43 protein-coding genes (1 of these 43 running past the window's edge) are annotated in these 54,294 nt (G+C 61.1%); 14 read left to right on the plus strand and 29 right to left on the minus strand.

The features are described 5' to 3' along the window. From DWW03_RS01720 to DWW03_RS01745, 6 genes are all read right to left on the minus strand, one after another. Window positions 1-541 carry the 5' end (the start) of a TonB-dependent receptor gene (locus tag DWW03_RS01720; protein ID WP_022061774.1) on the minus strand. The gene continues 2,792 nt to the left of window position 1, outside the view, so the window shows 541 of its 3,333 coding nt (coding positions 1-541); it begins with the start codon at window positions 539-541; its stop codon lies beyond the left edge, outside the window. A gap of 72 nt (window positions 542-613) precedes the next feature. After that, entirely contained in the window at window positions 614-1,636 is a 1,023-nt protein-coding gene (locus DWW03_RS01725) for a FecR family protein (RefSeq protein ID WP_022061773.1), read from the minus strand. A gap of 16 nt (window positions 1,637-1,652) precedes the next feature. Beyond that, the gene (locus tag DWW03_RS01730) at window positions 1,653-2,225 is read right to left on the minus strand and encodes an RNA polymerase sigma-70 factor (RefSeq protein ID WP_044054475.1); all 573 of its coding nucleotides are present in this window, start codon (window positions 2,223-2,225) and stop codon (window positions 1,653-1,655) included. Between the two features lie 5 nt (window positions 2,226-2,230). Then, window positions 2,231-3,898 carry a DUF4886 domain-containing protein gene (locus tag DWW03_RS01735; RefSeq protein WP_118406178.1) on the minus strand — a complete coding sequence of 556 codons (1,668 nt, stop codon included), beginning with the start codon at window positions 3,896-3,898 and terminating at the stop codon, window positions 2,231-2,233. A gap of 216 nt (window positions 3,899-4,114) precedes the next feature. Beyond that, a complete protein-coding gene (locus DWW03_RS01740; protein ID WP_022061770.1) occupies window positions 4,115-5,230 on the minus strand; it encodes a glycosyltransferase family 9 protein in 1,116 nt (371 codons plus the stop codon). Next, a complete protein-coding gene (locus tag DWW03_RS01745) occupies window positions 5,214-5,819 on the minus strand; it encodes a DUF4254 domain-containing protein (RefSeq protein ID WP_015547417.1) in 606 nt (201 codons plus the stop codon). The genes DWW03_RS01740 and DWW03_RS01745 overlap by 17 nt, the downstream gene beginning before the upstream one ends. 76 nt (window positions 5,820-5,895) lie before the next feature. Here DWW03_RS01745 and DWW03_RS01750 point away from each other — a divergent pair, with 76 nt between their 5' ends. From DWW03_RS01750 to DWW03_RS01765, 4 genes are all read left to right on the plus strand, one after another. Continuing rightward, window positions 5,896-6,900, plus strand: coding sequence for a glucosaminidase domain-containing protein (locus DWW03_RS01750; RefSeq protein ID WP_015547416.1), 1,005 nt, complete (start codon window positions 5,896-5,898; stop codon window positions 6,898-6,900). 12 nt (window positions 6,901-6,912) lie between these two features. Further along, window positions 6,913-7,599: a hypothetical protein gene (locus DWW03_RS01755; protein WP_022061769.1), complete on the plus strand. Its 687-nt coding sequence runs from the start codon at window positions 6,913-6,915 to the stop codon at window positions 7,597-7,599. Window positions 7,600-7,786: 187 nt separating this feature from the next. Further along, window positions 7,787-9,922: a S9 family peptidase gene (locus DWW03_RS01760; protein WP_118406179.1), complete on the plus strand. Its 2,136-nt coding sequence runs from the start codon at window positions 7,787-7,789 to the stop codon at window positions 9,920-9,922. Beyond that, window positions 9,919-10,392, plus strand: a complete 474-nt coding sequence (locus DWW03_RS01765; RefSeq protein ID WP_015547414.1) for a methylated-DNA--[protein]-cysteine S-methyltransferase — start codon at window positions 9,919-9,921, stop codon at window positions 10,390-10,392. Before DWW03_RS01760 ends, DWW03_RS01765 begins: the two co-directional genes overlap by 4 nt. Window positions 10,393-10,488: 96 nt before the next feature. Here the strand turns inward: DWW03_RS01765 and DWW03_RS01770 are convergent, their stop codons facing one another. The 13 genes from DWW03_RS01770 to DWW03_RS01830 all read right to left on the minus strand — a co-directional run bounded on the left by DWW03_RS01770 (window position 10,489) and on the right by DWW03_RS01830 (window position 21,957). Then, window positions 10,489-11,916: an NADH-quinone oxidoreductase subunit N gene (locus DWW03_RS01770; RefSeq protein WP_022061767.1), complete on the minus strand. Its 1,428-nt coding sequence runs from the start codon at window positions 11,914-11,916 to the stop codon at window positions 10,489-10,491. A 6-nt stretch (window positions 11,917-11,922) separates the two neighbouring features. After that, a complete protein-coding gene (locus tag DWW03_RS01775; RefSeq protein ID WP_022061766.1) occupies window positions 11,923-13,407 on the minus strand; it encodes a NuoM family protein in 1,485 nt (494 codons plus the stop codon). 12 nt (window positions 13,408-13,419) lie between these two features. Next, complete coding sequence (nuoL, locus tag DWW03_RS01780; protein WP_022061765.1) at window positions 13,420-15,312, minus strand: NADH-quinone oxidoreductase subunit L; 1,893 nt, start codon at window positions 15,310-15,312, stop codon at window positions 13,420-13,422. Between the two features lie 22 nt (window positions 15,313-15,334). Continuing rightward, complete coding sequence (gene nuoK / locus DWW03_RS01785; protein ID WP_022061764.1) at window positions 15,335-15,643, minus strand: NADH-quinone oxidoreductase subunit NuoK; 309 nt, start codon at window positions 15,641-15,643, stop codon at window positions 15,335-15,337. Window positions 15,644-15,654: 11 nt separating this feature from the next. Continuing rightward, window positions 15,655-16,164: an NADH-quinone oxidoreductase subunit J gene (locus tag DWW03_RS01790; protein ID WP_015547410.1), complete on the minus strand. Its 510-nt coding sequence runs from the start codon at window positions 16,162-16,164 to the stop codon at window positions 15,655-15,657. Between the two features lie 3 nt (window positions 16,165-16,167). Then, entirely contained in the window at window positions 16,168-16,608 is a 441-nt protein-coding gene (locus tag DWW03_RS01795) for a NuoI/complex I 23 kDa subunit family protein (protein ID WP_022061763.1), read from the minus strand. Window positions 16,609-16,610: 2 nt separating this feature from the next. Next, window positions 16,611-17,687, minus strand: a complete 1,077-nt coding sequence (nuoH, locus tag DWW03_RS01800) for an NADH-quinone oxidoreductase subunit NuoH (RefSeq protein ID WP_022061762.1) — start codon at window positions 17,685-17,687, stop codon at window positions 16,611-16,613. Window positions 17,688-17,876: 189 nt separating this feature from the next. Then, window positions 17,877-19,424, minus strand: coding sequence for an NADH-quinone oxidoreductase subunit C (locus tag DWW03_RS01805; RefSeq protein ID WP_181989596.1), 1,548 nt, complete (start codon window positions 19,422-19,424; stop codon window positions 17,877-17,879). A gap of 62 nt (window positions 19,425-19,486) precedes the next feature. Next, on the minus strand, window positions 19,487-20,143 hold the full coding sequence (locus tag DWW03_RS01810; protein ID WP_015547407.1) for an NADH-quinone oxidoreductase subunit B: 657 nt from the start codon (window positions 20,141-20,143) through the stop codon (window positions 19,487-19,489). Next, entirely contained in the window at window positions 20,134-20,484 is a 351-nt protein-coding gene (locus DWW03_RS01815; RefSeq protein ID WP_009599057.1) for an NADH-quinone oxidoreductase subunit A, read from the minus strand. The genes DWW03_RS01810 and DWW03_RS01815 overlap by 10 nt, the downstream gene beginning before the upstream one ends. A 104-nt stretch (window positions 20,485-20,588) precedes the next feature. Further along, window positions 20,589-20,951: a hypothetical protein gene (locus DWW03_RS01820; RefSeq protein WP_022061758.1), complete on the minus strand. Its 363-nt coding sequence runs from the start codon at window positions 20,949-20,951 to the stop codon at window positions 20,589-20,591. Between the two features lie 179 nt (window positions 20,952-21,130). Next, window positions 21,131-21,742: a superoxide dismutase gene (locus tag DWW03_RS01825; RefSeq protein WP_118406181.1), complete on the minus strand. Its 612-nt coding sequence runs from the start codon at window positions 21,740-21,742 to the stop codon at window positions 21,131-21,133. 32 nt (window positions 21,743-21,774) lie between these two features. Next, the gene (locus tag DWW03_RS01830) at window positions 21,775-21,957 is read right to left on the minus strand and encodes a rubredoxin (protein WP_015547405.1); all 183 of its coding nucleotides are present in this window, start codon (window positions 21,955-21,957) and stop codon (window positions 21,775-21,777) included. A 124-nt stretch (window positions 21,958-22,081) separates the two neighbouring features. Here DWW03_RS01830 and DWW03_RS01835 point away from each other — a divergent pair, with 124 nt between their 5' ends. Both DWW03_RS01835 and DWW03_RS01840 read left to right on the plus strand, forming a co-directional pair. Next, window positions 22,082-23,461 carry a tryptophanase gene (locus DWW03_RS01835; RefSeq protein WP_022061756.1) on the plus strand — a complete coding sequence of 460 codons (1,380 nt, stop codon included), beginning with the start codon at window positions 22,082-22,084 and terminating at the stop codon, window positions 23,459-23,461. Window positions 23,462-23,463: 2 nt separating this feature from the next. Beyond that, window positions 23,464-24,888, plus strand: coding sequence for a sialate O-acetylesterase (locus tag DWW03_RS01840; protein ID WP_022061755.1), 1,425 nt, complete (start codon window positions 23,464-23,466; stop codon window positions 24,886-24,888). A gap of 81 nt (window positions 24,889-24,969) precedes the next feature. On the opposite strand, the gene DWW03_RS01845 is transcribed toward DWW03_RS01840, so the two are convergent. The 3 genes from DWW03_RS01845 to DWW03_RS01855 all read right to left on the minus strand — a co-directional run bounded on the left by DWW03_RS01845 (window position 24,970) and on the right by DWW03_RS01855 (window position 31,972). Further along, window positions 24,970-26,190, minus strand: a complete 1,221-nt coding sequence (locus tag DWW03_RS01845; RefSeq protein ID WP_015547402.1) for a site-specific integrase — start codon at window positions 26,188-26,190, stop codon at window positions 24,970-24,972. Window positions 26,191-26,454: 264 nt separating this feature from the next. Then, window positions 26,455-27,447, minus strand: coding sequence for an aspartate-semialdehyde dehydrogenase (locus DWW03_RS01850; protein WP_022061754.1), 993 nt, complete (start codon window positions 27,445-27,447; stop codon window positions 26,455-26,457). Window positions 27,448-27,841: 394 nt separating this feature from the next. Beyond that, window positions 27,842-31,972 (minus strand): two-component regulator propeller domain-containing protein, encoded by a 4,131-nt coding sequence (locus tag DWW03_RS01855; protein WP_181989591.1) that lies wholly within the window; start codon window positions 31,970-31,972, stop codon window positions 27,842-27,844. A gap of 644 nt (window positions 31,973-32,616) precedes the next feature. On the opposite strand from DWW03_RS01855, the gene DWW03_RS01860 reads away from it, so the two are divergent. From DWW03_RS01860 to DWW03_RS01875, 4 genes are read left to right on the plus strand one after another with little or no spacing between them, the layout of a single operon-like run. Further along, window positions 32,617-35,928 (plus strand): SusC/RagA family TonB-linked outer membrane protein, encoded by a 3,312-nt coding sequence (locus DWW03_RS01860; protein WP_118406183.1) that lies wholly within the window; start codon window positions 32,617-32,619, stop codon window positions 35,926-35,928. 27 nt (window positions 35,929-35,955) lie between these two features. Continuing rightward, window positions 35,956-37,605: a RagB/SusD family nutrient uptake outer membrane protein gene (locus tag DWW03_RS01865; RefSeq protein WP_118406184.1), complete on the plus strand. Its 1,650-nt coding sequence runs from the start codon at window positions 35,956-35,958 to the stop codon at window positions 37,603-37,605. 15 nt (window positions 37,606-37,620) lie between these two features. Beyond that, window positions 37,621-38,550 carry a putative zinc-binding metallopeptidase gene (locus DWW03_RS01870; protein ID WP_015547397.1) on the plus strand — a complete coding sequence of 310 codons (930 nt, stop codon included), beginning with the start codon at window positions 37,621-37,623 and terminating at the stop codon, window positions 38,548-38,550. 12 nt (window positions 38,551-38,562) lie between these two features. After that, window positions 38,563-40,389, plus strand: a complete 1,827-nt coding sequence (locus tag DWW03_RS01875) for a DUF4302 domain-containing protein (protein ID WP_022062191.1) — start codon at window positions 38,563-38,565, stop codon at window positions 40,387-40,389. An 87-nt stretch (window positions 40,390-40,476) separates the two neighbouring features. On the opposite strand, the gene DWW03_RS01880 is transcribed toward DWW03_RS01875, so the two are convergent. The 3 genes from DWW03_RS01880 to DWW03_RS01890 are packed head-to-tail and all read right to left on the minus strand — an operon-like array spanning window position 40,477 to window position 46,212. Next, the gene (locus DWW03_RS01880; RefSeq protein WP_022062190.1) at window positions 40,477-42,879 is read right to left on the minus strand and encodes a transglycosylase domain-containing protein; all 2,403 of its coding nucleotides are present in this window, start codon (window positions 42,877-42,879) and stop codon (window positions 40,477-40,479) included. Between the two features lie 44 nt (window positions 42,880-42,923). Continuing rightward, window positions 42,924-45,863, minus strand: a complete 2,940-nt coding sequence (locus tag DWW03_RS01885; protein WP_022062189.1) for a hypothetical protein — start codon at window positions 45,861-45,863, stop codon at window positions 42,924-42,926. Window position 45,864: 1 nt separating this feature from the next. After that, entirely contained in the window at window positions 45,865-46,212 is a 348-nt protein-coding gene (locus DWW03_RS01890) for a translation initiation factor (RefSeq protein WP_015547394.1), read from the minus strand. Window positions 46,213-46,296: 84 nt separating this feature from the next. On the opposite strand from DWW03_RS01890, the gene DWW03_RS01895 reads away from it, so the two are divergent. Beyond that, window positions 46,297-47,394: a DUF4435 domain-containing protein gene (locus DWW03_RS01895; RefSeq protein WP_022062188.1), complete on the plus strand. Its 1,098-nt coding sequence runs from the start codon at window positions 46,297-46,299 to the stop codon at window positions 47,392-47,394. 81 nt (window positions 47,395-47,475) lie between these two features. On the opposite strand, the gene DWW03_RS01900 is transcribed toward DWW03_RS01895, so the two are convergent. Both DWW03_RS01900 and DWW03_RS01905 read right to left on the minus strand, forming a co-directional pair. Beyond that, on the minus strand, window positions 47,476-48,732 hold the full coding sequence (locus DWW03_RS01900; RefSeq protein WP_015547392.1) for an aspartate kinase: 1,257 nt from the start codon (window positions 48,730-48,732) through the stop codon (window positions 47,476-47,478). Window positions 48,733-48,937: 205 nt separating this feature from the next. After that, complete coding sequence (locus DWW03_RS01905) at window positions 48,938-51,070, minus strand: prolyl oligopeptidase family serine peptidase (protein WP_022062186.1); 2,133 nt, start codon at window positions 51,068-51,070, stop codon at window positions 48,938-48,940. Window positions 51,071-51,155: 85 nt separating this feature from the next. On the opposite strand from DWW03_RS01905, the gene DWW03_RS01910 reads away from it, so the two are divergent. Continuing rightward, window positions 51,156-51,983, plus strand: a complete 828-nt coding sequence (locus tag DWW03_RS01910) for a 2,3,4,5-tetrahydropyridine-2,6-dicarboxylate N-succinyltransferase (protein ID WP_118406185.1) — start codon at window positions 51,156-51,158, stop codon at window positions 51,981-51,983. Between the two features lie 2 nt (window positions 51,984-51,985). Then, window positions 51,986-52,711, plus strand: coding sequence for a biotin--[acetyl-CoA-carboxylase] ligase (locus DWW03_RS01915; RefSeq protein ID WP_015547389.1), 726 nt, complete (start codon window positions 51,986-51,988; stop codon window positions 52,709-52,711). A gap of 4 nt (window positions 52,712-52,715) precedes the next feature. Here DWW03_RS01915 and DWW03_RS01920 read toward each other — a convergent pair whose 3' ends face one another. After that, on the minus strand, window positions 52,716-53,345 hold the full coding sequence (locus DWW03_RS01920) for a hypothetical protein (protein ID WP_147344282.1): 630 nt from the start codon (window positions 53,343-53,345) through the stop codon (window positions 52,716-52,718). A gap of 176 nt (window positions 53,346-53,521) precedes the next feature. On the opposite strand from DWW03_RS01920, the gene gcvH reads away from it, so the two are divergent. After that, entirely contained in the window at window positions 53,522-53,899 is a 378-nt protein-coding gene (gcvH, locus tag DWW03_RS01925; protein ID WP_022062345.1) for a glycine cleavage system protein GcvH, read from the plus strand. 26 nt (window positions 53,900-53,925) lie between these two features. Here gcvH and DWW03_RS16735 read toward each other — a convergent pair. Next, on the minus strand, window positions 53,926-54,294 hold a 369-nt coding region (locus DWW03_RS16735), incomplete at its 5' end, for a hypothetical protein (RefSeq protein WP_220399773.1).

Here is a 54,294-nt window from a genome sequence, read left to right on the forward strand (position 1 = left end):
CCGCAACCTCCCTGGTCTTCAGGCCGAGGTAGGAGACGATCAGGCGGACATCCGTGCGCGCCCCGATCCGTACGGAGAACGAGCCGTCGAGGTCGGTGGTGGCGCCGATCGTCGTGCCGTCGACGATCACCGTGGCGCCGGTGATCGGATTCCCGGCGCTGTCTTTCACGACGCCCTTCACGACGGCATTGGCCGAAGCGCGGGCCGCGGCGTCCCGCTTCGCGGGGGCGGACATGATGGCGATCATCTTGCCCTCGACGCTGCTCACGACGTTCTGTCCGGCGAACATCTTCCCGACGACCGCGCCGATCTCCTCGTTTTTGACATCGAGGGTGATCTTCTTGTTCACATCGGCATCCTTCGTCTTGATGACGAACGAGTAGCCGTAATCCTTTTGCAGGCGTTCGATCGCCGCCTTGACGGTCGCATTGCGGACCGACAGGCTCACCTTCTGGGCCGAGGCCGCGGAGGCCTGGAACAGGAAGCACAGAAGTGCGGCAAGCGTGATCAAACTTTTGACGGAAGGTAAAAGTTTATTCATTACGTTAAGATTTGAAGTTTTGAGAAATAGGTCATTAAAGATTCCGTTCGTTCTGTGTACTACATGATATGGTTATTTTAGGGGTGGCGATATGTAATATACCTCGGCTTCCCTGCGCACCGAGAAAAGGCGGTCCTTGTTGAGCGCATCGAGGATTTCGTCGAGCGACTCCTCGTTGACGAACGAGGCGTAGTAGGTCTCGTCGCACAGCGATTTGTCCGTGACGACGATCTCGACGGCGAAGTGGCGGCGCAGGTCGGCGACGATGTCGCCCAGGGTCTGCTCCACGAAGAAGAAGTTGTTGTTGTCGATCCAGTTCGCATAGGAATCGGGATCGAAATTGAGGAAGTCGATGTGATTGTTGGTCTTGTTGAAACGGAGGATGTCTCCGGGCGCGAGGGTGAGTTTCCCGTTCATCTTCGACGCCTTGATGCCTACCGACACCTTGCCGCGCACCAGACTCACCTCCGACTTGGCGTCCTCCTGATAGGATTTGAGGTTGAACTGCGTGCCGAGCACCTTCACCTCCAGCCGGTCGGCGGAGACGATGAACGGGCGGTCCTCGTCGCGGCGGACGTCGGCGAACATCTCGCCCGACAGGTAGACCTGCCTCATCGAGCGGTTGAACTGCTTGGGATAGATGAGTTTCGTACCGGCGTTGAGCCACACGTGCGTGCTGTCGGGCAGCACGATCTCGCGGCGCTCGCCCATGCCGGCATAGACCTCCACCCACTCGCGCGGGGTGTTGGCCTGATGCCTGTAATGGAGCGCCAGAACGACGGCGGCAACGGCGGCGGCGTATTCGATTATACGGAGGGACCACCGCCACCGCCGGAGGTTACCGCTGCGGGGGGGGGAATTCGGGGCGGGGCATGCCGCGAGGATCGAGTCCAGCTTACGCCGCACGCGCTCCTTGCCCTCGGGATCGTACTCGGTCTCGGTAGCGTCCAGCAGGTCGCTGAACAGCTGGTCCAGCCCCGGGTCCTTCAGCCGCTCCCGCAGCCACATGCGCACCTGCTGCGCCTCGGCTTCCGTGCAGTTGTCCCGCATGTAGGCAAGCAGCTGTTCACGCGACATATTTTTCTTGGTATCCATAGGTTTCGTCTTGTTTTCAGAAGAACAGCACAAAAAAGAGCGTCACGACGGAGATCGTCTTGCGGATCTGCTTGATCGCCAGGTCGACGTGCTTTTCGACCGTGCGGATCGAGAGGTTCAGCGCCCGGGCGATCTCGGCATTGGTCATGTTGCGGTCGTAGCGCATGGCGAATATCTCGCGCCGCTTGTCGGGCATCGAACGCATCACCGAGTCGATGAACCCGACCCGTTCGCGCACGTCCACGTAGTCGTAAATGTCCGTATCGCCGTCGGCGACGTTGAGCATCGCATCGTTGATGTCGCTGCGCAGCATGTTGTACCGCAGCCGCATGTAGTCGAAAAGTTCGTTGCGCGTGGCGACCAGCAGGTAGTTGCGCACCGACAGTTCGGGATTGACCTGCTCCTTGCGCATCCACATTTTGACGAAGACGTTCTGGATGATGTCCTCCGCCACGGAAGAGTCCTTGACGATATGCCTGGCGAAGGTGTGCAGCAGGTCGTAGTAGCGGTCGAAAAGCACTCCGAAGGCTGCCTTGTCGCCGCCGCGCATCATCACGACAAGCTCCGAATCCCGTAAACGATTCTGCATGCCCGTCAGTATTTGCTCATGTCCGTAACCGCATAGGGCGTCCGGCAGGCCTCCAGCGCCGCCCGGATCGCCACCGGGGCGTTGGCGTCGGTAACCGGCGTCGAATAACCCGTCGTCGAGGTGCTGGAGGTCGAATAGCGGTAGCCGTTTCCCTCGACGCTGACGCCCGTGCAGGGCGTGACGAGCGTCCGGAACACCGTCGCGGCGGCCGCGTAACGGCTGATTCCGTAGTCCATATGGTAGGAGTCGCGCGTGAGGTCCATCCCGTTGTCCCTGTTCAGCGACGAGGTCCGCAGGTTCTGGAGCGACGTTCCCGAGGGGATCACGATGTCGATGCAGGTCTGGGCGGTGATCTTCCGCACCTGGGCCACGATCGCCTCGAACATCGCCTGCTGGTTGGCGAAATACTTCGGATAATGGGAGTGGTAGGCTCCGTAGGCCTGGGCCATGATGTAGCCGATCGTGGGCCGGTCGAGGGGCTGCGCCTGCTGGATGTAGTCGCAAAGTCCGGAAATCGCGCCCCGCTCGGTCTCGTCCCACTCCCACGCATAGTACGAACCGGTGTGCTCCTGCAACGTCACGATGTCCCACGTATCCGACTCGACGATGCTCTTGAGCGAACGGTTCAGCGTCCCTTCGTTCTCCCACTTCGTCGCTCCCGGCTCGCAGTAATAATAGGTGCAGATGTCCGGTGCGGCATAGTTCTCGAAAAATTCGGGCAGCTTATAGCCGCCGTGATAGGCCCGCACCATCCGGACATGGGTGATTCCGGCGCTTTTCAACATGCCCGGCAGATGCTCCGTGGCATCGACCGTAAAACTGTTGCCGATAAAAAGTATCTTGAGGGATTTGCCTCCCGCCGGCAGCGGCGGGTTGAACGAGCCGTTAAGCTCGCTCCCGATCCGGATCACCTCGCCGTCGGCGAAGACGAAGCAGACGTATTTCCCCGTGTCGAGCACGCAGCGCAGCGCAACGGCTCCGTCCGCAGGAGCGGCCGTGCCCGTGTCGGCCCCCTCGAAAGCGATCGTTCCGCCGGCCGTCAGCGTCACCGCGGGCGACGCCCCGCCCCGCAGGGCCTCCGCGTCGGCTTTCACCGGCGTCGCAACGCCGTCGGCCGCCCAGTAACCGCCGCCGTTCACCGTAAAGAAGGGAATCGCCTCTTTCCGAACGCCCCGCGTCGCGGCGCCCTTGAAGCCGAACTTCAGCACCCCTCCGGCGGTCGTCGTCACCGACTCGGCGTAATTGCAGGCTTCAACGCGCGCTTTCAGGTAGGCTTTCATCTCGTCGGTCGAGCCGAACAGGTCGACCGACTCCTCCCCGGAGACCTTTTGGGTGACGGGCACGACGGCCGGTTCCGCACCGCCGTATGCGATCGTCAGCGACGAGGTGCGCTGCTGCGCCAAAGGATTCGCCTGCGCGGTGATTCCGACCTTCGCACTCCCCGTGCCTTCCGCCGGAACGGCTTCCAGCCACTCGTCGTCGCACACGATCGTCCAATGCCCCGTCGTCGAGATGCTCAGCTGCAAGGTCGTTTTCCCGGCCTCGAAATTCAGCGAAGCCGGAACTGCATAGAATCTGACATCGGGATTTCCGTCGTCGTCCTTGCCGGAAGAGCAGCCGGCGGCGGCCGCAAACAAGGTGAAAATCAGCAGGTAAAAAAGAAGTTTCTTCATAAGTTCATCAGGTCGGTTATAATAAGTACGAATGAGGCGAACCCTCTACGTAACCGAAAATGCAATTTCACGGAAATGAAACACGGCCCCCAGAACCGGAGCGGTGAATAAGGCGAAATAAAACTCCGGACGGGAACCGGGGCTGAAAGCAGGCCTCCGGTTCCCGTCCGATCGCTCCGTAAGGTCATCCCCGAACGGATTATGGATTCAATCGGTTTATCCGTTTCCGGAACATTCCGGCAAGCTGCCGGTGATTTCGGCCACCCGCCGGGCCGCCATTTCGGGCGTAACGGCTTTCAGGCAGCGGTAGTCGCCGTAGCGGCAGGGCTTGTTGCCGAAGACCGAGCAGGGACGGCACGCCATGTCGGCCTGCAAAACGTTCCCGGACGAAACCCCGTAGCCCAGAAAACCCAGCCCGGGATGCGTCGCGCCCCATACCGACACCACGGGCGTCGCGACGAGCGACGCCAGGTGCATCACCAGCGAATCCATCGTCACCACGCAGTCCAGGTTGGCGATGAGGTCCATCTCCCCGGCGAAACGGACCTTGCCGTACAAGGCCGTGACGTTGGGATACGTGCGTTCCATCTCCTCGGCGAACGCCTGTTCGGCGCCTCCGCCTCCGTGGATGAAAACCCGCCCGTAACGCTCCGAGAGCATCCGCACGAGTTCGCGGCTCTGCTCCTCGGGATAGGTCTTGCCCCGGTGTGCGGAGAAGGGTGCGAAGCCCACCCACACGCCGTGTTTCTCCCCGAAGGGATTGGGGCGGTCCCGGCGCACGGCGGGCGCAGGGTCGTCCAGCACGAATCCCAGCTTCCGGAAAACGTCGCAGTAGCGCAGCACCGTGTGGCGCAACGGCTCCATGCCGCGGCCGCCGCAGCGGATGAACGCCCGTTTCCCGGCGCGCCCCTTGTCGATATGCGCCGCCGGAACGCCGTGCAGACGCATCGCGAGGCGGAACGCCTTCGAGCGCAGCACGTCGTGCACGTCGGCCACGGCGTCCACGCCCAGCCTCCGGGCCTGGGCGGCCAGCCGCCACATTCCCGCCAGGGAGTGATGGGCGCCTTTTACATCGACGTCGAGAAACCCGACATCCAGCCCTGCGAAAAAGGGCCTGAACATGGCCTGCGTGGCCACCGTGACCCGCAGATCGGGATAAGCGGCCGTCAGCGCACGGAGCGCATGCGGCAGCATCGCCACGTCGCCCATCGCCGAGGTGCGCATCACCAGCAGGTGACACGGAACCGGCGCGCCGCTCCCGGCCGCCGCACCGCCCGCTCGTTCCCCGTTCGGGAGGCCGTTCGCCGTCCCCACGCTATTTTTTCTGCCCATAGAGCACCGGATTCAGTGCCGGGTCGTTGTACATTTTCATCTGTTTGTAGGTCTTCATGTACTTGCGGCCCGCCTCGATGTCCTCGATCAGCTCTTCGATGGCCTGCGAAAGGTCGACCTGCTGCGCGAGCAGCACGTCCAGCTTCTTCCGGCAGGCCGCGCGATGCGCGTCGTCCACGTCCGTACGCTCCGCCTCGCGCGCCATGTGGTAAATCTTCAGGGCGAGGATCGACAGGCGGTCGATGGCCCACGCCGGGGTCTCGGTGTTGAGCCGGGCGCCTTCGGCAGGCGTTACGTCCTTGTATTTGTCCAGCAGGTAGGAGTCCACGTACTCCACCATGTCCGTACGGTCCTGATTCGATTTGTCGATGCGGCGCTTGATGAGAAGCGCCTCCGCGGGGTCGATGGCCGGGTCGCGGATAATGTCCTCCAAGTGCCACTGCACCGTGTCGATCCAGTTCTTGTGGTAGAGCAAATGGTCGATCGTGCCCGGCGCGTAGGGATTGTCGATGGGATGGTCCACATCGTCCCAGCGGTGATACTCCTCGATGGACCGGTTGAAAATACGATTCGCGTTTTCGGTAAACATAGCTTGCGGTTTTATAGTATTATTGGATTTTTCACCGGAAAATCATACCTTTGTCGGTAACGATTAAACAAAGATAATGACTTTTTCCAAAAAAGCAATACTCCTCTCCGGAATCCTCCTCTGCATCTCCGTGCAGCTCGGGGCGCAGGTGCGCCAGACGCGCGAAGAGTACATCAGCCGCTACATGCCCATCGCCATCGCCCACATGGAGCGCTACGGAATCCCCGCGAGCATCACCATGGCGCAGGGAATCCTCGAATCGGACTGCGGCAACAGCCTGCTGTCGATGAAGTCGAACAACCACTTCGGCATCAAGTGCAAGCGCAACTGGACGGGCGACAAGGTCTACCACGACGACGACGCCAAGGGCGAATGCTTCCGCTCCTACCCCTCGGTCGAGGCGTCGTACCGGGACCACGCCGAATTCCTCGACTCGCAGCCCCGCTACGACTCGCTGTTCGCCTACTCCTCCGACGATTACAAGAGCTGGGCGCGGGGTCTCAAGGCCGCGGGCTACGCCACGGCCCCCGACTACGCGCAGCGGCTCATCCGCATCATCGAGGAGAACCAGCTCTTCCTGCTCGACCGGCCCGACGGCGCACGGCTCTACGCCTCGCGCTACGGCCTGAAACGCGACCCCGAAGAGTGGTTCTCGTCGCAGAGCAGCGTGGAGGAACTGGCCCGGACCGAGGGGGCCGTCGACCCGGACAACTACCGCGTGACGATCAACGCCCACCAGGGTTACAACGTCTACGTCACCAACGGCGTGCACTACGTGCTGGCCAAGGAGAACGACACGTTCGAGAACATCGGGCGGAAGTTCCGCCTCTCGCCGCGCAACCTGCGCAAATTCAACGATCTGAAGGACAAGAAGGCCCAGCCGGTGCCGGGCGAGGCGGTCTACATCGAACGCAAGCGGAAACGCTGGGAGGGCAACTCCCGGCACCACATCTGCCGCCAGGGCGAAACGGCCTACTCCGTGGGCCAGTCCTACGCCATCCGCACGCGGTCGATCGAGAAACTCAACAAGCTCCGCAAGGACGAGGAGCTGGCCGCAGGACGCGAAATACGCATAAAATAAAACCTACATACCATGGAAACAACCCCGCTGAGAGCACAGATTCTCGACACCATCATCCGCAAGTCGACACTCAAACAACGGGTTTTCGACAACACCTTCGGAGCGTTCAACTCCCTGAAGGAGACGCTGCTGGAGATGGCCTCGGAGATGGACGACGAACTGGACGGCAAACTCGACCGCCGCGTGAGGCTCGAATACCGCGACCGCGGCAAGTTCGAGGCCCAGTTGCAGGTAGCCAACGACATCCTAATCTTCCAGATGCACACCGACGTCTTCGAGTTCGGCTCCGACCACCTCATCTGGCAAAACCCCTACGTGCAGGCCGACCGCGACAACTCCTACTGCGGACTTATCAACATCTACAACTTCCTGTCCGACTCGTTCAAATTCAACCGCAACGCCGACGAAGGCTACCTGATCGGCCGCATCTTCATCAACCGCGAACGCCGCTACTTCGCCGAAGGCAAGCAGCAGAACTCGATGCGGGCGATGGATTTCGGCAAGTCGGAGATCGGCCAGGAGGCGCTGGTCGCGATTCTCGAATCGGCGATCGGCTTCGCGCTGAACTTCGACCTGCTGATGCCGCCCTACGAGGAGAACAAACGCGTGACGGTGGACCAGTTCAACACCAAGATGGACAACTCGAAGTTCGTGACGGGCAAACGCCTCGGCTACGACTTCGACGTAGAGGACATTTAACGGGCCGAACACGGGAGGGGCTTCCGATTTTCACCGGGTCCCGCGTGCCGCAACCGCCGTTGCGGCACATGATCGCCGCTTTAGCGGCACGCCGTAAATCCGGCCCTTCCCCGAACCCCTCCTCCGGAGGGAACTTGCCGTACCGCGCCCCACGCATCGAACACAACTTTCAACACGTCATTTTCTCTTGAAAACCATTCTTTTCCCGCTAATAACCGCAGCGGCGCTCCTGACGGGCAGCGTCCGCGCCCAGAACGAATACGCCGAAATCGCCCGGCTGCGGGGGCTGAACGAATCGGTGCGCGGCATCCGCTCGATGGCCGACGGCGAACACTACACCACGCTCGAATCGAACGACATCGTCCGTTACAGCTACGCCTCCGCGGCTCCCGGCGAGAGCATGCTCCCCGCGCCCGCGCCGAACCTCGTCATCACCGACTACGCCTTCTCGCCCGACGAGCGGTCGATCCTCATTGCCTCGGGCCGCAAGCCGATCTACCGCCATTCGTACACCACCAGCTATTCACTCGTGCGCGACAACGCCGTGCGCCCCGTCCTGCGCGACGCCGAAGCGCCGCGCGACGCCTCCTTCTCGCCCGACGGGCAGAAGATCGCCTACTCGGACCGCAACGATCTCTACGTCTACGACATCGCCTCCCAGACCACGCGCCGCATCACCGACGACGGGGCGTGGAACGAGGTGATCAACGGCACGACCGACTGGGTCTACGAGGAGGAGTTCGGCGCAACGCGGGCCTACGCCTTCTCGCCCGACAGCCGCCGCATCGCCTACCTGCGTTTCGACGAGAGCGAAGTGCCGCTGATGGAGATGATGCGCTTCGACGGCAAACTCTACAACAGGGCCTATTCATTCAAATACCCCAAGGCCGGGGAGCGCAACTCCGTGGTCCAGCTCTGGATCGCCGACCTCGAGACCGGCGCCAGGGAGCGCATCGACACGGGCGAGGAGACCGACCAGTACATTCCCCGCATCGGCTGGACGCCCGACGGACGGCCGTGGTACTACCGCCTCAACCGCCGCCAGAACACCTTCGAGATGATCGTCTGCGAACCCCACGGAGCGCAGCGCACGGTCTACGAGGAGCGGGCGCAGCAATATGTCGAGCGCGTGGACGACGGGACCGTGACCTTCGTCGACCGCGACCGTTTCCTCGTGCGGCAGGAGAGCCACACGGGCTTCATGCACCTCTACCTGTACAGCCTCCGCCGGGGCATCCTCGAACAGGTGACCAAAGGCCCGTGGGAGGTGACCCAGGTTGTGGGAACCGACGGCAGGCGCGTGTGGTTCCTCTCGACCGAGACCTCGCCGCTGCGCCGCAACCTGTACAGCGTGCGCCTCGACGGCAAGGACAAACAGCGTCTCACCACGGGCGAGGGCTACTACACCGCAGCCCCGAGCGCCGGGATGAAATACTTCATCACCACCTTTTCCAACGCCTCGACCCCCAACGTCACGGAGGTCTGCGACGCCGCCGGGAAACCCGTCCGCACGCTGGCCGACAGTCGCCGCCTGCGCGAAGAACTGGCCGCCGCCGACCGCCCCGTGAAGGAGTTCTTCACCTTCACGACCGAGCGCGGCGACACGCTCAACGCCTATATGGTCAAGCCCCGCGGCTTCGATCCCTCGCAGCGTTACCCCGTATTGCTGACCCAGTATTCGGGTCCCGGCTCGCAGTCCGTGCGCGACCGCTGGTCGCTGGACTGGGAGGACGCCCTCGCCGACAAAGGCTACATCGTGGTCTGCGCCGACGGCCGCGGCGCGGGATTCCGGGGCGAAAAGTTCAAGAAACTCACCTACGGACGCCTGGGGGCGCTGGAGGTCGAGGACCAGCTTTCGACCGCCCGCCACATGGCGGCGCAGCCCTGGGTCGACCCTGCGCGCATCGGCATCTACGGCTGGTCCTACGGCGGATTCATGGCCCTGAGCTGTGCGATGAAGGGCCTCGGGCTGTTCAAAATGGCCATCGCCGTGGCTCCCGTCACCTCGTGGCGTTATTACGACACGATCTACACCGAGATCTACAACAACCTTCCGCAGTACAACGCCGCAGGCTACGACGACAATTCGCCGATCAATTTCGCGCGGATGCTCGACGACCGGCGCACGCGGCTGCTGATCATCCACGGCACGGCCGACGATAACGTCCATTTCCAGAACACCGTCGAGATGACCCGGGCGCTCAACCGCGCCGGCAAACAGTACGACATGATGGTGTACCCCGACCAGAACCATTCGATGTTGCCCGACGCAACGGCACACATAAGACAAAAGATGATCGACTACACTCTGAAGAATTTATGACGTACACATTGCAACACGAAACGCCCGTCGGCCCCGTGACGATCACGGCTACGGGCGAGGCTGTGACGCAGATCCGTTTCGGCACGACAGTTCCGGAAGGCTCCGCGGCCGTCCCCGAAACCGCCGCCACACCCCTGCTGCTGAAGGCGGCGGCGCAGCTCCGGGAGTATTTCGCCGGCACGCGCCGCGACTTCTCGCTGCCGCTCGCACCCGCCGGAACGCCCTTCCAGCAATCTGTCTGGCAGGCGTTGCAAACCATCCCCTACGGCGAAACCCGCACCTACGGACATATCGCCATGCAGATCGGCCACAACAAATCGTTCCGCGCCGTCGGCATGGCCAACAACCGCAACCCCATCGTCATCGTCATTCCCTGCCACCGCGTCCTGGGTTACGACGGCAAGCTCACGGGCTACGCCGGAGGGCTCGACATCAAGGAACGGCTGCTCGCCCTGGAAAAGCGGCGATAACGCACCCCGGCGGCAGGCCCGCAAACCCCAATCGCACCCGCACGAAAAAATGCGGGGCACGGTCTCCCGCGCCCCGCATCTGCATATCCCGCCGGGTCAAAGCCCGAACGCAAAGGCGTTGATGCCGTCGTAAACCGCGCTGACGATGCCCAGCAGCAGGACGCCTGCCATGCAGAGCGCGAGGCTGACGCGCGTGTAACGGTCGCTGCGGAACGCCGCGATCGGCGCGTCGCCGGGCATAATGTACATCGCCTTGACGATCAACAGGTAGTAATAGAGCGACACGACCGTGTTGACCAGCGCGATGAAGACCAGCAGGTGGAATCCGCCACTGAAAGCCGCGGCGAAGACGAAGAATTTCGAGAAGAACCCGGCGAAGGGCGGGATTCCCGCCAGCGAGAACAACGCCAGGGTCATCAGCAGCGCCAGGCGGGGATTAGTGCGGGAAAACCCGTTGTAGTCCTCCAGCGAGACCCTGCCGCCGCTGTGCTGCTCGACGGCGGACAGCACGCCGAACACCGCGAGGTTGGCGGCCATGTAGACCAGCACGTAAAAGACCAGCGAGGTCATGCCGATGGCGCTGCCGCCGATGACGGCCAGCATGATGTATCCGGCCTGCGAGATGGACGAGAAGGCCATGAAACGCTTGAGGTCCTTCTGCCGGATGGCGAAGAGGTTCGCAACGGTGATGCTCGACACCGTCACGATCCAGAGCAGCGTCTGCCACTGTTCGGTCATCGGGGCGAACACCTTCACGAGCACCGTCAGCAGCACGAACGCCGCAGCGCCCTTCGAGACCACCGAAAGATAGGCGGTCACGTTCGTCGGCGCGCCCTGGTAGGCGTCCGCCGTCCAGAGGTGGAAGGGCACGAGCGAAATCTTGAAGCCAAGCCCCGAGAGGAAGAAGACCAGGGCCATCACCTGCAACGGCGAACCGTCGATGCGGGCGGCCATGTCGCCGAAATAGAGCGTCCCGGTCGTTCCGTAGAGGAACGAGATGCCGTAGAGCATCAGTCCGCTCGAGAACAGCGCGCAGAGGATGTATTTGGCCCCCGCCTCGGCCGAATAGCGTTTGTATTTGTCGAAGGCCACCAGACAGGCCATCGGGACCGAAGCCAGCTCCAGACCGATGAAGAACAGCAGGAAGTTGCCCGCGCCGATCATAAAATACATGCCCAGCAGCGTCGAGAGGGTCAGGATGTAGAATTCGCCCTGCTTGTGGCGCGTGTCCTCGCGGCGCAGCCACGTGTCGGACTGCAGGAAGACGATCAGCGCCCCGACGGAGAGCATGCTTTTGACGATGCCGTCCATCGGCGTATGGCAGAACATGCCGCCGAAGAGTTCGCCCCCCGCAGCCGGAACAAGGTTCACAACCACCTGCACGACCATCAGGCAGCAGACCACGGCCGAAAAGCGGCGGCGTGCGCGCTCCCCGGCCATGAGGTCGTAGAGGAACACGAAGACGAGAATCGCCGTGAGGGTCACTTCGGCCCGCATCAGCGTAAATATCGAGGTGTAATCCATAGTCGCTTAACTCAAAATATGTGCAATGATCTTCGCGACGCTGCCGCGGATCATGTCGCTCACCCACAGCGGCGCCAGACCTATGCCGGCGATGGCGACGACGAGGCAGACGACCGACAGCCGCTCGTCCCACGTGGCGTCCGAAAGCTTCAGGTGCTCGGGATTGTCGCACGTGCCGTAGAGGATTTTCCCGACGACGCGCAGGATGTAGACCGCCGTGATGACGATCGACGTGCAGGCGATGACGGTCACCACGCGGTGGAACGTGTCGGCGTTCATAAACGCGCCGTTGAAGATGGTCATTTCGGCCACGAAGCCGCTCAGGCCCGGCAGCCCGAGGTTGGCCAGACCCGCGATCACATACCCGACCGCGAGGAACGGCATCACCTTCATCAGCCCGCCCAGCTGGCGGATGTCCCGCGTGTGGGTGCGGCCGTAGATCATGCCGATCAGCGCGAAGAAGAGGGCCGTCATCAGGCCGTGGCTCAACATCTGGAGCACGGCGCCCGTACCGGCCGTGGTGTTCATCATCAAAACGGCGAACAGCACCAGTCCGCAGTGCGACACCGAGGAGTAGGCGTTGATGTACTTGAGGTCGGTCTGCACGCAGGCCGAGAAGGCGCCGTAGACGACGGAAATCGTTGTCAGGATGATAAATACCCAGCTCAATTCATGCGCCGCTTCGGGTAAAAGATACATAGCAACCCGGAAACAGCCGTATCCGCCCAGCTTCATCAGCACCCCGGCGTGGAGCATCGACACGGCCGTCGGGGCCGAGGCGTGGCCGTCGGGGCTCCACGTATGGAACGGGAACAGCGCGCCCAGCACGCCGAAACCCACGAACACCAGCGGGAACCAGATGCGCTGCTGGGCAACGGGAATGTTGTTCAGCGCGGCGATCTCCTGAATGTTCATCGTCGTGGCGCCCGCACCGAAGTAGATGCCCAGAATGCCGATCAGCAGCAACGCCGAACCGCCCATGAGCATCAGCGTCAGTTTCATGGCGGCGTATTCCTTGCGCCCGCTGCCCCAGACGCCGATCAGCAGGTACATCGGGATCAGCGCCACCTCGTAGAACAGGAACATCGTGAAGAGGTCGACCGAAATGAAGAACCCGAACACCCCCACGCTCAACAGGCAGAACCAGAGGAAGTAGGCTTTGACGTCGGTCTTCATCTGCCACGAGGCGAACGTGCCCGTGAAGACGATGACGGCCGACAGCAGGAGCATTGCCACCGAAATGCCGTCGACGCCCACGGCGTAGTGGATGTTGAGCGGCGCATACCAGACGCGGCTTTCGGTGAAGAGCATCTGCGCCGTCTCGCCCGCGCCGCGCAGCCCGAGGTACTGCACCACGAGCACGACGGCCAGCGCCACGAGCAGCGAAGAGCCTGCGACCATCACCGTGTGAATCTGCCGCGTGGACTTCGAGAGCCACAGACCCAGCATCATCACGAGCGGAACGGCGGGAAACAGAGATAGTATATTCATAACTCGTTCGGATTAACAGATTAGAAGAATCAGGATCGTGAGGCCCAGCGCACCGCCGAGGAACCAGATGCAGTAACGCTGCACGCTGCCGCTCTGCATGTCGCGGATGAGCCAGGCGGCGCCGTTGGCGCCCCAGGCGAGGAGATTCATAAAGCCGTCGACCACATGGCGGTCGAACCACGCAATGGGCGTCGAGATGCAGGCGAAAATCACCCGGTGGGTGATGAACTGGTAGACCTCGTCGATGTAGAACCGGCGATAGGCCGCGCGGTGCAGGCCGCTGAACGTCGCGGCCAGCCTGTCGGCCACGGGCTGCCGGTCGCGGGCGTACATCCACGCCGCCAGCGCGATGGCCGCAGCGGCGACGCAGAGGCTCACGGCGGCAACGCTCCGGTCGATATGGATGACATAGGGCGCGCCGTCGCTCGACACGAACTCCCCGAAGGGGATGAATCCCGCCACGCAGGTCACCGCCGCCAGAAACACCAGCGGCAGGGTCATCGTCAGCGGAGCCTCGTGCGGCTTGTGCGCCGCATGCAGTTCGCGGTTCTCCGCGCCCCAGAAAATACCGTAATAGAGCCGGAACATGTAGAAGGCCGTAAGTCCCGCGATGGCGGTCATCACCCACCCCATGACGGGCGAGAAGGCGAAGCAGGCCGTCAGGATCTCGTCCTTCGAGAAGAAACCGCTCAAGGGCCAGATCCCCGCGATGGCGAGGCACGCCACGAGGAACGTCAAGTGGGTCAGCGGCATGTAGCGGCGCAGGCCGCCCATGGCCGACATCTCGTTGGAGTGCACGGCATGGATGATGCACCCCGCGCCGAGGAACAGCAGCGCCTTGAACATGGCGTGGGTGAAGAGGTGGAACATCGAGGCCATGTAACCCAGCCCTCCGGCGTGCGGGTCGGCCGAGGTCGAGACGCCCAGCGCCACGAGCATGAACCCGATCTGCGAAATGGTGCTGAACGCCAGCACACGCTTGATGTCGCTCTGCACACAGGCCACGACGGCGGCGTAAAACGCCGTGAAGGCCCCGACATAAGCCGTCCAATGCAGCACTTCGGGCGCATAGCCGATGAAGAGCGGAAACATCCGCGCCACGAGGTAGACGCCCGCCACGACCATCGTCGCGGCATGGATCAGCGCCGACACGGGCGTGGGCCCCTCCATGGCGTCGGGCAGCCAGATGTGCAGCGGGAACATGGCGCTCTTGCCCGCGCCGCCGACGAACATCAGCCCCAACGCCAGCGGGATCATCGCCCCGGCGGCCACCAGCGCGTGCGTCTCGGGCGTGAAGGAGAAGGTCCCGGCGTAGTAGCCGTAGATCAGGATGCCTATCAAGAAGCCCAGGTCGGCGAAGCGCGTCACGATGAAGGCCTTCTTCGAGGCGGCCACGGCCTCCTTCTTCGTATAGTAGAAGCCGATCAGCAGGTAGGAGCTGACGCCCACCAGCTCCCAGAAGAGGTACATCTGGAAGATGTTGGTCGCCACGACCAGCCCGATCATGCTCATCGTGAAGAGCGACAGAAAGGCATAGTAACGTTGGAAGCCCCGCTCGCCCTTCATGTAGCCCAGCGAGTAGATGTGGACCATCAGCGACACCGTGGAGATCACCACGAGCATCATCACCGAGATCGGGTCGAGCAGAATGCCCAGGTCGATGTGCAGCGCACCGCCGATGGGCAGCCACACGGCGTTCCAGGGGATCTGCGTCGGAAACACGCCCGCGGCATCGCGCCCGGCCGAGAAGTATTCGAAAGCCGTCCAATAGCTCAACAGCGCCACGACGGCCAGCACGGCCGTGCCCACGGCGCCCGCCGCCGCGGGACGCATCTTCATGCCCGCAAGCCCCAGCACGAGGAAACTCGCCAGCGGAAGCAACAGAATCAGAATCGTATATTCCATAGAAGATCGTTTTTTCGCACCGTTACCACTTCATTTCCCGCAGGCTCCGGGCGCCGATGTTGCGGATGTTGCGGTAGATATTGATGATGATGGCGATGGCCACGGCGGTCTCCGCAGCGCTGATTCCGATGGCGAACAGGGCGAAGAAGAACCCTTCGAGCTGCTCGGGGAAGAGGAAGCGGTTGAAGACCACGAAATTGATGTCCACCGAGTTGAGAATCAGCTCGACCGAAATCAGCATCGCCAGCAGGTTGCGGCGCGTGACGAATCCGTAAATGCCCACGAACATCATCACCGTGGAGACAATCAGGTAATATTCCATGTGTATCATAGTCGTGTTTTTTAGCGTTTGCGCGCGATGAGGATGCCGCCGACGATGCAGGCCAGCAGCAGCAGGCTGATCACCTCGAACGGCAGGATGTAACCGTATTTTCCGCTGCTCATCAGCGCGTGGCCGATGGTCCGCACGTGCAGTTCGCCGTGCTCGAAATGCGAGGGCAGGAAGTCGTGGCGGAGCGTTATCCAGAGGCAGATGCCCAGGCTGGCCAGCGCGGCGCCCAGCCCCACGAAGAGCTTGTAGCCCTTCAGGTCCTCGGCCTTGTCGCCCTGGCTCGACGTCAGGAGGATCGAGAAGACGTAGAGCACCGTGATGCCGCCGGCGTAGATCAGCAGCTGCACCGCCCCGAGGAACGAGTAGTTGAGCTGGAAGTAGATGCCCGCCGTACCGAAGAGCACGAACAGCAGGTAGGTCGCGGCGCGCAGGATGCGCCGGGTCGTCACGGCGAGAATCGCGCTGACGCCGATGAACAGCGCCAGGACCGTGAAAACGATCAATTCGAGTGTTATTTCCATGACTTACTGTTTGTTGAGTTGTTTGACGAGCTTTTCGCGCGTGTAGACGGCGTGCTCGAAATCGGTCGAGAAGCGGATCGCGCCGGTCGGGCAGGCGTTGACGCACAGGTGGCAGAACATGCACGACCCCAGGTCGTACTCGTAGCGCACCAGCCGTTTTTTGGTCTTGCCCGTCCCGGGGTCGGCGACCGTCTCGGTCGTGAGGCGGATGGTCCCGTTGGGGCAGGCCGACTGGCACAGCCCGCAGGCGATGCACCTGTTGCGCCCCTCGGCGTCGTGGGGCATCGTCAGAGAGCCGCAGAAACGGTCGTACATCTTCAGCGTGGCCCGGTTTTCGGGATACTGCTCGGTGATCTTGGGCGTGAAGAACTCGCGCCCCGTCACTTTAAGTCCGGTCAAAAGGGTTCCCAGTCCGTGGAAAAGGCCTTTGATATAGCTACTCATAACTAAAAATGCAGTTTAAAGACGACGACAATGACCATCAGCAGCAGGTTCGCCAGCCCGATGGGAACGAGGTATTTCCATTCGAGCGTCAGGATCTGGTCGATGCGCAGGCGCGGAAAGGTCCACTTGATCCACATGAGCAGCCACACCACGAAAAACGCCTTGGCGAAGAACCACACGAAACCCGGAATGCAGTCCATCACGGCGTTGAAGCCCTCCCAGCCTGCAATGTGCAGCGGCATCCAGCCTCCGAGGAAGATGGTGGCGGCGACGCCCGCGACGATGAACAGGTTGACGAACTCGGCGACGTAGAACAGCCCGAAGTGCATGCCCGAATACTCGGTGTGGTAGCCCGCCGTGAGTTCCGACTCGGCCTCCGGGAGGTCGAACGGGCCGCGGTTGACCTCGGCGTTTCCGGCGATCAGGTAGATCACGAAGGCAACCATCGCCGGGATATGGCCCTTGAAGAGGAACCACCCGTCGGCCTGCCGGGCCACGATCTCGGAGAACTGCATGGTGTCGGTCAGCACGATGATCGTGAGGATCGAGAGGCCGATGGAAAGCTCGTAGGAGATCATCTGCGCACCGCTGCGCATGGCGCCGATGAGCGAATACTTGTTGTTGGAACTCCACCCCGCCAGCAGAATGCCGACCACACCGATCGACGAGGCGGCCATCATAAAGAAGACGCCCACGTTGAAATCCAGCACCTCCAGCCCCTTGTTGACCGGCAGACAGGCGAAGGCCAGCACCGAGGCGAGGATGACGATATAGGGCGCGAGGTTGTAGAGGAACTTGTCCGAACGGCGGATGGTGATGATCTCCTTGGTGAGCATCTTGAAGACATCGCAGATGACCTGCACCGTACCCCACGGACCCACGCGCATCGGCCCGAGGCGGCATTGGAAGGCCGCGCAGACCTTGCGTTCCATGAAGATCATCAGGATGGCGATCACGGTGTACATCAGCAGCAGACAGCCGCCGACGATCACGCATTCGATGAAAACGGCCAGCCCGAGGGGCATCAGCGAGGTCAGCAGCCCGTGGACCCAGCTCGTAATTATAGAAAAGTCGAACATAGCAATACAATTTTTCGCTATTACAGATTATGGCACAACCGTCCGAAACGCCAATTTTGCCGCGCAGCGGCACCAAGTCCCTCCCCGAGGGAGGGGTTTGGGGTGGGGTCGGACTTGCAAACGACGCCGCAGGCGGCGAAAACGCCATTCGACAGCGTGATATGATGCATCATGGTCATAGAGTCTCTTTTATCTGTCAATATCCGGAACCACGTAATCCAGCGTGCCGCCGATGGCGATCAGGTCGGCGATCTTCGTCCCCCGGGCGATGGTCTCCAGGCACGAGACGAGCGGCAGACCCGTCGAGCGGAACTTCATGCGGTAGGGGAACTTGTCGCCCCGGCTCTCGATGAAGACCCCGAACTCGCCGCGGCTTCCCTCGACGGCGGCGTAGTAGCTGCCCTCGGGAATGCGGATCACGGGCTTCATCTTCAACTGGTATTCGCCTTCGGGAATGTTGTCGATCAACTGCTCGATGATGTGCATGCTCTGCTCGATCTCCCGCATGCGGACCATGTAGCGGGCCAGGCAGTCGCCTTCGGTGAAGAGCACCTCCTCGAAATCCACCTTGCCGTAAACGGCGTAGGGATGGCGCTTGCGCACGTCGCAGGCCCACCCTGCGGCGCGGCCCGTGCCGCCCGTGGCGCCGAACGAAATGGCATCCTCGCGCGTCAGCACGCCGGTGCCTTTCAGACGCTCCTGCGCGATGACGTTGCCCGTGAAAATCTCGTGGTACTCGCGCAGCACGGGACGCATGTAGGCGATGAACTCCTTGACCTTGCGCACGAAATCGGGATGGATGTCGGCCTGCACGCCGCCGATGGTGTTGTAAGTCTGGATCAGGCGGCCGCCGGTGGTCTGCTCCAGAATGTCGAGCACCTTCTCGCGGTCGCGGAAACCGTAGAAGAAGGCCGTCAGCGCGCCCATGTCCATGCACAGGCAGGCGAAGAAGAGCAGGTGCGAATCAATGCGCTGCAACTCGTCCATGATCGTGCGGATGTACTGCACGCGCTCCGGCACCTCGACGCCCAGCCCCTTTTCGATGCACATGCAGAGGGCGTGGCGGTTCTGCGACGCCCCGAGGTAGTCGAGACGGTCCGTCAGGGCGAGGGTCTGGGGATAGATCAGCTCCTCGCACATCTTCTCGATGCCGCGGTGGATGTAGCCGCAGTGCACGTCGAGTTTTTTAATGATCTCGCCTTCGAGCGACACGCGGAAGCGCAGCACGCCGTGCGTGGCCGGGTGCTGGGGACCGACGTTGATGACGTACTCCTCCTCCTCGAAAAGCACGTTGCGCCCGCGTATGAAACTGCCGTCGGGCTGCAACTCGAAGGTCGGGGCGCTGTCCTTCGACACCTCGTTGCTCATGCGGAGCGGGTTCGACGCCGGATCGTAGTCCTTGCGCAGGGGATGTCCCACCCAATCGTCGCGCAGGTACAGCCGCCGCATGTCGGGATGGTTCAGGAAACGGATGCCGAAGTAGTCGAACGCCTCGCGCTCGTTCAACTCGGCGGCCTTCCACAGGTCGCACACCGAGGGCAGGACCGGGCGTTCGCGTTCCGGAGTCAGCGTCCGCACCACGACGTTCTCGCCCGTCGAGGTGGCTTCGAGGTGGTACACCACGCCGAAGCCCTCTTCGCCCCAGTCCATGCCCGTGAGGCTGCGCAGGAAATCGAAGCCTTCGGCCTTCAGGCGTTCGGCCACCCCGCGGAAAGCTTCCGCCGGCACGGTGAACATCCCCTCGCCGGCCTCCGACCACACGGCCGCAGGCTCCCAGGCCTTCATTTTATCTGTCAGGGTCATAATTCTCGTTTTTCTTCGTCCACATTCAAATCGTTCTTCTCCGCCGTCAGGTCGCTCCGCAGCAGCCGTTCGTACTCCTCGCGGCCGATCTGCCGGTTCACGCCTCCGAAGAAGCGTTGCAGTTTCACCTTGCGCTGAAGCTGCATCAGTCCGTAGAGCATCGCCTCGGGACGCGGCGGACATCCGGGGATGTAAACGTCGACGGGCAGAATCCGGTCCACGCCGTTGACCACGTGGTACGACTTCTTGAACGGACCGCCGCTGATGGCGCAGCCGCCCACGGCGATCACGTATTTGGGATCGGCCATCTGGTCGTAAAGACGCCTGAGCACCGGAGCCATCTTGTGCGTGATGGTTCCGGCGACCATGATGAAGTCGGCCTGGCGCGGGGAGGCGCGGGCCACTTCGAACCCGAACCGGGCGAAGTCGTAGCGCGCGGCGCCCACGGCCATGAATTCGATGCCGCAGCAGCTCGTGGCGAACGTCAGGGGCCAGAGGCTGTTGCTGCGCCCCCAGTTGATCACCTCGTCGAGACATCCCGCCACCACATGGGTTCCGTTCTCGCGCAGTTCGCGCACCATCTGTTCGAGGTATTCGTTGTCGTTGAAGTCTTCGTACTTCATCGACTTGATTTTCGGTCTCTTTATTTCCATTCCAAAGCTCCTTTCCGCCATGCGTAGGCAAGGCCCAGAATCAGTACCACCAAAAAGAAGAGAATGCTCACCAGTCCGTAGACGCCCAGTTCCTGCACGACGACGGCCCACGAAAAGAGGAACACCGTCTCGACGTCGAACATCAGGAAGAGGATGGCGAAGAGGTAGTAACCCACCTTGAACTGCATCCACGAACGTCCGCGCGTCGGGATGCCGCACTCGTAAGCCTCGCCCTTCTGGGGGTTGTACGAACGCGGCGACACGGCGCGGGCGATGCCCAGCGCGACTGCGACCAGCGCAATGGCCGTAAGGATGACGACCACCAATAGCGTGAAATACATAGATATGTTGTTTTACGATTTTTAATTCCGGCACGACGAACGCACGCACGCCCCGCGGACGGCAAAGCCCCGGAAACATGCGGCAGGTAAAACGGCGGAAAAGGCTAAATCAGAATGCGCCCCAGAGAGAAGACGTAGTAATCCACGGCGTCGGGGTGCAAAGCCGGGGAATAGGTCCGCATTGCGGTACGGAGGCCGAAAGCGGCATCACAGGCGACGCGCGCGCCGGCAAGCTGCCGCACGGCGGCCTTATGGTCCGAAGGAGCTGCGGGAGCCTCGATCGAGACGGCGCAGGGACAGATCGCGGCGGAGAAATAATTGCATGCCGCGGCGTGCGAACCGGCAACCGAGGATTGCGTCAGGGCAGGGCGCACGCTCTCCGCGCCGCTGCGGAACGACGTATCCTCCAGACTCCCCGCCAGGGCGAAGAGCAACAGGATCAATGCCAATTGAATTCTCTCCTGCATCCGGTCCGAATCATAAATTTCTACGCTGCGAAGATACACTCTTTTACGCAGAAAAACACATCGGCAAACCAAAATGATCACAAAATGACGAATTTTGATTACAAATCCATGAATCCGCGACCCGCAAAAAATGCCGTTTCCTATATAGGAAACGGCATTCGAACACCGGCGGAAACCGCCTATTTTTCAGCGTATCGGTCGCCCACGACCTTCCAGTCGACGACGCCCCAGAGGGCCTCGACGGCATCGGCGCGGCGGTTCCGGTAGTCGATGTAATACGCATGCTCCCAGACGTCGATCGCCAGCAGCGGCTTCATGCCGTGACGCATGGGGTTGCCGGCGTTCTGCTCGCTGACGACGGCCAGACGCCCCGAGGGGTCCTCGGCCAGCCACACCCACCCCGAACCGAAAAGGCCCGCGGCGGCGCGGCCGATCTGCACCTTCAGTTCGTCGAGCGAGCCGAAATTGCGGTTGATGGCCTCCAGCAGCTCGCCCGAAGGCTCCTTTTGGGGTTTCGGCGAGAGCTGTCCGAAGAAGAACGCGTGGTTCCACGCCTGCGCGGCGTTGTTGTAGACCGGCCCGTCGGCCGAAAGGATGATGTCTTCCAGCGGCTGCCCGGCAAAGGGCGTGTCGACGATCAGCTCGTTCAGTTTGTCGACATAACCAGCATAATGCTTGTCGTGGTGGTAGTGCATCGTCTCCTCGGAGATTGCGGGCGCAAGCGCGTCGTAGGCATAAGGCAGGTCCTGCGGGGTGAAACGCGGCGAGGCCGCGGTATCGGTCGTTGCCATAATCAAAGATGTTAATAAGTTGAGATACAAAATCATATGTCGCTTGTTTTTTGTTCCTTCATCGCATCGAAAGCCCATTTTCCCCGGCCGCAGACGGGACATACCCAGTCGTCGGGCAGCGCGTCGAACGGCGTATACCGGCCCACGTTGTGTTCCGGATCGCCCGACACGGGATCATAGATGTATTCGCAGTAGGTGCAGCGGTATTTTTGCATCGCATTCGGAAGGTTAAATTCAGCAGGACCCCGAACAAATAGCGTACCCGAGTTCCGGTTTCGGAAAATTTTTCGTAATTTTGATCGGAATACCGACGAATTGCAACCTAAAACCAACTATATGATGACACTTCCTTATGCCGAACCCTACAAGATCAAGATGACCGAGGCCATCCGCACTTCCACGCGCGAAGAGCGCGAAGCGTGGATTCGCGAAGCCCGCTACAACCTTTTCAAACTGCGCTCGGACCAGGTGACGATCGACCTGCTGACCGATTCGGGCACGGGGTCGATGTCCGACCGCCAGTGGGCGGCGATGATGACCGGCGACGAAAGCTACGCCGGGGCCTCGTCCTATTTCCGGCTCAAAACGACGGTCGCGGAGCTGTTCGGCATGCCGTGGTTCCTGCCCACGCACCAGGGGCGCGCCGCGGAGAACGTGATCTTCTCGGCGCTGCTCAAGGAGGGCGATATCGTGCCGGGCAACTCGCACTTCGACACCACGAAGGGGCACATCGAATTCCGCCGCTGCCACGCCGTGGACTGCACGATCGACGCCGCGGCCGACACGCAGCTCGAACTGCCGTTCAAAGGCGAGATGGACCTTGCGAAACTCGAAAAGGTCCTCGCCGAAAACCCGCGCGAAAAGATTCCGTGCGTGGTGCTCACCGTCACCAACAACACGGCCGGAGGCCAACCCGTGTCGATGCGCAACATCCGCGAAACGGCCGAACTGTGCCGCCGCTACGGCGTGCCCCTGCTGATGGACTCGGCGCGCTTCGCCGAAAACGCCTACTTCATCAAAACCCGCGAGGAGGGCTACGCCTCGAAGACGATCAAGGAGATCGTCCGCGAAATGTACGACTGGGCCGACATTATGACCATCTCGGCCAAGAAGGACGGCGTGGTGAACATGGGCGGCTTCGTGGCGATGCGCTCCGAGGAACTCTACAAAAAGGCGATGTCGTTCAGCATCATGTTCGAAGGCTACGTCACCTACGGCGGCATGTCGGGCCGCGACATGGACGCGCTGGCCGTGGGACTGGACGAGAACACGGAATTCGGACAGCTCGACGCCCGCATCCGGCAGGTGCGGCTGCTGGGCGACCTGCTGGACCAGTACGGCGTCCCCTACCAGCGTCCGGCAGGCGGGCACGCGATCTTCGTGGATGCGAAGAAGGTGCTTCCGAACCTCCCGAAGGAACAGTTCATCGCCCAGACGCTGGCCGTGGAACTCTACCTCGAAGCGGGCATCCGCGGCGTGGAGATCGGCTCGATCCTCGCCGACCGCGACCCCGAGACACACGAGAACCGCTACCCCGCGCTCGAACTGCTGCGCCTGGCCATCCCGCGCCGCGTCTACACCGACAACCACATCCGGGTGATCGCCGCCGCATGCCGCAACATCTTCGAGCGCCGCGCGGAGATCACCACGGGTTACCGCATCACCTTCGAGGCGCCGATCCTGCGCCACTTCACCGTCGAACTCGATAAAATCCGTTAACGATGAAACGAATCCTTCTCACACTGGCCGCGCTCGGCACGGCCCTCACGATGCAGGCGAAAGTCGTCCTGCCCGGCATTTTCGGCGACAACATGGTGCTCCAGCAGCAGTCCGAAGCGCAGTTCTGGGGCAAGGCCGCGCCCGGCAAGAAGGTCACGATCCGCCCCTCGTGGAGCACGCAAGGCATTACGGCCAACGTCGGCAAAGACGGCCGCTGGCGGGCCGCCGTGCCCACCCCGGAGGCCGGAGGTCCCTACACGATCGAATTGAGCGACGGCGAGCGGCTGACGCTCCGCGACGTGCTGATCGGCGAGGTGTGGCTCTGCTCCGGACAATCGAACATGGAGATGCCGGTACACGGATTCCCCAACCAGCCCGTCGAAGGTTCGGCGGAGGCGATCATCCGGGCCAGGGCCGCAACGCCGATCCGCCTCTGCACCGTCAAACGCAGCACGGCACGCACGCCGCAGGAGGAGTGCGCGGCACAATGGCTGAAGCACACCCCCGAAGCGGTCGCCGGAACCAGCGCCACGGCCTACTACTTCGCCCGCTACTTGCAGAGCGTGCTGGACGTCCCCGTGGGTGTCATCGTCACCTGCTGGGGCGGCACCCCGGTCGAGGCGTGGATGGACCGCGAAACGATGTCCGGATTCAAGGAGTTCGACCTCTCGTTCCTTGACAACCCGGACCAAATCGACCGCCCCCAGTACAAACCCTGCGGACTTTACAACGGCATGATCGCACCGCTCGTACCCTACACCGTGAAGGGATTCCTCTGGTATCAGGGCGAGTCGAACAGGCCGAATCCCACCCAGTACCGGGCGCTGATGCCGGCCTTCGTGAAGATGCTCCGCGAGCGCTGGGCGCAGGGCGGGCTGCCGTTCTACTACGTGCAGATCGCACCCTACCGCTATGACGGACCCAACGCCATCAGCGGAGCCTTGCTGCGCGAAGCCCAGCTGCATAATCTGAAGGATATTCCATCGAGCGGCATGGCCGTAACACTCGACATCGGCGACGAGGGCTGCATCCATCCGGCCAAAAAAGAAGAGGTCGGAACACGTCTGGCCTGGCTGGCGCTGTCGAAAACCTACGGCATGAAAGGCATCGACGCCGATACGCCCGTCTGCGAAAAGATGGAGGTCGCCGACGGCAAGGCCTACCTGACCTTCGCGACAGGTCCCGACGGCCTGGCGCCCTACGGCCGCACGCTCACGGGCTTCGAAATGGCGGGCGCCGACCGCGTCTTCCACCCGGCCACAGCCCGGATCGAGAAGGGCAAAAGCCGCCTGATCGTCGCGTGCGACGCCGTTCCGGAACCGGTCGCCGTGCGCTACGCCTTCCGCAACGTTCCCGAAGCCACCCTTTTCAACACCTCCGGCATCCCCGCCTCCTCGTTCCGCACCGACGACTGGGAGGTGAAGTAAACGCATGTTCCAACCGACCGATCCGGCCGCGGGGACAGACCTCCGCGGCCGGATTTTTTCAGACCCGCATCTCCGGACACGTCAGCAGGAGACGCAGCGGTTCAGCGAAGCGAGGATTTTCCGGTTGGCGGAGTCGATGACCGAGGTTTCCAGCGCCGAGAGGTAAATCTGCGTCGTGCGCTCGGAGGTGTGCCCCATTCCGGCGCTGATCACCGGCAGCGGCACATTGTGGTTGCGGGCCGCCGTCGCCCAGCTGTGACGCGAGGTGTAGGACGAAAGCCCGGAGTCCAGCCCCAGCAGCGACGCGAGCTTTTTCAGCAGACGGTTGTAGTAGTTCAGCGCGACCTGATACTGCGCATAGGCCCGGGCCGGGTCCTCGGCCGTCAGCACCGGGAAAAGATAGGGCGTATCGCGCGTGCGCGGAGCGTACCGGCCGATGATCTCGCGCATGCACGGCTCCAGATGCACGGTCATCCGCTGCCCCGTCTTGCGGCGCACGTAGTGGATCGCCCCGTCCCTCATGTCCTTTTTCCGGAGAAAAGCCATGTCGACGAACGCCATGCCACGCATGCAGTAGCTGAAAACGAACAGGTCGCGGGCCAGCGGCAACGCACCCGAAACCGGCAGGTCGAGGCTCTTCAGACGGGCGATGAGCCGCTCGTCGATGGCCCGTTTGCGCGTGCGGTCGACGCCCGTATAGACACCGCCGAACGGCGACGCCGGCTCGGCCAGCCGCCTGCGGACCGCCTTGTTGTAAACCGAGCGCAGGATGCGCATGTAGAACGACACGGTGTTCCGGACGACCCCGCGGCGCAGCAGGTAAGCGTTGTACTCCTCGACCAGCCGCTCGGTGAACGCGGCGAAAGGCAGTTCGCCGCCGCCGAGAAAGCCCGAAAAACTGCGGAGCGTGCGCGTGTAGTTGCGGGCCGTGCCCAGCCGGTTGTCGGCTGTCAGCTGCGCGATCTGCTCGCGCATGAACGCCGTCACGCCCACGCCGCAGGACTGTGCGCAGAAGCGGTCGGCAACCTCGTCGACCGTATAGGGCCGCCCCTCGCGGCCCAGGTCGCGGATGATCCGGTGCAGCCGGTCCACGTCGCACTCTATGCGGCACTGCCAGACCGGAACGCGGCCCGGCTCCGGAGAGACGGCCCGCTGCGCCGAAGCGTCCCACTCGCCGGGCATCAAACGGATGCCGGTCGTAATGCAGCGGGTCCGGCGGAGATGGGTCAACTGATAGTAGATGGTTCCGGCCTTGCCGGATACGCGCGATGCGCGGAATTTTACCTTTACGGAAGTGATCATAACAGTATGGGATTTGTTCCGAAAGGTCGCAATTATCCTCTGTTTCGCGCACATGCCCACCTCCGCTTAATCGGGTAAGCGACCTGCTTTATCCGGATTTCCCGATACAGAGCAGGCCCGGGATTTCGTCCCGGGCCTGTACTTGCGACAAAACCGCCGCTCTACGCGCAAACCGCAATCAATGCGGTCATCGGCAGCGCAGGCCGTCAGTTCTTCAGTCGGCTTTCCGCCCGAAGCAACTCCCGGACAGCCGCCGGCCGAAAGCTAAATCAGCGTTTCGAGGATCTGCACGGCATTGAGCGCCGCACCCTTCTTGATCTGGTCGCTCACGCACCAGAACGCCAGGCCGTTGTCGCACGTCAGGTCCTTGCGGATGCGCCCCACGTACACGGGGTCCTTGCCGGCGATGAAGAGCGGCATCGGGTAGACCTTGCCGGCGGGATCGTCCATCAGCACCACGCCTTCGGCCTTCGAGAAGGCTTCGCGGGCTTCGGACACGGAGACGGGACGCTCGGTTTCGAGCCACACGCTCTCCGAATGGGCGCGCATCACCGGGACGCGCACGCAGGTCGCCGACACGGCGATGTCCGAATGCATGATCTTGCGCGTCTCGTGGAACATCTTCATCTCCTCCTTCGTATAGTCGTTGTCGGTAAAGACGTCGATATGCGGAATCACGTTGTAGGCCAGCTGGAAGGCGAATTTCGCCACCGTCGGTTCCTTGCCCGCGCCCAGTTCGGCATACTGCGTCTCCAGTTCCGCCATGGCGGCCGCCCCGGCGCCGCTGGCCGACTGGTACGTCGACACGTGCACGCGGCGGATATGCGACACGTCCTCGATCGCCTTCAGCGCCACAACCATCTGGATCGTCGTGCAGTTGGGATTGGCGATGATGCGGCGGGGCGCGTTCTTCGCATCTCCGGGGTTGACCTCCGGCACGACGAGGGGCACGTCGGCATCCATGCGGAAAGCGCTCGAATTATCAATCATAACGGTCCCGTGCCGAGTGATCGTCTCGGCGAACTCCTTCGACGTACCCGCTCCGGCCGACGTCAGGGCGAAGTCGATTCCCTTGAAATCGTCGTTGTGTTGCAGCAGTTTGACGGTAAGCTCCTCCCCGCGGAATTTATAGGTACGGCCCGCGCTGCGCTGCGAACCGAACAGCACCAGTTCGTCGATCGGGAGCCGGCGCTCCTCCAAAATCCGCAAAAACTCCTGGCCCACAGCGCCGCTGACGCCCACAATAGCAATTTTCATCTCGATAAAGTTATAAAGTGATCATCGTTTCCGCTCGGACGAACCGTACACGGAAGCTCCGGAGGCAAAAATAACGATTTTCCGGGAAAAATCCTCCTTCCGGCCTGGAAATCGGCAAAATCCGGAACGCAGGCACACGATCCGGACACCGGAAAACGACTGCGCACGAACCGTTCCGCCCGCACCGCCGCAGCAGCAACCGCCCGAAAACATCCACAGAAACGGTCCCGGCAACGGCTGCCGCCCGGAAACATCCGCAGAAACGGTCCCGGCAAAGGCTGCCGCCCGCTTTCGCCCGCACCCGGCACCCACACCCGGCACCCACACCCGGCACTCGGCACCCGTGCCACATCCGCACCCGACACCCCGGCACCCGCGCCGCCGAGGGCTTCGCTTACGCCCGGTCCGATTTCTCCGCCCGGTCCGATTCCTCCGCCCGGTCCGATTCCTCCGCCCGGGCGTCCTTTTCCCGCAGCGCCTCCTCAATCTTCCGCTCGCGATAGACCTTCGGCGTCGCCCCGAACCGGGCGATGAATCCCCGGAAAAAGGTACTGCGGTTGGCGAACCCCGACTTGTAGATAATCTCGTCGATCGAGAGCCGCGTGGTCACCAGCAACTGCTCGGCCAGGTTCAGCCGGTACTCCCGGATGATTCCCGCCGGGGTCTGGCCGGTGATCGTCCCCAGCCGCCGGTAGAAATTGCAGAGACTCATGCCGAGTTCCCGGGCGATGAACTGCGTTGAGAACCCCGGATAGAGAATGTTCCGGTTGATGATGTCGAGCATCCGCTCAAGAAACGCCTTGTCGTCCTTGTGCAGCAACCGCCCCTGCGTGAGGTCGAAGGCGCTGTAAACCGAGCGTCCGTAGCTTTTCAGCGATTCGTAACGGCGCAGCAGCTGGTCGACGACACTCTGCAAATGGGTAATGTCGAAGGGGATCTTCAGGCAGATGTCCACGCCCAGTTCCAGCCCCTCGACCTTCACGTCCGTACGGGAAACCGCCGTCAACAGGATAATCGGGACCTGCATCAGCTGCTTGGTTTCCCGGATGCTGCGGATCAGGCCGATCATCGCCGTATTGAGCGACACCGTCCCGCAGATGATGATCTGCGGCTGCGCTTCGGCCAGTTTCTCCTGCGGGCATTTCAGGTCGGAGACGATCCGCACGTTGTAGCCGCCGCTGAACAGACCGGCGATGAAATCGGCCATATCCCGGTCCTCGTTGATGACGAGCATCGTCGGGAGCATGTCGCCGAACGTCATCACGGAGGCTTCGGGAACCGGCACGGGCAGGCTGAACCGCCGTCCGGGAGCGATGTCGGGCTGTGCGGCGGACCGGGCCGCACGGGTGATCTCGAGCCGCGGCAGCGACAGCGTAAAGGTCGTCAGCCCGTCGCGGCTCTCCACCCGGAATTCGCCCTGGAGCTTGGTCACGAGGTTGTAGCAGATCGCCAGCTCCAGGTCTTCCTTCAGCGACACGCCCTGGCGGCTCAGCGCCCCAGGTGGTTGAGCAGTTTGTAACGGTCGAAAATCAGTTCGATCTGCCCGGCGCCCGGCGTCGAGTTCCACGCCCCGGTTCGAGACCTCGATCCGAAGCCGTTCCGCCGCGCCGGAAGTCTCCTCCCCGGCGCCGGAAGCCGCCCCGTCCGGACGCGGCACGGAACAGATTCCGACCGAAACGCTCACCTCGCCGCCCGGCTCCGTCCGGCGGAACGCATTGGACAGCAAGATATTGAAGATCATCATCAGGATATTGCGCACCGAAGGGAACAGCACGCCGCTGCCTACGGCCGTCCGGTAGGCGATGCGGTTCTCCCCGGCATAATCGGCGAATGTCTGCGCGATGCCGCCGGCCGTGCGTGAAACGTCCAGCATCTCGATATCGTCCGAACCGTCGACGGGATCGGTCGACTGGAATTCGTTGAGCATATAGATCAGATCGTTGATCTTCTGCGCATTGTGCCGGATCAGTTCCGCCTGCCGGCGGACGAACGCGTCGGCCGACTTGCAGCCCATGATCTGCTGGCAGGGACCGTTTATCAGCGTCACGGGGATCGAGAGTTCGTTGGTCAGGTTGGAGAACGACCAGATGCACGACTCATAGACCAGTTCCCGCTGCCGCTGTTCGTAGAGCGACTGCCGGAGCCGCGCCCGGAGCCGGCGGCGGCGGATCAGGTATCCCGACACGCCGATAACGACGCCCAGCGTTGCGGCGAGATACCCGATCCAGGCCCAGGTCGAGGCGTAGGGCGGAGCCAGCACGCGGATCGGCAGGCGGCTGACGGGACTCCACTCCCCGGTCGTATTGTTCCGGTAGCGCACCCCGAGCGTATAGCGGCCCGCGGGAAACGCAGCGAAAGCCAGCGTGTTGCTGTGGTAATTGTCGTGCCAGTCGCCGTCCAGCCCCTCGATATTGTAAAAATAGGAATAATTGCTGCCGTTGACGTAATCCAGTGCCGCGATCGAAAGACTGAAAGCATTCTGATGATGCCGCAGCACCATCCGCCCCCGGCGCATCAGCGCCCCGACATCGTACGACTCGCCGTTGGCCCTCACCTCGCGGAACCGGATGGGCGGCATGTAGGAGGCCGCTTCGAAATCCCCGCTGTCGGAGATGACCACGAAGCCGTTGATCCCGCCGAAAAGCAGTTTTCCCCGCTCCCGGTCGTAAAAATAGGCTCCGTCGCTGAACTCGACCACGTCAAGTCCGTACGAAGCGCCGTAAACCACCGAACGGTTCGTCGCCGGGTCGTAGCGCACGATGCCGGCATTGGTCCCGACCCAGATGTTGTCGAGCGAATCGACCAGCAGGCCGTGGATCACCCCGCAGCGCAGCTGGTCGTTGCTGTAATCGGATTCCGCGCCGCCGCCCGCCGGATCGTAACGCACCAGGCCGCAGCCGGTCCCGAACCACGACGAGCCGTCCGAACGGCACACGCCCGCCGTCACGTCGTTCACGGCCAGCCCCCGGCGGGTGTCGAACCCGACGGTCCGGCCCTCCCGGGTGCGCCTGTCATAATGTACGACGCCGATACCGTGGTTGCAGAACCAGAGGGTGGAATCGGACTCCTCGCAAACGGAGAAAAAGAAGTTCCGGCTCCGCGCCTTGAGTCCCAGCTCCACCGGTTCGACATTCGCGGCGACGGGCGCGTCGGCGCTCCCGGACAGTTCGATGCGCCAGACCCCGTAGCCCACGCTCGCAGCCCACAGCACCCCGTCCCGGTCCTCGTAAAGCCCGTGAATGCGCCGCAGCGCCCCGCTCCGCGGCAGTTCGAAAATCCGCCTGTGCCGGTACGAGTAGTAGCACACGCCGCCGTCGCCGCCGATCCACAGCACATTGCGGCGGCTTCCGGCAAACGTATAGACCGAATTTTTCCCCAGCGGCGAATCGGCGGCCGTATAGCTGTCGGTATTCTCCCGCGTAAAGGTCCGCCGGGAGTAGAAATCGCGGATGCGCAGGATGCCGTCGTTCTTGGTCCCGATCCAGAGGTCGCCCTCCGGGTCGACATGGAGCGCCTTGATCGGTTTGGTCAGCAGGTAGGGCAGCGTTTCGTAGGTGACCGAACGGATCGCGACCTCCCCGACCGCCTGCCGCAGCAACCCGCTGCCGTCGGTTCCGATCCAGACAATATCCTGGTTACAGTCCTTCAGCAGTGCAAAAACGCCGCAGTTGACGTCGATCTCCTGCAACTCGTAACGCCCCTCGATCGGATCGGTCGAACGGAGCCGCAGCACGCCGCTCATCCCGAAGGCCAGCACGTAATCGTCCTTGTCGCTGATCACCGACGAAAGGGCGCCGCGCCGTCCAAGCTCCTCCCGCAGGTCGAAAATCGGGAAAGCCCGCCGCTGCCCGGTGTCGAAGCGGAACAACATGCCGTTCCGGTCGGTGAAAAAGATCGTCCGGTCGCCGTCGTAACGGGTGAACACCACCCCGTCCGGCAGCGGCATCCGCTCCCACTCCCCCACCGAAGCCCTGCCGCCGGCGTCATAGGCCACCTGCGCACAACGAATATCCTCCGAACGCACCAGCCACAATACGCCGTCGCCGTCGAGGCACATGCGCAGCACCCCGTTCAGCTCCGCCCCGCGGACATCGACCGGCTCGAACGCACCCTGCGACGCCACATATCCGTACAACTTGTTGCCATGCAGGAAAAACGCCTCGTCCCGGCTGCGGGCCGCGAATTTATAGACCCGCTGGAATCCGGCAAGCATTTCGATCCGCCGGTCGCGCGTGTCGAAGCGGTCGACGCCGTAGTTGGTCCGCACCCAGAGGTAACCGTCGTCCGTGGCTACGATCTCCTGAATCAGGTTGCCCGAGAGCCGGAAATGCCGGGCGGAATTGCCGTCCCACAGATTCAGTCCGTCGCAACTGCCCGCCCAGATATACCCGTCCGCATCCTGCGCCAGCGACAGAATCGAACTGTTCGACAGCCCGTCGCGGTGGGTAATGCGGCGGATATTCTGCGGGAATGCACTCCGGACGACCGCGACCGCGAGGAGAAGGAATACGCATCTGAAATACATAGCAGGGCGAATTAGATAAAAACAGACCGGAATATCTATGTAAATATATACAAAAAAACCGGATTTCAAAACAAAATATCCCATTTAGCGACAACGCCGATTCCCCTTGGTACAAGGGCTTTTTCCCGGATACGCCGGATGGCTTTTCCGGCGAGCGGCAAAGAGCGATCTTGGGCGCTATGATATGAAATCATACTTCTTTTATAAGAAAATATACTCGCACAATGCCGTTTTCTGATATTTTTGTAAAAGCCTTGACGAAAGTTTCCGCTTCCCGAAAGGCTTATTTGCGACACCTATATATAAAATTTGCATGCTATGAAGAAAACACATTTGTTTCGGCATCAGAGGTATTCGCATCCAAATCGGACGATAGCCGGAAAATCATTCCGGGCAGTCTCCGCATCGTTTTCCGTATTCCAGTTCCGCCGGTCGAAATACCGGAAGCAACGGCATCCGAACGACCCGCTCTTCGGCTGATCCGCCGTATCGCCCTCTCTCTTACGTTCGCATCCTCCCGCAGCATCCCTACCCATACCCGCTGCACGCTTATTCAAACGCACCGTTCCTTTTCCGATAGCCGACGGCCCATCGGAAAGGCAGCCGGCCCGAACCTCGTACCAAACCCATTTAAATTTTCGCCTATGATAAAAAAATTGCTCTTATCGCTATCGGCGGTTTTCTGTATGACGGCAGCTTCGGCCCAGACCCAGACGGTCAAAGGCCGTGTCGTCGATGAGAACAACGCACCGGTCATCGGTGCGACCGTTGTCGTCAAGAACCGCCCGACAATCGGCACTTCGACCGATGTCAAGGGAGAATTCGCACTTCAAGGAGTCCCGAAAGGAGGGGGGGGGAAACTCCAAATCTCTTATGTAGGCTACAAAACCCAGGATGTTGACATTGCACCCAACATCCGGGTAAAACTCGAACCCGACGCCCAGGCCGTAGAGGCCGTCGTGGTGACGGGTATGACCAAGATGGACAAGCGGCTGTTCACGGGAGCCGCAGACCAGCTGGTTGCCGACGACGTGAAACTGGCCGGTATGGCCGACATCAGCCGCGGCCTGGAAGGCCGGTCGGCCGGCGTATCCGTCCAGAACGTATCCGGTACGTTCGGAACCGCCCCGAAAATCCGCGTGCGCGGTGCCACATCAATTTACGGCAGTTCGAAGCCGCTGTGGGTCGTGGACGGCGTCATCATGGAGGACATCGTCGACATCGACGCCGACGACCTCTCCTCGGGCGACGCCACGACGCTCATCGCATCGGCCATCGCCGGACTCAATGCCGAAGACATCGAGAGCTTCAACATTCTGAAAGACGGCTCCGCCACCTCCATCTACGGAGCGCGCGCCATGGCGGGCGTCATCGTCATCACCACCAAACGCGGCCGCGCCGGCGTGAGCACCATCAACTACACCGGCGAATTCACCTACCGCATGATTCCGTCCTACCGGGATTTCAACATTATGAACTCGCAGGACCAGATGTCGGTGTACATGGACATGCAGAAAAAAGGCTGGCTCAACCTCGCCGAAACCATCACCGATTCGGAAAGCGGCGTATTCGGAAAGATGTACCAGATGATTGCGGCCGGACAATTGCAAAACGACGACGCGAGCATCGGGAATTACCTGCGCGCGGCGGAGTTCCGCAACACGAACTGGTTCAGCGAGCTGTTCAACAACAACGTCATGCACACCCACTCGGTGAGCCTCACGTCCGGAACCGACAAATCGTCCTACTATGCGTCGCTGAGCGCCATGAGCGACCCGGGCTGGACGAAGACCAGCAAGGTGGAACGCTACACGGCCAACATCAACGCCACCTACAACATCTTCAAAAACCTGTCGCTGAACCTGATTTCCAACGGCTCCTACCGGAAGCAGAAGGCGCCGGGAACGCTGTCGTCGGCAACCAACTACGTGACGGGCGAAGTGAAGCGCGAATTCGATATCAACCCCTATTCCTATGCGCTCAATACGTCGCGCACGCTCGACCCCGACGAATTCTACACGCGAAACTACGCGAGCTTCAACATTCTGCACGAACTGGACAACAACTACATCGACCTTTCGGTCGTCGAGACCAAATTCCAGGCCGAACTGAAGTGGTCGCCCGTCGAGGGCCTCGACTTGAGCGCCCTGGGCGCGGTAAAATACCAGGCCTCGATCCAGGAGCATAACATCACCGAGTCCTCAAACCAGTCCGTTGCTTACCGGACCGTCGAACCGACCACCGTCCGGGACAACAACCCGTTCCTTTACACCGATCCGGACAACCCCTACGCCGTTCCGGTGACCGTGCTGCCCAAGGGCGGTATCTACGAACGCACGGACAACAAAATGCTTTCGTACGACTTCCGCGCGTCGGCGACCTACAACAAAACGTTCAACAACACGCATATCATCAGCCTCTACGGCGGTATGTCGGTGAACAAGATCGACCGGCACAACACCTGGTTCCGCGGCTGGGGACTCCAGTACGATATGGGTATGGAGCCTTACTACGATTACCTGGCCTTCAAGCAGGGCATGGAGAGCGGCAGCAAGTACTACACGATCGGCGACTCGTTCTATCGCGAAGTGGCCTTCTTCTTCAACGGAACCTATTCTTACAAGGGACGCTACACCATCAACGGAACCTACCGCTACGAAGGGACCAACAAGATGGGCAAGAGCCGCAAAGCCCGCTGGCTGCCGACGTGGAATATCTCCGGGGCATGGAACGTCCACGAGGAGAAGTTCTTCAGCCACGTACAGCCCGCCCTGTCGCACCTGTCGCTCAAAGCCTCCTACTCGCTGACCGCCGACCGCGGCCCGTCTTACGTCACCAACTCGCTGGCCGTCATCAAAGCCTCGACCCCGTGGCGTCCGACCAGCGGCGATACCGAAACCGGTCTCAAGGTTTCGAGCCTCGAAAATGCGCAGCTCACCTACGAGAAGAAGCACGAGCTGAACCTCGGACTCGACGTCGGGTTCGTCAACAACCGGATCAACCTGGCCTTCGACTGGTACAAACGCAACAACTTCGACCTGATCGGCACGGTCACGACCCAGGGTATCGGCGGCGAGATCTCCAAATACGGCAACGTCGCGGAGATGAAATCGAACGGCGTCGAAATCAGCCTTTCGACCAAGAACGTCCAGACCAAGAACTTCAGCTGGACCACCAACTTCATCTACTCGCACATCCACAACGAAGTGACCAAACTCGAAACCTCCACGCGCGCAATGACGCTGGTTTCGGGAACCGGATTCACGATGGAGGGGTATCCCGCCCGCTCGCTCTTCTCGTTCCAGTTCGCAGGATTGAACGAAGTCGGACTGCCGGTCGTGGTCAACACGGAAGGCAAACTCAGCTCCAGCTCCTTCAATTTCCAGGACAGCAACGAGAACAACCTGAAAACGAATCTGGTCTACTCCGGACCGGTCGACCCGACCGACCTGGGCAGTTTCGGCAATACGTTCCAGTACAAGGGATGGCGTCTGAACGTCTTTATGACCTACTCGTTCGGCAACGTCGTGCGGCTCAACCCGGTCTTCAGCAGCATTTACTCGGACCTCGACGCCATGCCGCGGGAATTCAAGAACCGCTGGATGGTCTCCGGCGACGAAGCCGTCACGAACATCCCGGCCATCGCCTCGAAGCGCCAGCGCCAGCTGAACTCCTCGATTTCGTACGGATACAGCGCCTACAACTACTCGACGGCACGCATCGCCAAGGGCGACTTCATCCGCATGAAGGAGATTTCGCTTTCGTACGACTTCCCGAAGAGACTCATTTCGAAACTGCGGTTCTCTTCGCTTTCGCTCAAACTGCAAGCCACGAACCTCTTCCTGATCTACGCCGACAAGAAGCTCAACGGCCAGGACCCCGAGTTCTACAACACCGGCGGCGTCGCAGCCCCCGTGCCGCGGCAGTTCACGCTCACAATCCGAATCGGACTGTAAAATCTGATTTATCTTAAAAAGATTCCTATGAAAAAAAGCATCATATATTTACTGGGCATAGCGATCGTCATTCCGGCATTCATGTCGTGCAGCGATTTTCTGGATCAGAATCCCGATCTGCGCACGACGCTGGATTCCGAAGAGAAGATCGCCAACATACTCGTCTCGGCCTACATCAGCGGAGCAGGCAGCTACCAGCTCGTTGCGGAACTCTCCTCGGACAACGTCTGCGACTACGGCATCACAAAGAATTACAACCAGTTCTATCAGGATGTCTACGAATGGGCCGAAGAGGTTACCAGCAACAACGACGCCCCGCGGAACATCTGGAGTTCGAACTACAACAACATCGCCAACGCCAACCAGGCGCTTTCGGCCATCGAGGAGCTGGGAGGACCTACCACCACGAGGCTCAAGGCCAGCAAAGGCGAAGCGCTGATTTGCCGGGCTTATTCCCATTTCGTACTGGCAAACATGTTCTGCATGCCCTACAACCCGGCAACAGCCGGGAACTGCCTGGGCATACCCTATATGGACCACGCCGAAACCGACCTCAACCCCAGGTACGAACGCGGAACGCTCCAGAAGGTCTACGAGATGATCGGCAAAGACATCGAAGCGGGCATCCCCCTGATCGACGACACGGCCTATTCGGTTCCGAAATACCACTTCAACTACAAGGCCGCCTGCTGCTTCGCCTCGCGCTACTACCTGTTCATGCAGGACTGGGGCAATGCCATCAAATACGCGACGATGGCCCTGACCTCCAACCCGTCGTCGCTGCTGCGCGATTACAGTGCGATCGCCGCTCTGCCGAACGGCACCAGCAGGCATCAGGAATATGTCAATTCGGCCAGCACGGCCAACTTCCTCCTCCAGGCCGCGACATCGAACAGCGGACTGCTTTTCGACTGGTACTCCACCGCCGGCCGCTATTCGCACGGCAAACTGCAAGGAATCTATGAAACCGTTCAGCCGAAAAAAGGCGGTCCGTGGGGCAGCAGCGTGACTTTCAAAGCGCCGCATGCAGTGCTTGCCTCATCGGGCAAATACGTTCTTCCCCGGACATGGCGCGTGTTCCAATACACCGACCCGGTCGCCGGAACCGGATTCAACAAAGCGATTTCCGTTCTCTTCACCTCCGAGGAGGCGTTGCTCAACCGCGCCGAAGCCTATATTATGAAGATGAACGAAGACCCGACGGCGCTCGACAAGGCCCTGGAGGATATAAACCTCTACGCCGCGAACCTCTTCTCGGCAGGGTTCAAATCCATGACGGAGGCTTCGATCATCAAATGGGCTACGGAAACCTACCCCGACTACTCCGAACTCTACGTCGGAAAGACCTCGGTCAGCAGCCCGCAGACGCTCAATCCCAAGAAAAAGCTCCATGCGGCCCCCTACAACACGCTCGAAGAGGGCGGCCCGCAGGAGAGCATGCTTCAGGCGCTCATCTTCATGCGCCGCTACCAGTTCCTCCACGAAGGCATGCGGTGGTTCGACACCCGTCGCTTCGGCATCACGGTCTACCGCTACCTGCTCGATGAAGACGCCGAAACCGTCGTGCAAATCACCGATCAGATCAGCGACGAGAACGGTACGGCCGATCCGCGCCGCGCCCTGCAACTCCCGGCCGACGTTATTGCCGCCGGCCTGACCCCCAACCCGAGAAAATAACAAACCAAAGTGCGTATGAAAAAGAATCTGATATATCTGCTCTTTTCCGTCACGCTGCTCTGCGCAGCGCTGACAGCCTGTTCGGACAACGACGATCTGGATTCCACCAGCGTGGTCCGGCCGACGACCACCGAACAGAACGACCTCGACCGCTGGCTCAAGCGCAACTACGTCGAAACCTACAACATCCAGCTCAAATACCGGTTCGAGGACATCGAGTCGAGCATGGGCTACTACCTCACACCCGCCAGCTACAAGCAGTCGGTCGCCATGGCCAAACTGGTGCGCCACATGTGCCTGGAAGCCTACGACGAGATAACCGGCAGCACGGATTTCATCAAGGCCTATTTCCCGAAAATCCTCTTCCTGGTCGGCTCGTATGCCTACAAGACCAACGGAGCGATGGTGCTGGGAACGGCCGAAGCCGGGGCGAAGATCACGCTCTACAACCTCGACAACCTGAACCCCAAGACCGTCAATGCGAAGACGGCCTATTTCAAGACGATCCACCACGAATTCGGGCATATCCTCAATCAGACGAAACCTTACCCCACCGATTTCGCGGAGATTTCCGGCCCGGATTACGTACAGGACCAATGCTTCGAAATCTACAAGACCACCGAATCGGCACTGCAAAAAGGATTCATTTCCCCGTATGCATCGAAAGCCGACAGCGAGGATTTCGTGGAACTCATCGCCCTCTACGTCAACCGGAGCGCAGAAGAGTGGGAGGAGATGCTGACGACGGCCGGCGACACGGGACGGCCGAAAATCGAAGCCAAATTCGAAATCGTCTCCAACTACATGAAAAGCACCTGGAACATCGACCTGAACGAACTGCGGGAAATCGTACTGCGCCGTGCGGAAGAAGCGCCCAACCTCGACTTCGACTCGCTGGATGACGAAGATACGGACACGCCCGAAAATTCCGGTACAAACGAATAAGCGACACCGAATATGAAAAAAACAGCAATCATACTATTTCTGGTTCTGGCCATTCCTGCCCTGCTCACCTCATGCCTGTTCGACGAGGAGGATCTTTTCGACAAATCCGCCTCCGAACGCATCGAAGCCGCCAAGCAGGAAGCCAAGACCGTGCTCGAAAGCGCTGAAAACGGATGGCACGTGCGCTATTTCCCCTCCCCGACCCAGGAGTTCGGCGGATACAACCTGTTTTTCAAATTCTCCGAAGGCAGCGTCACCGTTGCCTCCGAGATCGAAAGCAACCCGTCCATCACCGAGACGAGCCTCTATTCGCTCGGCGAGGATCTGGGCGTCACGCTCAATTTCGATACGAAAAACTCGCTCATCAATTACTTCGTACACCCGAAAAATCCCGACAACATCGGATCGACCTACAAGGGCATGGAGGGCGACTACAAATTCACGGTGATGGAGACATCCGCGGCAATGGTCGTCCTGCGCGGCATCATCACGGGGAATTACTACATCCTGACCCCCGTTTCCGCGGACACCGACTGGTCGGAAGACCTGGAGACCTACCGGAACAATGCGGAAGACATGTCATTCAACACCTATTCCTTCGTCGTAAAAGACAAGACGTATTCGGCAACGCTCACGAACCGTCGCTTTGCGGTCAAGATCGACAGTGAAACCACCGTGTACGCACCGTTCATCTACACCAAGGCCGGCATCAGTTTCTACATGCCGGTCGAGATCGACGGAGTGACCGCACAGAACTTCACCTTTGTCGACGACTACTATTTCGCCGAAGTCAACGGCGCCGATTTCAAGATTATGACGCCCGAGCCGGTCCGGTCGGACATCACGTTCGAAGTGACCGTTCCCGATGCCACGAAGACCTACAACAGCGTTACGGTGAATACAGTTCCATCAACGGATACGGAGTACTACTACATGGGGCTGATGCTGAAGTCCGAATTCGAGGCCCAGCGCGAGAAAAAGCTCCTGCAAAGCCTGGTCGGCACGCTCAACGGCAACATCGGCGCAGGCGACGATCCCGAAGCGATCGCAGCCAGCCTGCTCCACAAAGGTGCGGACACCTATACGCTCAACTATCCGAGTTTCTACGACGAGTACGTAGCCGTCGTATTCGGATGCGCCGTCTCCAACGGATTCATCGTCTCCACCACGCCCATCACGTCGCTTCCGGTTTCGATCGACGCCTCGCTCTTGCCGGACAATACCGATCCTCTCTACAAGAGATGGCTGGGCAAATGGAGAGTTACGAGCACCACCTCGCAGGTAAACGAAGCTCCCGTAACATTCGAGGTTATCGTAAAACCGGGCACCGTCAACTCGTCCTACATGATCCGGGGCTGGGGCATCACGATCTACGGAAACAGGTACGACCTGCGGGCATATTACCAGGCATCCTATAATGGCGCCTCCACTCCGGCCATCCCGATTCCGAAGTCGACCGGTATTCTCTACACGAAAACCGACAATGCGATTTACGGCTACGACGGAGTCTACCCGATCCGGACTCGCTACTCCCGTATAACCCACTCGACCGGAGCCTACTCGTCATTTACGACGACCCAGACCTCGCCCAAACTCGTCGGCATTTACGACGAGGCGCAGGCAGGCCAGGCAACGATGTACGGTTCCGGCTACAATACCGGCACCGATTACGTCGGCATAGAGTTCTTCAGATGGACGGAAAACCAGGCATCCTACTACACCTCGCCGGCTGTCCGTCCGGGCTATACTGCCAAAGACTTCCCGGTGGGCCCCTTCACGTGGGTTCAGCTGATAGACGCCGACGGGAACGACCTCACCACCGGCACCCCGGCCGAATAAGCGAAACCGGTTCGATCCTCAAATAAGTCCGGGCCGCCCATTGAGGGCGGCCCGGACTTTTATCGGATACAGAAAACCCGGTCCGTGTCAGTCGAAGAAATTCTCGTCCTCGGGGTTGTTCCGCCCCTCGGAGTCGACTTCGTCCTCGCAGTCGTAACGGGGCATCATCGCCGGACGCACGAACTGGTCCGTACGGCTGATACCGAAACGACCGTCGTCGTAGATCTTTTTCATATATTCGCCCACGATCGGCAGCGCCATCACGCTGCCCTCGCCGCCGCGGATGAAGTGCACCGACTGGTCCTCGCCGCCGACCCAGGCGCCGGTCACCAGCTTCGGGGTCACGCACATGAACCACGCGTCGCGGTTCTTGTTCGAAGTTCCGGTCTTGCCGCCGATCTCCATGTCGGTCAGCCCGAACTGCCACCGCAGACGGCCCGCCGTCCCCGAGTTGACCACGTCCTGAAGCATCGTGAGCATCGTGTAGGCCGTGCGTTCGCTGACGGCGTCCTGCGACTGGGGAATGAAACTGGCGATCAGGTTGCCCTGACGGTCCTCGATGCGCGTCACGAAGATCGGATCGGTGTGCACGCCCTGATTGGCAAAGGTCGAGAAGGCGCTCACCAACTCGTAAACGTTCGATTCCGAAGAGCCGAGAGCCAGCGCCGGAACGGGGTCTATGTAGCTGCGGATGCCCATGTTGTGAATGAAATCGGCCACGGCAGCCGGCTGCTTGGCCTGCTTCATAATCCACGCCGAGTAGTTGTTGCGGCTGCGCGCAAGTCCCCACTTGAGGGGGTGCAGCACCCCGTCGTACTCGACATTGCCGGCCTCCTTGGGCGACCAGGCCGTACCGTTGGCCGTCTCAATGGTCGTCGGCAGGTTGGGAACCATCGTGCAGGGCGTCAGGCCCAGATGGTCGATGGCGAAGGTGTAAACGAAGGGCTTGATCGTCGAGCCGATCTGGCGTTTGCCCTGCTTGGCCATGTCGTACTTGAAGTAACGGAAGTTAGGCCCTCCGACATAGGCTTTTACGAAGCCCGTGGCAGGATCGAGCGACACCATCGCGGCACGCATGATACGCTTGTGGTGGAGGATCGAGTCGCGCGGCGTCATCAGCGTGTCGCGCTCGCCCTTGTAGGTGAACACCCGCATGTTGCAGGGTTTGTCGAAAGCGGCGTTGATCTCCTTCTCGCCCGCCCCGGCGTGCTTCATCTCGCGGTAACGGTCCGAATAACGGACGGCATGGCGCATGATCCGGTCGCGCTCCTCCTTGTCGGCATCGACGAAAAGCGTCTTCGTCGCCCGGAACTGCGCGTCCATCTTGGGCTGAATCTCCTTCTCCATCTGCCGCTGCACGGCCTGCTCGGCATAGGTCTGCATCACGGAGTTGATCGTGGTATAGATTTTCAACCCGTCGCGGTAGATATTGTAGGGCGTGCCGTCGGCCTTGCGGTTCTTGTGACACCAGCCATAGAGCGGATTCTCGTTGTACTCCTCCACCGCCTGGTCATAGTCCCACTCGTTGTAGAACTGGCTGCGCTTGGGAGGCCGGGCGTTCATCACCAGCCGCAGCATCTCGCGGAAATAGGTCGCCGCACCCTCGTTGTGCGACACGGGCTTGTAGTTGGTCACGATCGGCAGCGCCGCCAGCGAATCGCGCTGCCTGCGGGTCAGCGCCCCGGCCTCCTCCATGCGTGAAAGCACGAGGTTGCGGCGCACGAGGGCGTTCTTGGGATTCAGGATGGGCGAATAGCGCGTCGGGGCGTTCACCACCCCCACCAGCACGGCCGCCTCCTGCACGTTGAGTTCGTCCGGCTCCTTGTTGAAGAAGGTGTGGGCCGCCGACTTGATGCCGAAGGCGTTCGAGCCGAACTCCACCGTATTGAGGTACATGGCGGCGATCTCCTCCTTGGTGTAGTTGTATTCGAGTTTGAGGGCCGTGATCCACTCCTTGAACTTCGAGGTCACGAGTTTGGCCTTGCGGACGACGGCGCCGCGGTTGCGGACCGTATCGCGCGGAAAGAGGTTCTTGGCCAGCTGCTGCGTGATGGTCGAGCCGCCGCCCTGCGAGGTGTTTTGCAACAGCAGGGTCTTCACGGCCACACGCGCCAGCGAAGGAATGTCGATGCCCGAGTGGGTGCGGAAACGGACGTCCTCGGTCGCAATGAGCGCCGCGACGATGGGCGGAACCTCATGCCCGGCCAGCCGGATGTGAAGCGTCGAATCCGACGGATAGAGGTCGGCGTACTGCACATAGGAGCGGTTCTGCACGAAGAAGGTTCCGATCACCTTGCCGTCCTCGGAGTAGATCTCCGTGGCGAGGTTGCTGCGGGGATTCTCCAGCTCCTCGAACGAGGGCATGCGGCCGAACACGCCGAAGACCGTGAGCACCAGCATCAACGCCACGAGCGCAAAGGGTGCGAAAGCCGCGTACCAGATCCATTTTATCGTTTTCGGGCTGACACCCGTCTTTTTTTTCTGTCCCATACGACGATATTTGCGACAAAGATACGAAATATATTACAAATCCCTCAAAACGGCAGTCCCACCGACGCTGCGACGTACACCCCGCCGCTCGACGGATGGTAGCACGACAGCTTGAAGGTCGAAGTGGCCGACGCCGGCTGCCGGAAGGCGTTGAAGTCGAAAACGATGTCTCCGCCCACCGACCAGATCCGCCGCCACGTCATTCCTCCGCGGCCCACGTCGCGGAACTGCGCGTAGTCGCCTCCGGCGTTGAGCCGGATGCGCTTGATGTAGATCACCGAGCCGATGCCGCCCTCGGGATACCACACCGGCAGCTGGTAGTTGGCCTGAAAAGCCGTGTAGTTGTTCGACACGATGTCCGCGGAGGTGAACCCGCGCGGAACCAGCCGCGTGGATTTGTAGCTCAACGGAGCATATCCCGACGGAAATTTGTAGCCGCCGATCGAGGTCTGGTAGGTCGCGGCCACCAGCACCGAGTTGTGGGGCGCGAATCCCGGCAGATAAGCCTGTCCGTAGAACGAAATCAGGTCGCTGAAATGGGTGTTCTCGGGGTTGAACGTGTAGTTCGCGCTGAAGGTGTAGCCCCAGCGGGGCGCGATGTCGCGGTGCGCCATACGCACCTGGTCGGAGAATCCGGCTCCGAACGAAACCTTGTGCAGCCCCTCGCGGAAACCGACCCGCTGAATGTTGGAGATGCTGCCGTTCTCCCATTCGATCTTGCCCAGATCGGCAACCATGCCGTTGGAGTAGTTCCAGCCCGCCGAGAGGGAGAGCTGGCGCGTGTGATACCCCCGCTGGAAATAGAGCGGCAGCGTGGCCGACAGCCCCACGGAGTAATATTTGTCGGGAGCAGGACGGCTTTGGTAGACCGGATTGCCCTGCCCGTCGCGGCCGGCCAGCGAGTAGAAGAGCTGGTTGCCGCCGTAGGAGGCGTCCAGGTCGAAACGCACGCCCAGTCCGAAATAGCGCACGCCTAGATTCACGAGCGAGCCTTCGTGCCGGTTCCAGCCGTAGGAGGCGTAGGCCTCGGCGCTCGAAAGCAGGTTCTGCGAGATCAGCGTAAGGCCCACATTGAGGTCGATCACGTGTTCGTCGACCGCCGCAAAGGGGTTGAACGCCACGGGCATCCAGCTGTGGGCGTTCACCAGATTGGGCACCTTGCGATACCGCTTCGCGCGGAACTCGCCGGACTGTCCGACCGAATCGGCGCGCGTATAGCGCACCGTGTCGAGGTTCACCACGTCCCAGCGTTTGCGGGGCGGGTTCACCAGGTTGACGGGCAGCCGCGAAGGCGTGACGGGAATCAGCAGGCTGTCATCGGCGGCGACCCGCTGCTCCGCGACGCGGTAGCCGAGGCGGTCGTAGGTCGTCAGCAGCACCCCTCCGTCCGCCGGGGCGGGCGCGAAGGAGCCGTAGGCCGAGGTGGTGATGCGGTATTCGCGGCAGGCCATCAGGTCGTAACAGTGGGCCTCGTCCCTGCCCGAGGCGATCGAGCCGTAATAGAGCTTGCCGCCCCCGGCCCGCAGGTTCGAAAGGGTGATGTAGGCCCCCTCGGTAATCGGGTGCAGGCCGTCGGAGTCGATGCGGCCGATCCACATGCCGCTGTCGTCCGTGACGAGGACGTACCACGCCACCGTACGATCGTCCCACGCCAATCCGTGAATCTCCGACCGGACGGGCGTTTCGAACCGCCGTTCGGGACCCTCGCCGTGCCGCACCACGACCGTATAACGGCCGTCGGGATTGTACTCGACCCATCCGAACTCCTCGCCCGAAGCCGTGGGATAGAGCGTATTTCGCTGCCGTTCCGCCGTGCGGGGCACACCGTCGGCGAGGTCCATGTAACACAGTTGCGAGTTGACGCGCTGTTCGAAAAGCGTGGAACGGCGGTACTCGGTCCACCAGACGCGGCCGTCGGCCATCGACGGACGGGTCGAGACCAGCCCCGTATGACAGACCGTCCGTTCCCCGCCCGTACGGCGGTCGATCACGACGAAACGCGAAACGCGGTCGAGGTCGGTTTTCAGCGCCACGACGGCCGTGTCGCCCAGCGGCAGGGGCCACTGGTAGGTCGTGTGGTTCTTTTCGGGCAGCGCGGTGAGCGGCACGGCGCTGTCCCCGGTTTCCGGCAGCGAATCCCAGTAGCGTTCCAGTTCGTCGAAGGTTTCGCGGAAGAGCTTTATGACGTTGGTCTTGTAGAATTTGCCCAGCGCCACGCGCGTGGTGGCCAGCACGTAGGGGTTGCGCGACCCGTACCACGCGACCTTGTCCCAGATGTTCTCGCCGTAGCGTTCCCAGGCGTAGGAGCAGATCTGATAGCCCAGCTCGTAGTGGTCGGGAATGTAGTCGCGGTAGGAGCCGCAGAACCAGCGGTCGATGTTGCGGCGGTCGCGGCCGACGCTGCCCATGGCGCGGTAGGCCATCGAAAACGAAGGCTGGAGACCGCGGCCGAACGACGAGTGCATCGTTTCGGACATCACGGCGTCGCCCTCCATGGCCCAGATCGGCATGCACAGCAGACCGATGGTCGACCCCTGCTGTCCGAGCACGTAACTCAAGGCGCGGATGACGCCCCGGTCGAGGTTGTTGTACTGCACGGCGTGGCGGTACTCGTGGGCCACGAGCTGCTTGTACCACGGCATCGAATAGCTGTCGACGGCGGGCGAGGTGAGGAATTCCACGCGCTTGGGAAGGTACATCACCAGTCCGTTCGACTGGAAATTCTCGGGATGCATGACGAAGGGAATGCGCATCGGGCCGTGGCGGAACCCGTAACCGATGTCGGGCCGGACCGAGCGGATGTAGAACAGCGTGCGCCGGGCGATGCCGGCGACCGTATCGGGATAGATCATCCGCACGTCGGGCGTGCGGATCGCCGACCACTTCTGCGGAGGGTCCGAACCCCAGGTGTAATACTGGGCCGCGGCGCGTTCGGCACCGCACAGCGCGCACAGCAACGCCAAGAGGAGAAGCTGCCGGCGCACGCTACGAACCGGCTTTTTTGCAGCGGTAGCCGCTGCGGATGAGCAGTTCGGCCACACGGTCGCGGTGGTCGCCCTGGATGATGATTTCGCCCGCCTTCGCCGAACCGCCGACGCCGCACCTGGATTTCAGCATGCGCGCCAGCTCCTGAAGGTCGGCATCTCGGCCCACGAAACCTTTGACGAGGGTCACGACCTTGCCCGCCCGCTGTTTGCGGTCGAGCCACACGCGCAGGTCCTGCTGCCCCGCAGGCAGCGTCTCGGCTTCGGGTTCGTCGTCCGTTTCGTAGTTGAAACCCGGGTCGGTCGAATAGACCATCCCGAGCCGTGATTTCCAGTCGTTGTCGGCCATAGTTGTTCGAATGATTGAAATTAAACGCCGAAAGCGGCGTCATTTATTGCGCAAAATTAGCAAAATATTTATCTTTGTTAACGCATGGCAAAGAAGTTCCGCGAAAAACTGCGCAAGTTCAACCCCTTCACGCGTCCGATGACGCTCGACGAACTGCCCAAACCGCTGCCGGCCAACCCCGACCAGCGGCTGGTGAAGGTCTATGTCGAAGGCTACGAAGACGTGGCTTTCTGGCGCGGCATCTTCGACCATTTCCAGAATCCCTACCTGCGTTTCGAAATCTCGGTCCCCGACCGCGGCGACCTGCCCAAGGGCAAGAAGGTCCTCATGGGCATGATCCCCCGTTCGTCGGAGGAACTGCTCCTCTGCGTCGACTCCGACTTCGACTACCTCTTCGCCGGGCGAACGCCCCAGTCGAAGGAGGTCGCCGAGGCCAAATTCATGTTCCACACCTACGCCTACGCCACCGAGAACTACCTCTGCTACGCCCCCTCGCTGCACAACGTCTGCGTCAAGGCCACCAAGAACGACACGCGCATCTTCGACTTCGTGAAGTTCATGCACGAATATTCGTGCACGATCTACCCGCTGTTCCTCTGGTACGCCTACTCGGCGCAGCTGGCCACGGAAAACGTCTTTCCGCTGATCGACTTCAAGCAGTCGGTGCGCATCGGCTACCTCGACATCGAGGACAACGGCTCAAAGACGATCGAGTGGCTGCGGCGCAACGTCTCGAAGCGCGAGAACCTGCTCCGCCAGCGCAACCCGCGGATGATCGAACCCATGAAGGAGTTCGAGGTGCAGCTCCGCGGACGCGGCCTGACGCCCGAAAACGCCTACCTGTTCATGCACGGCCACACGCTGATGGACAACGTGGTGCTGATCATGCTCAACACCGTGTGCGAGAAGCTGCGGGCCATGTCGATCGCCAAGATCACCGCCTCGAAGAAGCAGGGCGTGGCGCTCAAGAACGAGATGTCGAACTACACCAACTCGCTGCGCTCGATCCGCGACGTGCTGCTCGACAACGAAAACTACACCAAAAGCCCGCTTTACAAACGGTTGGAACGCGACATCGAGCGGTATATCGCCCGCACGATCTGGAACATGAAGCGCAACGGCGAAATCCGCGACACGTCGATGATCGGCATTATCCACAAACTCCGCACCGGACAGCAATAACGGAAAAAAGAGGGGCGGGAACGCGGACACGCTCGAAACGCATCCGGCGCTCCCGCCCATGAATCCGGCCCTTGGGACCGGTTATTCCCGTTTGCGGACCACGCGCACGGTGGACTGCGTGGCCTGCCGCACGAAGACCTGCGGACCGCGGGCGTAACGCCGCCACAGCTCGTCAGTATAGCCGCGCACCGTGAGCAGCTCCATGTTCTCGGCTTTCATCACGTCGAAACCCGCCTCGCGCAGCGCCTCGATGGCCTCGTCGATATGCCACGAGTTGTCGACGCACAGGCTCAGGTTCACGGCCGAATTGTGGATCAGGTTGGCCTTGATGCGGAAACGCTCCAGCAGCGAGAAGATCGTGGCGAACTTCTCTTCCAGCACGAAGGAGAAATCCCGCGACCGGATGGTCAGCAGCACCTGGTCCTTCTTGAGGATCAGGATCGGAACGTCGACCGGGGCCGACATGCCTCGGATCACCGTGCCGGGTTTGCGCTTGTCGCCGAAGGGCCGCACGTAAAGCGGAATATTCTTGTTCTGGAGCGGCTTGATCGTCTTCGGATGGATGATCTGCGCGCCGCTGTAAGCCAGTTCGATGGTGTCGAGGTAGTTCAGCTCGGCGATCTGCACGGCATCGGGAAACGCTTTCGGGTCGGCGTTCATCACGCCGTCCACATCCTTCCACACCGACATCGACTCGGCGTCGAGAATGTTGGCCACCACGGCCGCCGAGTAGTCCGAGCCTTCGCGCCCCAGGGTCGTGGTCGTGCCGTCGGGCGCGCCGCCGATGAAGCCCTGTCCGATGAAGATGTTCTCGACGCATTTGCCCAGCGCGTTTTTCAGCAGCGAAGCCGAAGCCTCGATGTTCACCCCGGCGTCCTTGTGGCGCTGCTCGGTGAGAAAACAGCGGCGCATGTCGATCCAGCGGTTCGACACCCCGGCGTAGTTCAGGTACTCGGAGATAATCGTCGTCGAGACCAGCTCGCCGTAGGCCACGATCGTGTCGTACCACAGTTCGGCGTCGCCGGGTTTGTAGACGGTCTCCGTCGCGACCTTTTCCAGTTCGCCGAACAGCGCGTCGACCGCCGGCAGCCGCTTCGGCTCGTGCCACAGCTCGTCGATGATCTCCGCATGGTACTTCCGCAACGATTCGACATGCTCCAGCGAGAGCTGTTTATCGCCTTTCTGAAGCCCCTCGAACACCTTTTCCAGGGCATTGGTCGTTTTGCCCATCGCCGAAACGATGATGAACAGGTTCTGCTCGTCGTCGATGATCTTGCGCAGATTCCTCACTCCGTCGGCATTCCGCACCGACGCACCTCCGAATTTATAGACTTTCATGTTATTTCGCTTATTAACCTAACGTACCTTCCTTTACCTTTTGCACAGTTGACCGCTGTACTCTTGCGGCCGATGGCCGCGTTTACAAATCTACCCCACCCCAAACCCCTCCCGTGGGAGGGGCTTGTCGCGACGCAACCGGGATTTCGACCGGATTTACAACCGGATATCCCGAAATGAAAAACCAATTTTTAATTTTTCATTCTTAATTCTTAATTACCTTATAGGGTACTCCGATGTTCTGGAACAGGAACGCGTACATGTCGGCCGCCTCGTCGATACGCTTCGAAGTGGGTTTGCCGGCGCCGTGGCCCGCTTTCGACTCGATGCGGATCAGGATCGGGGCGTCGCCCGCCTGGGCATGCTGCATCGCGGCGGCGAACTTGAACGAGTGGGCCGGAACGACACGGTCGTCGTGGTCCGCGGTAGTCACCAGCGTCGCGGGGTATTTCACGCCCTCCTTTATATTGTGCAGCGGAGAGTACTTGTAAATATAGGAAAACTGCTCCTCGTCCTCCGACGAACCGTACTCCACGGCCCAGCCCCAGCCGATGGTGAACTTGTGGTAGCGGAGCATGTCCATCACGCCCACGGCCGGAAGGCACACGGCATAGAGGTCCGGACGCTGCACCTCGCAGGCGCCGACCAGCAGGCCGCCGTTCGAGCCGCCGTGGATGGCCAGCTTGTCCGTCGACGTGTATTTTCCGGCGATCAGGTACTCGGCGGCGGCGATGAAGTCGTCGAAGACGTTCTGCTTGTTTTCGAGCATGCCGGCCTTGTGCCACTCCTCGCCGTACTCCGAGCCGCCGCGCAGGTTGGCGACGCAGTAGATGCCGCCCTGCTCGACGAACATCAGCGCCGAGGGGTTGAAGCCGGGCGTGAGGTTGATCTGAAAACCGCCGTAAGCGTAAAGCAGGCAGGGATTCTTGCCGTCGCGCTTCATGTCCTTGCGGCGGGTGATGAACATCGGGACCTTCGTGCCGTCCTTCGAGGTGTAGAACACCTGCTCGGTCGTGAACAGTTCGGGATCGAAATTCACCTCCGGAGCCTTGTAGAGCGTCGATTCGCCCGAAGCGATGTCGTATTTGTAGATCGTGGCCGGAGCCGTGTAGTTGACCAGCGTATAGTAAAGTTCCGAGTCCTCCTCCCGGCCGTCGAATCCGCCGACCGAGCCGATGGCCGGAAGCGCCACTTCGCGCACCTGCTTGCCGGCGTAGTCGTACTGGTAAATCCGGCTCTGCGCATCCTGCAGGTAGTAGGCGAACAGACTGCCGCCCGCCGTGCCCACGCCTTCGAGCAGGTTCCTTTCACTCTCGGGAATCACCGTTTCGATCATCCCGGGACGGTTCAGATCGACCTTCATCAGCGCGTAGTTCGACGCATCCCTGTTGGTCACGTAATAAAGCCGGTCGTCCTTGCAGTCGACGGGCGAATAATCGGCATCGAAGCCCGGCAGCAGGACGCGGAATTTCGGGTCCGACACCCTTTTATAGAGGACCTCCGTTCCCGACGTGCCCTCCGAAGCTATGACGAAGAGCCATTTGCCGTCCTCCGAAGGCCATGCCGAGAAGTAACGCAGCGGATGTTCCCGGTCCTCGTAAATGAGCCTGTCGGCCGACTGGGGCGTACCCAGCGCATGGTAATAAACCTTCTGAAACTCGTTCTTGGAAGAGTAGGCGTTTTGCTTCGGGGCGTCGTAGGCGCTGTAATAGAATCCCTTGGAATCGGGCGCCCACCGTGCGCCCGAGAATTTCACCCACTCGATCTTGTCGGCAGCGAGCGACTTGTCGGCGGTGTCCATCACGCGGATCTCCACCCAGTCCGAACCCGACGCGGCGGCCGAATAGGCAAACCAGCGGCCGTCCTTCGAGAAGGACATGTCGGTCAGGGCCACCGTCCCGTCGTCGGAGAGCTTATTGGGGTCGAGGAACACCTCGCCGGCCTCGCCCGGCTCCTTCGTGCGGTAGATCACCGACTGGTTCTGCAAACCGTCGTTATAAGTGTAGTACCACCAGTCGCCGTGCTTGCGCGGGGCGCTCTCCTTGGCGTAGTTCCACACTTCGGTCAGCCGCTCGCGGATGGCCCCGCGGAACGGAATTTGCGAGAGGTAGTCCTGCGTCACGGCGTTCTCGGCGGCGACCCACGCGGCCGTGGCCTCCGAGTTGTCGTCCTCGAGCCAGCGGTAGGGATCGGGAACCTCCGTGCCGAAATAGTTGTCCACCACGTCGCCGCGCACGGTCTCGGGGTAAGGCTGATGTTTTATCTGTTTCATATTGCCGCAGCTTGCCGCCGCCGCTGCGCCGAGCAGAAGGGCGGCCTTGATGAATAAATGCTTCATAATTGAACCGTTTGGGTAATGATCGGGACAAAGTTATGAAAAATTCAATATTTTCAGTAATTTTGCCTATTGAAAACAACTGTCTATGCACAACGAACTCAAAACGATAATCGAGCAGGCGTGGGAAAACCGCGCGCTGCTTCAGGCCCCCGCCGTGCAGCAAGCCGTACGACAGGTCGTCGAACTGGTGGACAAGGGCGAACTCCGCACGGCGGAACCCGTCGACCCGGCCAAAAGCGAATGGAAGGTCAACGAGTGGGTCAAGAAGGCCGTGATCCTCTACTTCCCGATCCAGCCCATGCGCAAGATGGAGGCCGGCGAACTGGAGTGGTACGACAAGATGGAGCTCAAGCACGGCTACGGGGAGCTGGGCGTGCGGGTCGTGCCCCAGGCCGTGGCTCGCTACGGCGCCTACATCGCCCCCGGAGCCATTCTGATGCCTTCGTACGTGAACATCGGCGCCTACGTCGACACCGGCACGATGGTCGACACGTGGGCCACGGTGGGCTCCTGCGCCCAGATCGGCAAACACGTCCACCTCTCGGGCGGCGTGGGCATCGGCGGCGTGCTCGAACCCGTGCAGGCCGCGCCCGTGATCATCGAGGACAGCTGCTTCATCGGCTCGCGCTGCATAGTGGTCGAGGGTGCGCACGTCTGCCGCGAAGCGGTGCTCGGCTCGAACACCGTGATCACCGGCTCGACGCACATCATCGACGTCACGGGGCCTGAACCCATCACCTACAAGGGCTACGTGCCGCCCCGCTCGGTGGTCGTCCCGGGCAGCTACCGCAAGCAGTTCCCGGCGGGAGAATACAGCGTCACGTGCGCGCTGATCATCGGCCGGCGCAAGGAATCCACCGACAAGAAAACCTCGCTGAACGACGCCCTGCGCGACTTCGGCGTATCGGTATAGACATGATTCACCGCATCGAAGAGACCACCTCGACCAACGACGACGCCCGCGACGCGAAATACCGCCACGGCGACATCGTCTGGGCCGAACGCCAGACCGCCGGCCGCGGCCAGCGGGGCCATAAATGGTCGAGCGCCGAGGGTCTGAACCTCACCTTCTCGCTGGTGCTCGAACCCCGGTTTCTGCCCGCCGGCGAACAGTTCCTGCTCAACGAGGCCGTGGCCCTCGCTCTCACCGACACCTTCGCGCAGTTCGGCATCGCGGCGCGCATCAAGTGGACCAACGACATCTATGCCGGGGACAAAAAGCTGGTCGGCATCCTGATCGAACACAGCTACTCCGGGCAGACGCTCGCCCGCACGATCGTCGGAATCGGCATCAACGTCAACCAGACGGAGTTCGACCCCGCGCTTCCGAACCCCGTGTCGATGGCCATGGTCGCGGGACGCACGTTCGACCGCGGCGAGGTGCTCGAAGCCTTCCGCCGCCACATCGGCATCCGCTACGCCCAGCTCGAGCTGGACGAACGGGAAACCCTCCAGCGCGACTACCGCGAACGGATGTACCGACTGGGCGAACGGCATACGTTCCGCTACCCCGACGGCACGCCGACCGAGGCCTCGATCGAGGGCGTGCGCCCCACGGGCGAACTGCTGCTGCGGCACGCCGACGGCACGCTCCGGGAATATCTGTTCAAGGAGATCGAATTCGTGATTGCCGGGAAATAGCCCGTCAGGGGTCCGGCAGCAGGTAGACGACGTGCACGAAAGGCCGCGTCCCGCCCGCTTTCAATTCAACGGAGACTTCGGTCAGCAACCGAACATACCGGCGGCGCATATCCGATCCCAGAAGAGGGTCCTCCTTTCCCCCGACGAGACTCCGGACCACAGGCAGCCGGTAGGCGGAATCGCCTGCGGCATACGATTCCCAGGGATACCTCTGATTTTCAATCACGACTCCCTGCAACTCCGCAAAATCCGGATCGTCCGGAAAATCGTTGTCGGCCGCGCCCATCCGTCCGCCCGTCATCCTGCGCGTCCGGGAAACGACGCGCGCCACGTTCCTGCCGTAAAACCGGCAGACAGGGTCCCCGAGCGCCGTATCCGCGACTCCGGCAACGGAGATGAACGTTATCAGCGTATCGCCGGCGACAAACACGACCCGGGGATCGCGGCAGGAGGAGGCTCCCCCGCCCCGGGGTATCGCCGCGTCAAGCCCATCCATTCCGAAGCATACGCCGCCGCCCAGCCGGCACGGCAGCGTGTCCGGCCGGAAGCGCTCCGGCATCTCTCCGTACGGAGTCTGCGCCGCAACAACCTTCCAGATGCACAATGCAACCAGCAGAGTAACCCGTTTTTTCATCGCAAACACACCTTTGGACAACACAAGATAACGGATATTCTCCGCCGCACCAAATCCGGGGCGCAAAATCAGACGAAAAGTACAGAAATAATAACCGAAACCTCTTGCTGTTACAGAAATAACAGTTATATTTGCATCGTAAAACAGCCTAATTCAAATCAAATTTTAAGGATATTATGAACGTACCTGCAAATCTGAAATACTCCAGCGACCACGAGTGGTGCCGCATCGAGGGTGACACGGCCGTTATCGGCATCACCGACTTTGCCCAGAGCCAGTTGGGCGACATCGTTTTCGTCGATGTTCCGACCGTGGGCGAGACGCTCGCCGCAGGCGAGGTTTTCGGCTCGATCGAGGCCGTGAAGACCGTGAGCGACGCGTTCCTTCCGGTGGGCGGCGAGATCGTGGAATTCAACGAGGCCGTGGACGCCGATCCCGCCGTCGTCAACCGCGACGCCTACGGCGAAGGCTGGCTCGTGAAGGTCAAAATGTCGAACCCGGCCGAATACGATGTCCTGCTCGGCGCCGCCGACTACGAGAAACTGATCGGATAGTCCGAAGGAGAATTAAAAATGAAAAATTAAGAATTAAAAATTAGTTTTTCATTTCGGTTTATCCGTCCGTTTTCCGGTCGAAAATCCGGCCGCAGGCGAAAATAAACAAGGAGCTTTCGGATAAAGTCCCCGCCAAGGCGGATGATTTTCAGACTGAAATTCCGGCCGCAGGCGAAAATAAACAAGGAAGCCTTCGGATAAAGTCCCCGCCAAGGCGGATGGTTTTCGGGCTGAAATTCCGACCGCAGGCGAAAATAAACAAGGAAGCCTTCGGATAAAGTCCCCGCCAAGGCGGATGGTTTTCGGGCTGAAATTCCGACCGCAGGCGAAAATAAACAAGGAAGCCTTCGGATAAAGTCCCCGCCAAGGCGGATGGTTTTCGGGCTGAAATTCCG

Source organism: Alistipes sp. AF14-19 (assembly GCF_003461645.1).
In the GTDB taxonomy this organism is placed as follows: Bacteria; Bacteroidota; Bacteroidia; order Bacteroidales; family Rikenellaceae; genus Alistipes; species Alistipes shahii.

Excerpts from the sequence above, each read along its gene's own strand:
- DWW03_RS01725 (WP_022061773.1), bottom strand. The coding sequence starts at position 1,636 with ATGGATACCAAGAAAAATATGTCGCGTGAACAGCTGCTTGCCTACATG.
- DWW03_RS01730 (WP_044054475.1), bottom strand. The coding sequence starts at position 2,225 with ATGCAGAATCGTTTACGGGATTCGGAGCTTGTCGTGATGATGCGCGGC.
- DWW03_RS01735 (WP_118406178.1), bottom strand. The coding sequence starts at position 3,898 with ATGAAGAAACTTCTTTTTTACCTGCTGATTTTCACCTTGTTTGCGGCC.
- DWW03_RS01740 (WP_022061770.1), bottom strand. The coding sequence starts at position 5,230 with ATGGGCAGAAAAAATAGCGTGGGGACGGCGAACGGCCTCCCGAACGGG.
- DWW03_RS01745 (WP_015547417.1), bottom strand. The coding sequence starts at position 5,819 with ATGTTTACCGAAAACGCGAATCGTATTTTCAACCGGTCCATCGAGGAG.
- DWW03_RS01750 (WP_015547416.1), top strand. The coding sequence starts at position 5,896 with ATGACTTTTTCCAAAAAAGCAATACTCCTCTCCGGAATCCTCCTCTGC.
- DWW03_RS01755 (WP_022061769.1), top strand. The coding sequence starts at position 6,913 with ATGGAAACAACCCCGCTGAGAGCACAGATTCTCGACACCATCATCCGC.
- DWW03_RS01765 (WP_015547414.1), top strand. The coding sequence starts at position 9,919 with ATGACGTACACATTGCAACACGAAACGCCCGTCGGCCCCGTGACGATC.
- DWW03_RS01770 (WP_022061767.1), bottom strand. The coding sequence starts at position 11,916 with ATGGATTACACCTCGATATTTACGCTGATGCGGGCCGAAGTGACCCTC.
- DWW03_RS01775 (WP_022061766.1), bottom strand. The coding sequence starts at position 13,407 with ATGAATATACTATCTCTGTTTCCCGCCGTTCCGCTCGTGATGATGCTG.
- nuoL (WP_022061765.1), bottom strand. The coding sequence starts at position 15,312 with ATGGAATATACGATTCTGATTCTGTTGCTTCCGCTGGCGAGTTTCCTC.
- nuoK (WP_022061764.1), bottom strand. The coding sequence starts at position 15,643 with ATGATACACATGGAATATTACCTGATTGTCTCCACGGTGATGATGTTC.
- DWW03_RS01790 (WP_015547410.1), bottom strand. The coding sequence starts at position 16,164 with ATGGAAATAACACTCGAATTGATCGTTTTCACGGTCCTGGCGCTGTTC.
- DWW03_RS01795 (WP_022061763.1), bottom strand. The coding sequence starts at position 16,608 with ATGAGTAGCTATATCAAAGGCCTTTTCCACGGACTGGGAACCCTTTTG.
- nuoH (WP_022061762.1), bottom strand. The coding sequence starts at position 17,687 with ATGTTCGACTTTTCTATAATTACGAGCTGGGTCCACGGGCTGCTGACC.
- DWW03_RS01805 (WP_181989596.1), bottom strand. The coding sequence starts at position 19,424 with ATGTTCACCGTGCCGGCGGAAGCTTTCCGCGGGGTGGCCGAACGCCTG.
- DWW03_RS01810 (WP_015547407.1), bottom strand. The coding sequence starts at position 20,143 with ATGGAAATAAAGAGACCGAAAATCAAGTCGATGAAGTACGAAGACTTC.
- DWW03_RS01815 (WP_009599057.1), bottom strand. The coding sequence starts at position 20,484 with ATGTATTTCACGCTATTGGTGGTCGTCATCCTTACGGCCATTGCGCTG.
- DWW03_RS01820 (WP_022061758.1), bottom strand. The coding sequence starts at position 20,951 with ATGCAGGAGAGAATTCAATTGGCATTGATCCTGTTGCTCTTCGCCCTG.
- DWW03_RS01825 (WP_118406181.1), bottom strand. The coding sequence starts at position 21,742 with ATGGCAACGACCGATACCGCGGCCTCGCCGCGTTTCACCCCGCAGGAC.
- DWW03_RS01830 (WP_015547405.1), bottom strand. The coding sequence starts at position 21,957 with ATGCAAAAATACCGCTGCACCTACTGCGAATACATCTATGATCCCGTG.
- DWW03_RS01835 (WP_022061756.1), top strand. The coding sequence starts at position 22,082 with ATGACACTTCCTTATGCCGAACCCTACAAGATCAAGATGACCGAGGCC.
- DWW03_RS01840 (WP_022061755.1), top strand. The coding sequence starts at position 23,464 with ATGAAACGAATCCTTCTCACACTGGCCGCGCTCGGCACGGCCCTCACG.
- DWW03_RS01845 (WP_015547402.1), bottom strand. The coding sequence starts at position 26,190 with ATGATCACTTCCGTAAAGGTAAAATTCCGCGCATCGCGCGTATCCGGC.
- DWW03_RS01850 (WP_022061754.1), bottom strand. The coding sequence starts at position 27,447 with ATGAAAATTGCTATTGTGGGCGTCAGCGGCGCTGTGGGCCAGGAGTTT.
- DWW03_RS01855 (WP_181989591.1), bottom strand. The coding sequence starts at position 31,972 with ATGTATTTCAGATGCGTATTCCTTCTCCTCGCGGTCGCGGTCGTCCGG.
- DWW03_RS01860 (WP_118406183.1), top strand. The coding sequence starts at position 32,617 with ATGATAAAAAAATTGCTCTTATCGCTATCGGCGGTTTTCTGTATGACG.
- DWW03_RS01865 (WP_118406184.1), top strand. The coding sequence starts at position 35,956 with ATGAAAAAAAGCATCATATATTTACTGGGCATAGCGATCGTCATTCCG.
- DWW03_RS01870 (WP_015547397.1), top strand. The coding sequence starts at position 37,621 with ATGAAAAAGAATCTGATATATCTGCTCTTTTCCGTCACGCTGCTCTGC.
- DWW03_RS01875 (WP_022062191.1), top strand. The coding sequence starts at position 38,563 with ATGAAAAAAACAGCAATCATACTATTTCTGGTTCTGGCCATTCCTGCC.
- DWW03_RS01880 (WP_022062190.1), bottom strand. The coding sequence starts at position 42,879 with ATGGGACAGAAAAAAAAGACGGGTGTCAGCCCGAAAACGATAAAATGG.
- DWW03_RS01890 (WP_015547394.1), bottom strand. The coding sequence starts at position 46,212 with ATGGCCGACAACGACTGGAAATCACGGCTCGGGATGGTCTATTCGACC.
- DWW03_RS01895 (WP_022062188.1), top strand. The coding sequence starts at position 46,297 with ATGGCAAAGAAGTTCCGCGAAAAACTGCGCAAGTTCAACCCCTTCACG.
- DWW03_RS01900 (WP_015547392.1), bottom strand. The coding sequence starts at position 48,732 with ATGAAAGTCTATAAATTCGGAGGTGCGTCGGTGCGGAATGCCGACGGA.
- DWW03_RS01905 (WP_022062186.1), bottom strand. The coding sequence starts at position 51,070 with ATGAAGCATTTATTCATCAAGGCCGCCCTTCTGCTCGGCGCAGCGGCG.
- DWW03_RS01910 (WP_118406185.1), top strand. The coding sequence starts at position 51,156 with ATGCACAACGAACTCAAAACGATAATCGAGCAGGCGTGGGAAAACCGC.
- DWW03_RS01915 (WP_015547389.1), top strand. The coding sequence starts at position 51,986 with ATGATTCACCGCATCGAAGAGACCACCTCGACCAACGACGACGCCCGC.
- DWW03_RS01920 (WP_147344282.1), bottom strand. The coding sequence starts at position 53,345 with ATGAAAAAACGGGTTACTCTGCTGGTTGCATTGTGCATCTGGAAGGTT.
- gcvH (WP_022062345.1), top strand. The coding sequence starts at position 53,522 with ATGAACGTACCTGCAAATCTGAAATACTCCAGCGACCACGAGTGGTGC.